Here is a 57,671-nt window from a genome sequence, read left to right as displayed (position 1 = left end):
TTAAATTTTCGCAGATGATGAGTCAGTTCATTCAGGGAAAGATAGCTGCGGATAAAAATACCCCAGCCATTACCCCGGCTGCTTCTTATCAGCCATTCCGTAAATGGCTTATCTTTTTCCAGCCGGACGATATAAGGCGCATAAAGAGAAAACTGTTCTCCCAGTTCACCTTTCCATAAGCATGACCATTCCGTCTCATACGCATCAAGTAAAACGGCAATATCCGGTTTTTTTAATGCATCAATGATGGCATAAGTGTGGCAGTCAGTTATTTTACTGGCAGATATCACTGATATATCATCAGATGCTGTTTTTTCCGGCATACTGAAAAGAAAGCCTGTCAGCGCATCCTGGTATAATTGTGTATCTTCCGGCACATCAATAATTTTCAGTCGGCTCATTTTTTCCCGTCCTCTTCTTCGGCCTGTTTTGCTTTCGCACAGATTTCGCAGAACGGTTTGCCCTCATTCACCATCGCCGTCAGTGCTTCCACCTGATCCACGCCGCCGCCCCGGATATCCATTGCTGGCGTCAGGATCTGAAGTTTTTTTGCCTTTATCGTAACGCCACCACCATCAATGGTCAGACTGCCGCCAGGCCCGGCGATCACCAGTCGCTCTCCGGCGTGCATAATGTATTTATTGGTCTGCGAAAAAATCTTCGTATTTACCGTTTCATCCTTCACGCCCTGGATCACCACCGTTTTATTGCCGCCAATATCGTCCAGGGAATCAGCAAATATTTTCTTTCTTTCCGAACTGTTCACCACCAGCGTCCGGTTTCTGTCCACTTCGATTTCCTGATCCTGAACCACCCGGACAACGGAGTTCCTGCCGATGGTTTCATAGTGATCCCGGCCCACATCTGTTTTCTTGTCCTGACCAATGGTTTCCTGCTGGTCAACGCCCACGCTTTTGGCGCGGTTATTACCGATGGTATGGCTTTCATCGTGCAGAATTTCCGTCACATGGTCTTTCTGCGCGTGCATATAGACCTGTTCCCGGTTTGTGGCGTCTTCAAAACGCAGTTCATTAAAACCCTCGCCCCGGTAGGTCTGCGTGCGGATAGTGGTCTGCGTTTTCGTTTCCGGTAAATCCCCCGGCGAGCGATTTTTCTCATGGTAGGTGCGCCCCATGATGATCGGCTGGTCAGGATCACCGTTTAAAAAATCGACAATCACCTCCTGACCCACACGCGGAATGGCAAGATGACCAAATCCCGTCCCGGCCCATGGCTGTGATACTCTGATCCAGCAGGAACTGTTCTCATCCTGTTTGTGATAACGATCCCACAAAAATTTCACCCGCACCCGGCCATGCTCGTCGCAGAAGATTTCCTCACCTTCCGGCCCGGTGACGACCGCTGGTTGTGGGCCATCCACTTTCGGCTTAGGCTGCGGCGTGGGACGCCAGGTTTTATCCGCTGGTATGGCCTGAAACGTATTCACCAGCGTGGTTCCCTGGCCCCGGCTTCCGGGAACGGCCTGCGGCTGCTCGCCGTGCAGTTCGCTGGCGATCACCTGCCATTCCCGGTTCAGATCGTCAGCCGGATGATCGGTCAGCGTAAAGCGCGTACCGGGCCACAGTTTTGGCGAGTTGCTGCATCCCCTGGCGATCTCCGCATCATTGCGCCAGCCTTCCATCTGGTAACGGGTAAAATCTCTGCCATGCTGTTCGTCCTTAAAACGCCCCGGATAGTCCATCACCTCATACTGGTTGCGCTGGCCGTTAAGACTGGCGGCATTATGGCGAAAACGCCCCGGCCAGTCAGGGTATTTGAAGGTGTAGTCTTTGCTGATGACATACGCCGGGCGTATCTGCGCACTGTGGCGGAACTGGCTGATATACTCCGTTTCCGTGGCGCGGGGTTCCGGGTTAAACGGAAGGGGGAAGGCTTCCGGCAGGTAGTAAACTTTATCGCAGAACACCAGCGGCTGATCCTTCCCTTCACGGGCGTGCTCTTCGTAAAAAAATATCCCTTCTTCCGCCAGCAGGCGGCAGAGAAAACCAAAATCAGTTTCACCGTACTGCACGCAGAACTCCCGCGCCGGATGAGGCTCGCCCAGCAGATAAGCCGTCTGCATCACCCGGTTGTCATCCAGCAGGTGCTTAATAATGGACTGAATATCCTGCTGCTGAAAATGGCGAAAATTTTCCCGCAGGCTGCTGCGCCAGAAAGGAGGATGCACCCGCAGGTAGTAGTTCATTTTATGACCGTCATATTCCCCGCGCTCAATCCTGGCTACCAGCCCGGTGATATGGCGCTGTGCGGTATTGTTTTGCCACAGGGTAAGCGTGGCATTCAGTTCCAGCAGTTCCGTAGATTTAAGGTGGATAGTGTCGCTGATGAGATGAAGATCGAGGGTGAATAATGCGGAGTAATGCTGGGTAAGATGAAAGTTTACGACGGCAAAGGTTTCTGTATCAAAATCGCCGATATCAACGGTAAAACGGGTTCCTGTCCGGGGCATAACGTTTCCTTAGCAATAATACGGCTCAGAGATAACGAAATCATTCATGAGCAATATGAATTATGATTAATAATTCGTAAAAGGAATGTATTTTATAATGACTCTTCCTGTTTTTAGTCAAAGTTGTCATTATAATTAATATTATACTAATTAATTTCCAGAAAACTTCTGTAACCAGTAAAAACACTGCTCCGACAACCTAACATAATGTAAATTAACACTATTAACTGGAAATTATCATCTTTAAGTTTACATAAATTCCGTGATGCATATCGCAAAGCGGTGATAAATATATATCCTGTGAAAATGAACTTTGCACCTCCACAGAATATGTTAACGTAATATCATATGGTAGCAGAAGGCTATTAATTAATTATCCGTATTATAAATCTTGTCTGACGCCTTTCTGTTTCTGCTGTATTACGGGAAGGATTACCTATGGCAATGAACGAACGTTTTTACCGGGAAGAACTGGATTATCTTCGTCAGTATGGCGCGCTGCTGGCGCAGGAATATCCCGCCCTGAAATCTTTCCTGGGCAGTAAAAACGCTGATCCGAACGTGGAACGCCTGCTGGAAGGGTTCGCGTTTCTCTCCGGCAGACTGCGGGAAAAAATCGAGGATGAGTTTCCCGAAATCACCGTTCCGCTGATTAACCGTCAGTGGCCCAATTATTTGCGCCCCGTTCCGCCGATGACCGTTATCGAATACACGCCGGACAGCTGCAGGCTTACCGCTCCCCTGACCGTTTCACGCGGTGAGCAGGTGATGAATCCGGGGCAGGACAGCCAGCCGGAAAACAGCCGCCCCGGTGATGAATCAGGGGCTACCGGGGGGCCACCTTCCTGTATCTTCACTTTGTGCCGTGATATCCGCCTCCTGCCGTTGTGCATTGAAACAATACAGAGTCGCAGCAGCCCGCAATCCAGTACCCTTGATCTCATTTTCACCGTGACGGGAAAAGGCCGGATCGCCACCGCCGATCTGAATCAGATCAGTTTCTGGCTGGGCGATGCGGACGAACGCAGCCGCAGCCAGCTTTATCTGTGGCTGTGCCGCCATCGGATCGGAGCCGAACTTATCGCAGCCGGGCAACATTACCCACAGCCGGATCTGGCGTTGTCTCCCGCCGGTTTCAGCGCCAGGGAATCCCTGTTGCCATCTCCCGCCGGAATGCGGGATGGCTACCGGATCTTACAGGACTGGCTCTGTTTCCCTGATGTGCTGTACTTTTTTAATCTCCGCGACGTAGTGGTGCCGGATGGCGTGCTGACCGGCAGTTTTACTCTGCGACTGAATTTTAACCGCCCGTTGCCGGAGGAACTGCACATCAGCCGCGACTCCCTGCGCCTGTACTGCGCCCCGGCGGTGAATCTGTTTGTCCATGACGCCATTCCCTTCGTACCTGACAGCACCCGTCGCGAATATCCGTTGCAGGTCAGCGAAGACTACCCGGATCATTATGATATTTTCAGCGTCAGGGGTATCCGCAACCGGGACAATGGTCCTGAACGCACCGATGGTCTGCGCAATATGATGTTATCCCGTGAGCAGAATGTACTCTCCCTGGATAACGATCAGCCGCGCCCGGAATATCATCGCGAGAAGAAAACCATTTACTGGCGGCACCGGACAAAAACCGCACTGTTACGTGAAACACCGGATCATTTCATTTCGCTGGTTCATTTTGATGGCAGCACGCCAGATGCCTCCCTGATGAGCAGTGAGCCTGTTCTGGTTTCGCTGGTCTGCACCAGTGGTGACAGGCCCTGTTCGCTGGCACCCGGTGATATCTGTGAGGCAGCGGGGCAAAATACCTCCGTGGCGTCATTTTGTAACGTCACCACACCAACAAGACCTGTGCCGCCCGTACCGGATGGCTCCCTGCACTGGTCGCTGCTCAATATTATGACGCTGAACTGGCTGACCATGAATGACGTGGAAGCCCTGAGGGATATTCTGCGTACGCTGGATCGGCATGGCATTCACAGGCCGCTGACGGCGCGCCTGTCGCCGGAAAAGCTGAACGGACTGGAGAAACTGGAAACCCTGCCCACCGATCGCCTTTTACGGGGTGTCGTGATACGCGGCCTGTCGTCCACACTGTACGTCAATCCGCAGCCGTTTTCCTGCGAAGGTGAAATGCACCTGCTGGGAACGGTGCTGTCGCACTTTTTTGCCCTGTACGCCAGCACAAACTCCTGGCATATGCTGACCATGATTAACACAGAAACAAAGGAAGCCTGGCGATGGAAGGAAAGAACCGGTCAGTTCCCCCTGATGTAGAAAACGACACGCCCGATAGCGGAAAACGGAATGAGACACAGGCTCTGCGTGATGCCTGCTACGGCAATTTTTTTGCTGTCACCGATCTGCTGTACCGCAGTCGTGGCGATGCCATTTCACTGAGAACGGAACCGGAGCAGGAAACGGTTCATTTTCGTGCCAGTCCTGACATCGCGTTTCCCCTGCGGGATATTGAATCGCTGGAAAAAAATACCGCCGATCAGTACGTAATGACCACCCGATTTATGGGGTTATCCGGCAGTTCATCACCATTGCCGGGTTACTATCTGGATGAGATGGCCTGGGTGCAGGCACAGGAAGGCGGCAGCACAACGGCGGATTTCCTGAACCTCTTCACCCACAGGTATACGCAATTTTTGTACCACATCTGGCGAAAATACCGCTGGTATATCAGTTTTCGTAATGGTGGAACGGATAAGATCTCACAGCGGATCTATGCGCTTATCGGGCTGGGCAACCCGCGTGTACGGGAACGGCTGGATATCTGCCACAGCAGGCTGCTGGCTTACGCCGGAATATTATCCGGCCCCGGACGTTCACCGGCAATGATCTGCGATCTGATCGCACACTGTTTTGATCTGCATGATGTCAGACTGGAAAACTGGCAGTTTCGTCGGGTGGCTATTCCACCTGATCAGCAAACCCGGCTGGGAAGGTGTGAGCCGGATGCCGAAGGGAAGATGCAGGGTAAATCGGTGCTGGGCGTTAATTTTGTTCTCGGCTCGCGCGTACCGGATTACAGTGGGAAATTTATGTTGTGTATCAGTAACCTGTCACTGCCGCGATATATGGCCTTTTTGCCCGACGGTGAGGAATACCTGGCGCTGACCACCTTCGTGGCTTTCCTGTTGCGCGATCAGTTTGCCTGGGAGCTGCGGTTAAGTCTTGTGCCAGAGCAAATTGGTGGAATGCGGCTGGGGGATAAGAGAAGCTCTCAACTGGGGAGAACCAGTTTTATTGGTAAGCCGCCACGCGAACCCTTTGTGACCATACGGGTCAGGGGATAAAGCCTGTACTGGCAATTGTTCCGGCCTGCGCTTTGCGATCCGTCCTTCCAGAAAATCACTTGCCACCTTTTATGGGTCATTGTATCGTTGCGCCGCGTCTGCAAAATCAGGCGTCGGGATTGGTCTCCCGGTTATAACTCGTTGACGGCATATGACATTTCTGTGTCATTTCTGTGCCGTGCGTTCGGCTGCACTTCTATGGTGGGGCCGGGTGGGGGCGTTGAAAGACGCGCCGGTTCCCAACGAGACCGGTAAGACCAACTCCGTCCGGTTCCACCACCCGTAAGATTGGTCTCTTCAGTGGTGGAAAATATATTCTCGTTGGAGGCCACATTATGGCTGTTATTTCTGTTCATAAAGACGATTTACTTACCATCCCCTTCAGTGCCGCTACTGATTTCACCGATCTGGCTGCTCACTGCGATCGCTTCGCCCAGACCCTGATCGAATGCCACAATCCTGCGCTAAAAATGGCGCTCTGTGGCAGGCTTAATACCTGCCTTGCACTGTTGCGGCCCACGCTGAACGAGCCGATCCCGCCGCATCTGATTGACGGTTTTATTACGAATGATTTTCCCGATGTTTCACCCGGTTTTGAACCTGATGCAGAATCACTCTGCGATTACTGCCTGGCGCTGACACAGATACTGAATGGTCACTCACTGTTACCTGAAACCGAAACCACGCTGACCGGGCTGCTGTGCGAGCTGGTCTGGTATTTTGCTGACAGTCTGAAAGCCCCGCACTGGATACGTACCGCTGACGGCGTACAGGTTATCGACGGGAGGCCAGCATGATGCAGCCGGACTGGCATCCCGCTGATATTATCGCGGGACTGAGAAAACGGGGGACATCGCTGGCTAAGGTGTCCCGCAGCGCGGGACTGGCGTCCGCCACGCTGGCAAACGCGTTGACCCGTTCGTGGCCGCGCGGCGAAAAACTCATTGCGGATGCGCTGGAAACATCACCGGAAATTATCTGGCCCTCCAGATATTTCGATAATCAGGGCAACCGCATTGTAAGACTTATGCGAGAGCGGCGCTCCTGATGGCAGAAGCGTCAGATACAAGGTTACGGTAAAATATCTCCCGGCTCTCTGCCTGCTTCTGCTGGCAGAGAGCCGGGAGAAGACAAGCGAAGCGCGGCAGTTTTTCAGTCACGAAGTAAGCAAACAATCTTTTAAACGCAAAAAACGTTTTTTCTTTCTGCGCCAGAAATAACGGTGTAATCTCCCTCCTGCACTATGCCTTCGGGCACCCTTTGGCTTCATGGTCTGCAAGAAGCCCCTGATTTATCAGGACGACCAGCCCTTGCTACCGGTACGACCTCCGCAATACCGGAACGCGAAAGCGTTTGAGGCGAAGTAATTACACACCGGACAGCCCCATCGTCATCGTTTTACCGCAACGGCCTTCACTGGCTGCAAGGTTTCTCTTTGCCGGAATTTCTCCGGCCTGCTTATCCCCTGCTGATGACCAGCGCCTTTTACATGACGGGCTGCGGCCTGCATTGCCGTCAGGCTTTGCTGCCGCGTGACCGTTAATCTACCAGACTGTTAATTTTCGAATACTGCACCAGAAACGCAATGTTTACCCCTTGCACCAGACGAGGCGTCACTTTGATCGCGTCAGCGAAAAAGCAAAGTGACGCCGCACAACTCACCGCCGCAAGCCGCGCCAGTTCTGGCCTGCGCCCTGTTTCCGCCGTCTGACATGCCCTTTGGGGCCGTTGTCAGCTCAGAGTAAAGGAGAAAAAGATCGATACCGAGGGGGGCACGACGCCCCGGAGACACCCCTGCTTCGTCAGGCAGTCTGTACTGCGTACAGCCTGAAACTCCCTAAACCTCAACAAACTGCCACTCCGGCGTGAAGGTATCGTTCTGGCGCAGCCAAAAAGCACACGCCGGAGACTGTTTGTTTTTGTTGTCAGGGGAGAGTCATGAGCAAATTAAGCAGTGAAATGAAGGCGCTGGCGAAGAAAGCGGGCGGCAGCTTCAAAACGGTGAATGATCGTATTCATGCCACGAAGCGGTTCAGCCAGCATTTACGCGAACTGAATATCCAGATCCAGCGGGTGGAGCAGATCAAAGTTCGCCATATCGAATGCTACATTCAGGAGCGGCTGGAGCAGGATATTGGTTTACGCACGCTGCAAAACGAAATGGCGGCGCTGCGCTCCGTACTGAGACTGGCGGGACGCCGACAGGTGGTGGAGCATCCGCGCCTGACCAATAAGGCGCTGGGGCTGTCAGGCGCTTCGCGCAACGGCACGCGCCGCGCCATTACGCCGGAACATTATGAAAAAGTGATGGAGAGCGCCCGTGCACAGGATGCGGGGCTGGCGGCAGCGGTGGAGATTGCGCGGCTGATGGGATTACGCTCGCAGGAGGCGGTACAGAGTTCACAGTCGCTGAAAACGTGGCTGAAAGCCATTTCCCGCGGCGAAACCCGGCTGAAAGTGGTGTTTGGTACCAAAGGCGGGCGTCCACGTTACACAACGATCCTGGACGCTGGTGCAGTCAGAAAGGCGGTGGAAAACGCGTTACCGATCGCCAGACAGCGCAATGGCAGGCTGATCGACAGGCCTGACCTCAAAACAGCGCTGGAGAGCTGGCACAAACAGGCCATTAAGGCGGGACTGAAGGGGGAATTTTCCCCGCACTCACTGCGTTATGCATGGGCACAGGACGCGATCCGTTATTATCTGGCGCAGGGATTCAGCGAAAAAGAATCCCTGGCGCTGACGGCAACGGATCTGGGCCACGGCGACGGTCGCGGCCGCTGGGTGAAACAGGTGTACGGCTACCGCTGGAAGGAGGAATAACTGAATTCATGAATGGCGCAAAATAGTACGTTATTGTGTAATGACAGCAATCAGTCTGGCGCAGGGACCGGATGAAATAAAACAACCGGATACCTGCCGTTATCACTTAACAATATAGTGATAATATTGTTACTGTATGGCGAGTAAATATCAATAACCCAGACCTTCCTGCTTCATCAGTGTGTTTTTCTGGAATATTATAGTGATTACCCCTGTAATCACTCGAAACGTTCCCTATTGATAACAGGTGTTTTAATCGTTTTTACCGATACCACAGGACTGGGAAAATGTTAAAATGCCAATTCACCAGAATTTCACATTAATTCTGGCGCAGGATTATATCTGAATAATTCTCTCCATGTTTTCCTGCATCCTGTGACATATATTGTATGCTCACAGAATGTCTCATGATTTTATAAAAAATGCTGCGACAGTTTTTGACATCATTACCTGCTACATATAGATTAACAATCTTCGGTGCTTCATGTTGTTTTTTGCACTTTGTGATCATTATCAGGTGGTTAAAATACAATCTGGTGCAGACTGTCATGGCGCATTTCCAAATAAACTGGTTGCGCCAGAAAGGGAAAGGGTCATAAAGGTTAAGGGGCAATAAGGGTAACAGCGCCTGACCGGAAAGGGCGGAAAACTAAAGGGCCAGAAACTGGCGCAGTCCTGAGTATTTTAAATCGCAGGATGCTGGTGTAGATATCGGCTAATCCGAAATGGTGCAGGATTTTATCTCTGCGTATCTGGTGCGGTTCTTAAAGGTTGCAGGATATATTTTCATGATCAGGTTGTGGTGCAGATATTTTTGCGTATTAATTGTTTTTTCCGTGAAATTATCGCTTATTGATAGATTTCCACCTGTTTTGATTTGCATGCAAATCAAAACGGTCAGTTTCCTATTAATAAGGCGTTAATTAATAGGTTTTTACCCAAAATTATTCACTGGTGAATAATTTCGTACTATTTCCAATTAATAATAACAAACACAATGGCAATACCTCTCAATACAAAAAAGCAGATCCCCGTCAATCAGGATCTGCTTTTCCATTTTTACAGAATTACATTATTTCTGACTCAGGCAGGCCTGTGTCACCAGGTATGGCTGATAACGGCTATTTCTGTTGCCATATGGAGCACTATATTGCCCTTACAGTCACAGATGCCTCACTGATCTTCTGCCCCCACCAATTCATCAGTTCCACACGCTGAACCAGGTAAACTGCGCGGTTGTAGGCAACACGTGTTGGATTTTCATCAATATGTGACAAAACTGCTTCCACCGCATCCGGCATAAATCCGGCTTCATGCAGCGCCGTACTGCCCAGCGCGCGGAAACCATGTGAAACCAACTCGCCGCCGTAACCCATCCGCCATAATGCCTTGTTGACCGTCTCACTGTGCATTGGCTGGCTGCGTTTAACCCTGCCGGGAAAGACATACAGCGAATGCTCACTTAATGGCTTAAGCTGCGCCAATACCGACATTGCCTGTGGTGACAGTGGCACCTGGTGCTCACGCTTCATCTTCATGCGTTCAGCCGGGATAGTCCAGAGCCGTTTATCCATATCAATCTCACACCACATCGTTCCTGCGGCCTCAGCAGGGCGTACCAGGGTCAGGAGTTGCCATTGCAGCAATAACCGCGTCATGGGGCTTAAACAGGTTGTGTGGACCCGCTGCATGAGTTCCGGCAGACGCTCCGGGCGAATGGTCGGCATATGCTGCTTTTTCGGCTTCACGAATGCTTCATCAATGGTTGACGCCGGGTTTGCATCCAGCAGGCCTGTATTAATGGCGAATTTCATGACCTCATTAATTCGCTGCGTCAGCCGGTGCAACGTCTCCAGCGTGCCACGCGCCCGTACAGGCTCCAGGGCGGAAATAAGCGTGTGCGCTTTCAGTTCTGTCACTGGCATCTGCCCAATGGCCGGGAACACATCGCGCTCCAGCGATCTCCAGATATCGTCTGCATAATCTTCGGAGATTCTGGTTTTCTTCACCGCGAACCATCTCGTCGCCACATTAATAAACAGGCTCTCCACCGCCAGCCGCTCCCGTTCGGCTTCCTCCTGCTCCAGTTTCTTTGGGTCAATACCTTTCACAAGCAGGGAAAGCTGTTCGGCGTGTAATGCGCGTGCGCTGGCAAGCGACATGGCAGGATAATGCCCGAGAGTGATGGTGGTTCGCGCAGTCGAATTTGGCCGTTTGTAACGAAAACGCCAGATCTTTTTACCGCTGGTTCTGACAAACAGGGTCAGCCCCTGCCCGTCAAACAGTTCGTAATCTTTATCAGAGGGTTTTGCTTTCTGGACTTCGCAAGCTGATAACGGACGGGTAAGAACAGCCATACAATCACTCCTTAAATGTCAGTTGAAAATGACAGTGATTGAGTGGTGCAATATTTTGTTTTCTTGAAGTTTTTTCAGCAGGAAACTGAATATGGGCCTACAAGATTTCCACCGCCAGAAGCATAGGCCCATTCGTAGGCCCATTTGCTCTGGATTCCCCGAACCCCGGAGAGAAGCATACAGACGAAAAAAAACCGTATCCTGTTGACAGTGATACGGTTTTCTTACTTCCCCGGACTCTATGAGACATCCCAAGAATGTATGTTGGTGGGTCGTGCAGGATTCGAACCTGCGACCAATTGATTAAAAGTCAACTGCTCTACCAACTGAGCTAACGACCCGAAGTGGTGGGTGATGACGGGATCGAACCGCCGACCCCCTCCTTGTAAGGGAGGTGCTCTCCCAGCTGAGCTAATCACCCACTTCGGTACTTCACATTGTTACAAGAAATCTAGCTGGCGAGAAAGTGGTGGGTGATGACGGGATCGAACCGCCGACCCCCTCCTTGTAAGGGAGGTGCTCTCCCAGCTGAGCTAATCACCCACTTCTCAATTTCTTGCTACACGGCGGAGACTACATAAGTAGTTGGTGGGTGATGACGGGATCGAACCGCCGACCCCCTCCTTGTAAGGGAGGTGCTCTCCCAGCTGAGCTAATCACCCCCGCTGTGTGGAGTCGCATTATAGGGAGAGTTCAAAATGAGTCAACGCATTTTCTAAAGAAATTGTTCGTTCGTCGTAAATTTAAGCAAGATGATCGCAAAACAGACCGTGTTGCGCAATTTGTCAACGAAAACAATAATGCGTAAGGTTGCAACCCGAACTACATTGAGGAATCAGGCGGGAGTGATAGAATATCGCCCACTCAATTTTTCCAGGATTTGCCGGTTGTCGGCATCTTTCTAAACGTAAGGCCATTTCATGAAAATCAAAACTCGCTTCGCGCCAAGCCCAACAGGCTATCTACACGTTGGCGGCGCGCGTACTGCTCTTTACTCCTGGCTTTTTGCACGTAACCACGGCGGTGAGTTCGTGCTGCGTATTGAAGACACCGATCTTGAGCGTTCCACGCCGGAAGCTATCGAAGCCATTATGGATGGTATGAACTGGCTGAGCCTGGAGTGGGATGAAGGTCCGTACTTCCAGACCAAACGTTTTGATCGCTACAACGCGGTGATCGATCAGATGCTGGAAGAGGGCACTGCCTATAAATGCTACTGCTCCAAAGAGCGTCTGGAAGCGCTGCGTGAAGAGCAAATGGCAAAAGGTGAGAAACCACGTTATGACGGTCGCTGCCGCCACAGTCATGAGCATCACGCTGATGATGAGCCGTGTGTCGTACGTTTTGCTAACCCGCAGGAAGGTTCTGTTGTTTTTGACGATCAGATCCGTGGTCCGATCGAGTTCAGCAACCAGGAGCTGGATGATCTGATTATCCGCCGTACCGATGGTTCCCCAACCTATAACTTCTGTGTGGTTGTCGATGACTGGGATATGGAAATCACCCACGTTATCCGTGGCGAAGACCATATCAACAACACACCGCGCCAGATTAACATTCTTAAGGCTCTGAAAGCGCCGGTACCGGTTTACGCGCACGTTTCTATGATCAACGGCGATGACGGTAAAAAACTGTCCAAACGTCACGGGGCGGTCAGCGTAATGCAGTATCGTGATGATGGTTATCTGCCTGAAGCACTGCTGAACTATCTGGTGCGTCTGGGCTGGTCCCACGGCGATCAGGAAATCTTCACTCGTGAAGAGATGATTAAATACTTCACTCTGAATGCCGTCAGCAAATCTGCCAGTGCGTTCAACACCGACAAGCTGCTGTGGCTGAACCATCACTACATTAACGCGCTGCCGCCGGAGTATGTTGCTACTCACTTACAATGGCACATTGAGCAGGAAAATATCGATACCCGTAACGGCCCGCAGCTGGCTGATCTGGTGAAACTGCTGGGCGAACGCTGCAAGACGCTGAAAGAGATGGCACAGAGCTGCCGTTATTTCTACGAAGATTTTGCTGAGTTCGATGCCGACGCCGCGAAAAAACATCTGCGTCCGGTAGCGCGTCAGCCGCTGGAAGTGGTTCGTGACAAACTGACTGCGATTACTGACTGGACCGCTGAAAACGTTCATCACGCTATTCAGGCGACGGCGGATGAGCTGGAAGTGGGTATGGGTAAAGTTGGTATGCCGCTGCGTGTCGCCGTAACCGGTGCGGGGCAGTCTCCGGCGCTGGATGTTACCGTTCACGCAATCGGTAAGACCCGCAGTATCGAGCGTATCAACAAAGCGCTGGCTTTTATTGCTGAACGCGAAAATCAGCAGTAATTAGCGCATAAAAGATAAACGGCAGGAGAGATACCCCTGCCGTTTTTTATTTATTCTGATTCATCTATGTCGAGACGAGCAAGGAAATGACGAATTCCTTCACGTGACAAAAATTGCGCAACTTTTTCCTGCTCACTGTGAGTCATGTTGTCTATTGCGCTGATGATTTGCCGATAAGCGGGAGTGCGAATCCCCGGTGCATATTCGGCAAGCGGTTCTTCGGCTTCCAGAAGCATCGGCGTGTTATGGAAGGCTGGCGTGTTCTGAATAAACTCGCAAACTTGCGTATCGACCAGAATAAGTCTGGCACGACCGCCTTTCACGCCGGGAAATTTTTCCGTTTTCCAGCCTTTCTCTCTGATCCAACGGTTAACAGTTTGTTTAGCCACACCGAGGCATTCCGCCAGTTCTTCGGTGGTCATTTTATTGCGTAATCTTTTCATATTATTTGCTATCGCGAATCCCTAAGCGTTGTAATAACCCGATAATCCCTTCCCGCAGAAGCAAGGATGTAAACTGTTTTTGTTCAACTGGCGTCATCTCTTTCGCCAGTGTCACCAGTAACACTTCAAGCGGCGTATCACCAGACAGGGCAGGTGCTTCTCCCTGACCTTCCGGACGCTCTGCATTCCGAATATATTCACGAACCTGTTCATTGACGTGAACCAGTCTGGCTTTGCCACCCTGGACGCCTGGTTTTGGTGACGTCGTCCAGCCTTCCTTGCGTACCCATTTATTAATGGTCTGACGGCTATAACCGGTCAGTCTGGCAAGTTCATCTGGCGTCATCCTCTCCTTGAACATAACAATTCCCTGAATGTATGTAGGTCTATTAGCGGTTCATTTTATAACACCACTTTACAGGAAACCGTGACATGAATAACTACTGAATGCGAGCGGTTTTCCAAAATTGTTCATTTGCCTGATTTTTCAGCGATTGAAACTACACGCTGCAATTTGCCGTTGACACATTCGGGCGGAATTCATATGATGCCGCCCGTCAACTCGACAAGCTTTACGTGATGGGGCTATAGCTCAGCTGGGAGAGCGCTTGCATGGCATGCAAGAGGTCAGCGGTTCGATCCCGCTTAGCTCCACCAAATTTTGCACCCAGCAAATTTGGTACGTAAACGACTCGTGGGGCTATAGCTCAGCTGGGAGAGCGCTTGCATGGCATGCAAGAGGTCAGCGGTTCGATCCCGCTTAGCTCCACCAAATTTCAAACCCTCGCTGCAAAGCGGGGGTTTTTTGTCTCTGCCTTTTGCCGCTTTTGTAATACAGTCTACATCCTGGCAGTGCCGTGTGGTGAATGCATCACTGACTGAAAAAACAGCAACAGGCTGGCCCCTGTTTGCTTCGCGATGCGAATAAACTTATTATTTGTGTGCCTGAAAACCCCGATCAGTGAGAGTAGTGTACTCATGTTTGTGGAGCATAACCTGATAAAAAATATCAAGATATTCACACTAGCGTTTACGCTCACCGTGGTACTTATTCAGCTATCCCGTTTTATTTCGCCACTTGCCATTATCCATTCCAGTTATATCTTTCTGGCGTGGATGCCACTGTGCGTAATGCTGTCAATCTTGTTTATCTTTGGCTGGCGCGGTGTCGTTCCCGTTTTATGCGGGATGTTTTGCACCAATCTGTGGAACTTTCATCTCTCTTTTTTACAGACCGCGGTCATGCTCGGCAGCCAGACGTTTGCAGTCCTGTGTGCCTGTGCAATATTACGCTGGCAATTGGGAACGCGTTGGCGTTATGGTTTGACCAGCCGATACGTCTGGCAACGTCTCTTCTGGCTTGGTTTGGTGGCACCGATTGGCATCAAATGCAGCATGTATCTTGTGGGGAATTTCTTTGATTTTCCGCTAAAGATATCTACCTTTTTCGGCGATGCGGATGCCATTTTCACGGTCGTTGATTTGCTAAGCCTTTTCACCGCAGTGCTGATTTACAACATGCTGTTTTACTATCTCACCCGCATGATTGTAAGTCCCCACTTTGCGCAGATACTGTGGCGCAGGGATATCGCTCCGTCGTTGAGCAAAGAGAAACGCGCATTTACCTTAAGCTGGCTGGCAGCTCTTAGCGTGCTGCTACTTCTGATGTGTACACCGTATGAAAATGACTTCATTGCCGGTTACCTGGTACCTGTTTTCTTTATCATCTTTACCCTCGGGGTCGGTAAGCTTCGCTATCCGTTTTTAAATCTCACCTGGGCTGTTTCAACGCTTTGCCTGCTGAATTACAACCAGAACTTTTTGCAAGGGGTACTAACCGAATATTCGCTGGCATTTATTCTCGCAGTGCTGATTTCCTTTAGTGTTTGCCTGCTCTATATGGTGCGCATTTATCATCGTAGTGAATGGCTTAACCGACGCTGGCATTTGCAGGCGCTGACCGATCCGTTAACGCTCTTACCCAACTTTCGCGCGTTGGAACAAGCACCAGAGCAAGAGGCTGGCAAGAGTTTTTGCTGCCTGCGTATTGATAACCTTGAGTTTATGAGTCGTCATTACGGGTTAATGATGCGCGTTCACTGTATCCGCTCAATTTACCGTACGTTAATGCCGCTGATGCAGGAAAACGAAAAGTTGTATCAATTGCCGGGGAGTGAACTGCTATTAGTACTGAGCGGGCCGGAAACGGAAGGGCGACTCCAGCATATGGTTAACATCCTGAATAGTCGGCAAATTCACTGGAACAATACCGGGCTGGATATGGGCTATGGTGCTGCCTGGGGGCGTTTTGATGGAAATCAGGAAACCCTGCAACCCTTGTTGGGGCAGTTAAGCTGGCTGGCGGAGCAATCCTGCGCACATCATCATGTGCTGGCGCTGGATAGCAGAGAGGAGATGGTTTCCGGGCAGACCACTAAACAGGTGCTATTGCTGAATACCATTCGCACGGCGTTAGATCAGGGGGATTTGCTGCTCTACGCCCAGCCAATTCGCAACAAAGAGGGTGAAGGTTATGATGAGATCCTCGCGCGACTGAAATATGACGGCGGCATTATGACCCCGGATAAGTTTCTGCCCCTTATTGCTCAGTTTAACCTTAGCGCGCGTTTTGATTTGCAAGTGCTGGAATCCTTGTTGAAGTGGCTGGCCACACACCCTTGCGACAAAAAAGGCCCGCGCTTTTCAGTTAATTTAATGCCGCTCACGCTGCTACAAAAGAATATTGCCGGGCGGATTATTCGTCTGTTTAAGCGTTATCACATCTCCCCGCAGGCGGTCATTCTTGAGATCACCGAGGAGCAGGCGTTTTCTAACGCAGAAAGCAGCATGTACAACATCGAGCAGCTGCATAAGTTTGGTTTCCGGATTGCGATTGATGATTTTGGCACCGGCTATGCCAACTACGAACGGTTAAAGCGTTTGCAGGCTGATATCATCAAAATCGATGGCGTCTTTGTGAAAGATATCGTCACGAACACGCTGGATGCGATGATTGTGAGATCAATTACCGATCTGGCGAAAGCGAAGTCATTGAGTGTGGTCGCGGAGTTTGTCGAGACGCCACAGCAGCAGGCGCTATTGCATAAGCTCGGGGTGCAATATCTGCAAGGGTATTTGATTGGTCGCCCTCAGCCATTAACTGATTAACAGGCGTAAAAAAAGCAGGGAATTATCCCCGGCTTTTGTGGCTGATGACAAACAGAAAAATGCCTGATGCGCTACGCTTATCAGGCCTACATGGAATTGAAGCCGGGGAATTATCCCCGGCTTTTTAATTAATGAATTGGACTTACAGCACCAGTGCTGCGATTGACGCAGACAGCACACTCACCAGAGTAGAGCCGTAAACCAGTTTCAGACCGAAGCGAGAAACCACGTTACCTTGCTCTTCATTCAGGCCTTTAACTGCACCTGCGATAATCCCGATAGAAGAGAAGTTAGCGAAGGAAACCAGGAACACAGAGATGATGCCTTCAGCACGCGGAGAGAGCGTGGAAGCAATTTTCTGCAGATCCATCATCGCAACGAACTCGTTGGAAACCAGTTTGGTCGCCATAATACTGCCCACTTGCAGTGCTTCACTGGAAGGAACACCCATCACCCAAGCAACCGGATAGAAGATGTAGCCCAGGATGCCCTGGAAGGAGATGCTGTAGCCAAACCAGCCAGTCACAGTGGCAAACAGTGCGTTCAGCGCAGCGATCAGGGCGATAAAGCCGATCAGCATCGCGGCAACGATAATGGCAACTTTGAAACCTGCCAGAATGTATTCACCCAGCATTTCGAAGAAGCTCTGACCTTCGTGCAGGTTGGACATCTGAATGTTTTCTTCACTGGCATCAACACGGTAAGGGTTGATCAGCGACAGCACGATAAAGGTGCTGAACATGTTCAGTACCAGCGCCGCAACGACGTATTTCGGCTCCAGCATCGTCATGTATGCACCAACGATGGACATCGACACGGTGGACATCGCCGTAGCTGCCATGGTGTACATACGATTGCGGGAGATTTTGCCGAGGATATCTTTATAGGCAATAAAGTTTTCAGACTGACCCAGAATCAGAGAGCTGACGGCGTTGAAGGATTCCAGTTTGCCCATACCGTTGACTTTGGAGAGCAGGAAACCAATTGCGCGGATAATCACCGGCAACACGCGAATGTGCTGGAGAATACCGATCAGCGCAGAGATAAAGACGATTGGGCACAGCACTTTCAGGAAGAAGAATGCCAGGCCTTGATCATTCATGCTACCAAAGACGAAGTTAGTCCCTTCGTTGGCAAATCCGAGCAGTTTCTCAAACATTTCGGAGAAGCCTTTCACGAAGCCCAAACCAACGTCGGAGTTCAGGAAGAACCACGCCAGTAACACTTCGATAACAAGCAGTTGAATAACATAACGGATACGAATTTTTTTGCGGTCGCTGCTTACCAGCAGTGCGAGAATCGCAACAACGGCAAGTGCCAGTACAAAATGAAGGACGCGGTCCATATTTGCTCCAAATATGAGGCAGGTTAAATTTCCGTGCACATTCTATGTAACATGGTTAAGGAAAACGAGATCTGACACACACTATAATGACGTCCTGTGACAAGCTTCAAAAATAGTGAGCTGTCATACATTTCTGCTATGTTGTGTATGGAAGCTGAAAGTTATGTAAATGTGCTAACATTAAACATAATCACAACATTCAAGTCATCAATCTTTTCGTCGTCATAATTCTGGTCTATCAAAGAAATCATCACAATCCACTTAAATGAATTTGATAATCATTCTCGTTTGACATAGCATGAAACATAGCAAAGGCTATGTTTTAGAGGCACAAGATGACTAACTATCGCGTTGAGAGTAGCAGCGGACGGGCGGCGCGCAAGATGAGGCTCGCATTAATGGGACCTGCGTTCATTGCGGCGATTGGTTATATCGATCCTGGTAACTTTGCGACCAATATTCAGGCCGGGGCCAGCTTCGGCTATCAGCTACTGTGGGTTGTCGTTTGGGCCAACCTGATGGCGATGCTGATTCAGATACTGTCTGCCAAACTGGGGATTGCCACCGGTAAAAACCTGGCGGAGCAGATTCGCGATCACTATCCGCGTCCCGTAGTGTGGTTCTATTGGGTTCAGGCAGAAATCATTGCGATGGCAACCGACCTGGCGGAATTTATTGGTGCGGCGATCGGTTTTAAACTCATTCTGGGTGTTTCGCTGTTGCAGGGCGCGGTGCTGACGGGGATCGCGACTTTCCTGATTTTAATGCTGCAACGTCGAGGGCAAAAACCGCTGGAGAAAGTGATTGGCGGGTTACTGCTGTTTGTTGCTGCGGCTTACATTGTAGAGTTGATTTTCTCCCAGCCTAACCTAGCGCAACTGGGTAAAGGAATGGTAATCCCGAGTTTACCCACCTCGGAGGCAGTCTTCCTGGCGGCAGGTGTGTTGGGGGCGACGATTATGCCGCACGTGATTTATTTACACTCTTCGCTGACTCAGCATTTACATGGTGGTTCGCGTCAACAACGTTATTCTGCCACCAAATGGGATGTGGCTATCGCTATGACTATTGCCGGTTTTGTCAATCTGGCGATGATGGCGACGGCTGCGGCGGCGTTCCACTTTTCCGGTCATACTGGCGTTGCCGATCTTGATGAGGCTTATCTGACGCTGCAACCGTTGTTAAGCCATGCTGCGGCAACGGTCTTTGGTTTAAGCCTGGTTGCTGCGGGACTGTCCTCAACGGTTGTGGGGACACTGGCGGGGCAGGTAGTGATGCAGGGCTTCATTCGTTTTCATATCCCGCTGTGGGTGCGTCGCACCGTTACCATGTTGCCGTCATTTATTGTCATTCTGATGGGATTAGATCCGACACGGATTCTGGTTATGAGCCAGGTGCTGTTAAGTTTTGGTATCGCTCTGGCGCTGGTTCCACTACTAATTTTTACCAGTGACAGTAGGTTGATGGGCGATCTGGTGAACAGCAAACGCGTAAAACAGATAGGCTGGGTGATTGTGGTGCTGGTAGTGGCGCTGAATATCTGGTTGTTAGTGGGAACGGCTCTGGGGCTATAGTTCAACTGGCGTCGTACCAGGCATCACTGGCGGATGCGGCGTAAAACGCCTTATCCGCCCTACACATTAAAGAGCCGGTTTGTAGGCCTGATAAGACGCGCTAGCGTCGCATCAGGCATTGTGCTCCAGTGGCGAATGTGTTTAATGGCGATGCCCATGTCCGCGGCCCTTTCCGCGATGATCATCACGATCGCGCCAGCCTTCACGATAGCCACGCTCATAGGCTTTACGCTTATCCCAGCCACGGTGGTAGCCATTATCATGACGCCACCAGCGGTTTTTACGCCATTCATAATTGCGATGCCAGTAGTCACGGTCGCGCCAGTGACCACCGTCCCAGTAATTACCGTAATGATCGCGATCGCCAATTTGTAATTTGATTGATGGCAGTAGGGTGATTTCACCTGCGTTTGCCACAAGCGGGGTAAATGCCATCAGGGCGGCCGCCAGAAACAGTGACCTGAACATTGTTATTCTCCTTCACGATCGAAGCCGTCAGCGGCCTGTTAACGCAATATTACGGGGAGGTAAAGCCCCGTATCATCGCCATAACTCTTAAATCATAAAGGAGAGCATTTTTTGCTAAATGTTATCGTGGGGTGGCTGTTGCTTCGGACGATTGACTATCATCATCGGCTTACCTGCTAATAACAGCCATGCCGGAAGCATGACGATACAGAGCAGCGGTAGCAATGTGGTATTGGGTACAACGACTGCCGCCATAAAAAGACTTAACCAGCCATCGCGTGTTACCACCAGCACGATGCCGAGAATAGCGCAGGAAACGGTTATTGCCGCTGGAACGGCGGGAACGTGCTCATGCAGCATCAATCCTAATGCCACGCCGACAAACACTGCCGGGAAGATTCGCCCACCGCGAAAGCCGCTGGCGGCAGCAACCACGAGAGCGGCAAGTTTAATCACTGCCAGCAAAAAGTAATCGCTGGTGCTGAAAGCCTGATTTGCCACCATCTGCTGCATCTCATCCAGCCCTTTAAATAGCGAAACCGGTCCAGCAATAACCCCCAGAATACCGAGAATAAATCCGCCAACTCCTAGCATTAGCACCGGATTTTTAATCTGATGCATCATCGCGTGCAACCGTGGCAGACACCATACGGCAACCATCCCTGCTGCGATGGCAATAGCCGCCACAATTGCACCGCTGAGAATATCGGTCATCTCCATCTGCCCATAATGCGCAATGGGCAGTGAAAAATGAGGATGGAAAAATAATCCGGTAGTAAGTGCACCAGCTGCTGCGGCCATTAACGGCGCAAAGAGACGGTCCCATAGCGGAACCTCATTACTGCCATTTAAGGTTTGCGAAAATATCAACGCCGCTGCAACAGGTGTGCCAAACAGCGCGCCGATGGTTCCGGCAGAGGCTAAAATAGTCCACTCCATTCGGTTGACGCGCGGTAACAGACGAGCGCCAATGGCGACGGCAAGGGCGATATTGACGGTCATGATCGGATGTTCCGGCCCGAGACTGACGCCGCCAGCAAGACCGAGAATTAATGCTACGATAAGTCCTGGTAGCGCAGAGGGCGGAACCGGTGCGCCGATCAGCGGTTCACAGGCGGGGTCTGGCCCGGCATGCCCCTGGCTGAAACGGATAACCAACCCCACCGCAATACCTGTTAGCGTTAATATGGCGATGATCCAGAAAGGTGAATCCTGGGCTATCCCCAGAGTTCCCGGCAGTCGTTGCCAGAGCAAATTCTGTAATACCGAGGCGATTTTCATCACCACAATCAGAATAAGACTGGACGCAATCCCAATTGCCACGGCGGGGAGCGATAATAACAACATGGTTCTGGCTCGCGGATGGAGCATGTTCTATTCCTTATGCAGGGTCAGATACTTAGTTTGCCCAGCTTGCAAAAAGGCATCGCTGCAATTGGTGCTGAAACGATAAAGTAATTGTGTGACCCAGATCGATATTTACAGGGAGCCTGCCTTTCCGGCGTTGTTGTTATGCCCCCAGGTATTTACAGTGTGAGAAAGAATTATTTTGACTTTAGCGGAGCAGTTGAAGAATGACAAAGTATGCATTAGTCGGTGATGTGGGCGGCACCAACGCACGTCTTGCTCTGTGTGATATTGCCAGTGGTGAAATCTCGCAGGCTAAGACCTATTCAGGGCTTGATTACCCCAGCCTCGAAGCGGTCATTCGCGTTTATCTTGAAGAACATAAGGTCGAGGTGAAAGACGGCTGTATTGCCATCGCTTGCCCAATTACCGGTGACTGGGTGGCAATGACCAACCATACCTGGGCGTTCTCAATTGCCGAAATGAAAAAGAATCTCGGTTTTAGTCATCTGGAAATTATTAACGACTTTACCGCTGTATCGATGGCGATCCCGATGCTGAAAAAAGAGCATCTGATTCAGTTTGGTGGCGCAGAACCGGTAGAAGGTAAACCTATTGCGGTTTACGGTGCCGGAACAGGGCTTGGGGTTGCGCATCTGGTTCATGTTGATAAACGCTGGGTAAGCTTGCCAGGCGAAGGCGGTCACGTTGATTTTGCGCCGAATAGTGAAGAAGAGGCCATTATCCTCGAAATACTGCGTGCAGAAATTGGTCATGTTTCGGCAGAGCGCGTGCTTTCTGGTCCTGGGCTGGTGAATTTGTATCGCGCGATTGTGAAAGCCGACAACCGCCTGCCAGAAAATCTCAAGCCAAAAGATATTACCGAACGTGCGCTGGCTGACAGCTGCACCGATTGCCGCCGCGCGTTGTCGCTGTTTTGCGTCATTATGGGCCGTTTTGGCGGCAATCTGGCGCTCAATCTCGGGACATTTGGCGGCGTGTTTATTGCCGGTGGTATCGTGCCGCGCTTCCTTGAGTTCTTCAAAGCCTCTGGTTTCCGTGCCGCATTTGAAGATAAAGGGCGCTTTAAAGAATATGTCCATGATATTCCGGTGTATCTCATCGTCCATGACAATCCGGGCCTTCTTGGTTCCGGTGCACATTTACGCCAGACCTTAGGCCACATTCTGTAAATCCTTCCTGTTATATCGGGAGGTAACTCTCCCGATAATCTTTTAAATCATACAGTTAATTCAATTTTTCTTTGTGTCTCCTCACAAGGCCGACCTGCGTCACACTTCCGTACAGCGGGATTAATTCTCCAGTAAATGCATTATTTGTCTGGTAACGGCGATTTGTTTTGCACGTTCATAATTTCACTCGTCAACTATCACTGAACGAGGAATTAACGATGAGTAAGAAACTGATTGCCTTATGTGCCTGCCCAATGGGCCTGGCTCACACCTTTATGGCCGCTCAGGCGCTGGAAGAAGCGGCGGTAGACGCCGGTTATGAAGTGAAAATTGAAACCCAGGGTGCGGACGGCATCCAGAATCGTCTGACCGCGCAGGATATCGCCGAAGCGACCATCATCATCCACTCCGTGGCGGTTACCCCGGAAGATAACGAACGTTTCGAATCACGCGACGTTTATGAAATCACTTTGCAGGACGCAATTAAAAACGCTGCGGGCATCATCAAAGAAATCGAAGAGATGATTGCCTCTGAACAACAGTAATATTCGACAGGGATAATTGTTATGGCCATTAAAAAACGCAGTGCAACCGTTGTGCCTGGCGCATCCGGTGCGGCAGCGGCAGTTAAGAATCCGCAGGCCTCTAAAACCAGCTTCTGGGGTGAACTCCCGCAGCATGTGATGTCAGGGATTTCACGCATGGTGCCGACCTTAATTATGGGCGGTGTGATCCTCGCTTTCAGCCAGCTGATTGCTTATAGCTGGCTTAAAATTCCTGCGGATATCGGCATCATGGATGCGCTTAATAGCGGGAAATTCTCCGGTTTCGACCTCTCCTTACTGAAGTTTGCCTGGCTGTCACAGTCCTTTGGTGGCGTGCTGTTTGGCTTTGCCATACCGATGTTTGCCGCTTTTGTGGCGAACTCTATCGGTGGCAAACTGGCATTCCCGGCTGGTTTTATCGGCGGCTTGATGTCTACCCAGCCGACGCAACTGCTGAACTTCGATCCCAGCACGATGCAATGGGCGACCTCTTCGCCGGTGCCGTCCACCTTCATTGGTGCCCTGATTATTTCCATCGTTGCCGGTTACCTTGTGAAGTGGATGAACCAGAAAATCCAGTTACCGGATTTCCTGTTAGCGTTCAAAACCACATTTTTGCTACCGATTCTTTCCGCCATTTTTGTCATGCTGGCGATGTACTACGTCATCACCCCCTTTGGTGGCTGGATTAACGGTGGTATCCGTACCGTGCTGACTGCCGCAGGTGAGAAGGGCGCGCTAATGTATGCGATGGGTATCGCAGCAGCGACAGCAATCGACCTTGGTGGCCCGATCAACAAAGCCGCAGGTTTCGTTGCCTTCAGCTTTACCACTGACCACGTATTACCGGTCACCGCACGTTCTATCGCTATCGTTATTCCACCGATTGGTCTGGGTCTGGCGACCATTATTGACCGTCGTTTAACCGGCAAACGCCTGTTCAACGCTCAGCTTTATCCGCAGGGTAAAACCGCCATGTTCCTTGCCTTTATGGGGATCAGTGAGGGTGCGATTCCGTTTGCGCTGGAAAGCCCCATCACCGCCATTCCGTCGTATATGGTTGGCGCGATTGTCGGCTCAACCGCCGCAGTCTGGCTGGGTGCAGTTCAATGGTTCCCGGAATCTGCTATCTGGGCATGGCCGCTGGTCACTAACCTCGGTGTCTATATGGCGGGGATCGCGCTGGGAGCAATCATTACTGCGCTGATGGTGGTGTTCCTGCGTCTGATGATGTTCCGTAAAGGCAAATTGTTAATCGATAGCCTGTAAGAAGGACAATCCTGATGACATTACTCGCTTCGCTGCGCGACTGGCTTAAGGCGCAACAACTGGATGCGGTGCTTCTCTCCTCACGGCAGAACAAACAACCGCATCTGGGGATCTCCACCGGATCAGGCTATGTGGTGCTTAGCCGTGAAAATGCGCACATTCTGGTGGATTCGCGCTATTACGCGGATGTGGAAGCCCGTACGCAAGGCTACCAGATGCATTTGCTTGATGCGACGCACACGCTTGCAACCATCGTCAGGCAAATCATTGCCGATGAACAGCTGCAAACGCTCGGTTTTGAAGGCCAGCAGGTGAGTTGGGAAACCGCGCACCGCTGGCAGGCTGAACTCAATGCGAAATTGGTAAGCGCCACGCCGGACGTACTGCGGCAAATCAAAACGCCAGAGGAGGTGGAGAAAATCCGTCTCGCCTGTGGGATTGCCGATCGCAGTGTGCAACATATTCGCCGTTTTATTCAGGCGGGGATGAGCGAATGCGAGATAGCCGCTGAACTGGAGTGGTTTATGCGCCAGCAGGGGGCAGAAAAAGCCTCTTTTGACACCATTGTCGCCAGCGGCTGGCGTGGGGCGCTGCCGCACGGCAAAGCCAGCGACAAGATTGTTGCAGCGGGCGAGTTTGTCACTCTCGATTTCGGTGCGCTGTATCAGGGCTACTGCTCTGATATGACGCGCACCTTGCTGGTGAATGGCGAAGGGGTGAGCGCCGAATCTCACCCACTGTTTGATGTGTATAACATTGTCCTGCAGGCACAGCTCGCGGCAATCTCCGCGATTCGCCCCGGCGTGCGCTGCCAACAGGTTGACGACGCCGCGCGCCGGATCATTACAGAAGCCGGTTATGGTGACTATTTTGGTCACAACACTGGTCATGCTATCGGCATTGAAGTCCATGAAGAGCCGCGTTTTTCACCGCGGGACACCACGACGCTACAGCCAGGGATGTTACTGACCGTGGAGCCGGGGATTTATTTGCCAGGGCGAGGGGGCGTGCGCATCGAAGATGTCGTGCTGGTTACCCCGCAAGGCGCGGAAGTGCTCTACGCCATGCCAAAAACAGTGTTGCTCACGGGAGAGGCATAATGGATTTATCGCTATTAAAAGCGTTGAGCGAGGCAGATGCGATCGCCTCCTCGGAACAGGAAGTGCGGCAGATCCTGCTGGATGAAGCGGATCGACTGCAAAAAGAAGTGCGATTTGATGGCCTGGGATCGGTGCTGATCCGCCTCAATGAATCGACAGGTCCGAAGGTGATGATCTGTGCGCATATGGACGAAGTGGGATTTATGGTGCGTAGCATCTCCCGCGAAGGGGCGATTGATGTCCTGCCAGTTGGCAATGTGCGCATGGCTGCCCGCCAGCTTCAGCCAGTACGGATCACTACTCGTGAAGAGTGCAAAATTCCCGGTTTGCTCGATGGCGAGCGGCAGGGGAATGACGTCAGCGCCATGCGCGTGGACATTGGTGCGCGCTCGTATGACGAAGTGATGCAGGCAGGTATTCGTCCGGGCGATCGTGTCACGTTTGATACCACTTTTCAGGTTCTCCCTCACCAGCGAGTGATGGGTAAAGCCTTTGATGACCGCCTCGGTTGCTACCTGCTGGTGACGTTACTACGTGAGCTGCACAACACCGAGCTGCCTGCGGAAGTGTGGCTGGTGGCAAGTTCCAGCGAAGAGGTGGGATTACGCGGCGGGCAAACCGCCACCCGCGCGGTGTCGCCGGACATCGCCATTGTGCTTGATACCGCCTGCTGGGCGAAAAACTTTGATTATGGCGCGGCTAACCATCGCCAGATTGGTAACGGCCCGATGCTGGTGTTAAGCGACAAGTCGCTGATTGCGCCGCCAAAACTTACCGCGTGGATCGAAACCGTGGCGGCAGAAATTGGCGTGCCGTTACAGGCGGATATGTTCAGCAACGGCGGCACGGATGGCGGGGCGGTACATTTAACCGGCACTGGCGTACCCACAGTGGTGATGGGGCCAGCAACCCGCCACGGACATTGCGCCGCATCGATTGCCGACTGCCGCGACATTTTGCAGATGCAGCAGCTTTTATCTGCCCTTATTCAACGTCTTACCCGTGAGACGGTTGTTCAACTGACGGATTTCAGATGATCTCCTGATTAACCCGGAGCGGTTATGTTAACGATTCAATTTCTCTGTCCTTTGCCAAACGGCCTGCATGCTCGTCCGGCGTGGGAACTTAAAGAGCAGTGCAGCCAGTGGCAAAGCGAAATCATCTTCATTAACCATCGCCAGAACGTAAAGGCCGATGCCAAAAGTTCGCTGGCGCTGATTGGCACCGGCACCTTATTTAATGACAGTTGCAGCCTGAACATTAGCGGCAGCGATGAAGAGCAGGCGCGGCGCGTGCTGGAAGAGTACATCCAGGTGCGCTTTATCGACAGCGACAGCGTCCAGCCGACGCAGGCAGAACTGACGGCACATCCACTGCCGCGTTCATTAAGCCGCCTGAACCCTGATTTACTGTACGGCAATGTGCTGGCAAGCGGCGTCGGCGTGGGTACGTTGACCCTGCTACAGAGCAACAGCCTCGACAGTTATCGGGCAATCCCGGCCAGTGCGCAAGACTCCACCTGGCTGGAACACAGCCTGGCAACGCTTGCCGAGCAACTGAACCAGCAGTTGCGCGAGCGTGACGGCGAAAGCAAAACTATCCTCAGCGCCCATTTATCGCTGATTCAGGATGATGAATTTGCAGGGAATATCCGTCGCCTGATGGCAGAACAGCATCAGGGGCTGGGGGCGGCGATCATCAGCAATATGGAGCAGGTTTGCGCCAAGCTTTCTGCCTCTGCCAGCGATTATCTGCGCGAGCGGGTCAGCGACATTCGTGATATCAGCGAACAATTGCTGCATATCACCTGGCCGGAACTGAAGCCGCGTAATAATCTGGTGCTCGAAAAACCGACCATTCTGGTGGCAGAAGATTTAACCCCTAGCCAGTTTTTGAGCCTCAATTTAAAAAATCTTGCGGGCATGATTCTGGAGAAAACCGGGCGCACCTCGCATACTCTGATTCTGGCCCGCGCCTCGGCGATCCCCGTACTGAGCGGCCTGCCGCTGGATGCCATTGCTCGCTATGCCGGGCAACCGGCGGTGCTTGACGCCCAGTGCGGCGTGCTGGCGATTAATCCTGATGACGCGGTGAGCGGTTATTATCAGGTTGCGCAGACGCTGGCGGATAAACGCCAGAAACAACAGGCGCAGGCCGCCGCGCAGCTGGCCTATTCCCGTGATAACAAGCGCATTGATATCGCGGCGAATATTGGCACCGCTCTGGAAGCGCCTGGCGCGTTTGCCAACGGCGCGGAAGGTGTCGGGCTGTTTCGTACCGAAATGCTCTATATGGAGCGCGACAGTGCGCCGGACGAACAGGAACAGTTTGAAGCATACCAACAGGTGCTACTGGCGGCGGGCGACAAGCCGATTATTTTCCGCACGATGGACATCGGCGGCGATAAAAGCATTCCTTACCTCAACATTCCCCAGGAAGAGAACCCGTTCCTCGGCTATCGCGCGGTACGTATTTACCCGGAATTTGCTGGTCTGTTCCGCACTCAATTGCGGGCTATTTTGCGCGCTGCCAGTTTCGGTAATGCCCAGTTAATGATCCCAATGGTCCACAGCCTCGATCAGATCTTATGGGTGAAGGGCGAGATCCAAAAAGCGATCGTTGAGCTTAAGCGCGATGGCCTGCGTCATGCAGAGTCGATTACGCTGGGTATCATGGTGGAAGTACCGTCGGTGTGCTACATCATCGACCACTTCTGCGATGAGGTCGATTTCTTCAGTATCGGTTCTAACGATATGACCCAGTATCTGTATGCGGTCGATCGTAATAACCCGCGCGTATCGCCGCTGTATAACCCGATTACGCCATCGTTCCTGCGCATGTTGCAGCAGATTGTTACCACTGCGCATCAGCGCGGCAAATGGGTAGGTATTTGCGGTGAACTGGGCGGTGAAAGTCGTTATCTGCCGCTACTGCTTGGACTGGGCCTGGATGAGCTGAGTATGAGTAGCCCGCGTATTCCGGCGGTGAAAAGCCAGCTTCGTCAACTGGATAGCGAGGCGTGTCGGGAATTGGCTCGTCAGGCATGTGAATGCCGCAGTGAGCAGGAAATTGAAGCGTTACTCACCGCCTTTACGCCGGAAGAAGACGTTCGCCCACTGCTGGCGCTGGAGAATATCTTTGTTGATCAGGCCTTTAGCAATAAAGAGCAGGCGATCCAGTTCCTGTGCGGCAACCTTGGCGTTAACGGGCGTACTGAACATCCGTTTGAGCTGGAAGAAGATGTCTGGCAGCGGGAAGAGATTGTTACTACTGGCGTTGGTTTTGGCGTGGCGATCCCGCACACCAAATCACAGTGGATCCGTCATTCCAGTATCAGCATTGCCCGGTTGGTGAAACCGGTTGACTGGCAGTCAGAAATGGGCGAAGTCGAACTGGTGATCATGCTGACGCTGGGCGCTAACGAAGGGATGAATCATGTGAAAGTCTTCTCGCAGCTGGCGCGTAAACTGGTGAATAAAAACTTCCGCCAGTCGCTGTTTGCCGCACAAGATGCACAAAGTATTCTGACGCTGCTGGAAACGGAATTAACCTTCTGACGTTAGCCCTGAAAACGTGCGCTATACTCTCCCGGCGTCAGACCAAACTGACGCCGGAAAACGCGACAAAAATAGTCGCTATCCGGAAACCCGCAACGCTGCGCCACTTCATGAATCGACAGATGATATTTCTGCAAAATCATCCTCGCCTTCGCCATTCGCACCCAACGCACATATTCGATAAAACGCATTGTTCCATGCTGCGCAAACAGTTTTGACAGATGATTGGGCGTGATATTAAAAAACTGCGCCACGTTCTCACGGGTGAGCGGCTGGGCATAATTATCCTGAACCCAGTTACAAATGCTGTGATAGAGAAAATCGCCGCGCGGCTGCGAATTACCCGGCGGCATATTCACCACGTTGCGGCAGAGATGCAGCAAACTTAACACCAGCGGCTGAATGATATTCTGCTCCAGCGGCGAACGGCTAAGATGGGTGAGGGCAGTAAGCATTGCTTCACCTTCGCCGCGTTGCAGGCTGGGAAGTTGGATCTGGCGAACTGGATGCAACAACGACGTGGTGCGGCTATCGTAATACGATAAACCAAGCCAGGTCGGCGCGAACACCAGACTTAACAGCATTACCGGTTTGTTGTTGACCGGTAAATTAGCCGCGCGCGCCGGAATAAACAGCATTTCTCCTTCCACTATATGTTGCTGCTTTGCTTCCAGCAGATTGCCGTATTCGCCGCGCAGCACGATATCCAGACGGGGAAAATCAATACATAAACTGCCCACCGGCAACGAGGCCGGCTGGCTGGCAAACCAGACGCGCCCCAGTAGTTGCGGGTTAAGCACCAGGCCGCTGAACAGATCGGCGAAAAATTGTTGATCGGCGGGCAAGCCTGTTGCTTTCATGAAAATCCCGATTACAGATGCATTAACTGCCTGAATTCTTTTACTTTGCTACGGCTGACCGGTACTTCAAAATCCAGATCTTTCAGTCGCAGAATGTAGGTGTTATTAAACCACGGTTCGATTTCGCGGATTTTGTTCAGATTGACACAAAATGAGCGATGGCAGCGGAAAAAATGTGACGGCGGCAGCTTGCTGCAAAATTCAGTAATGTTCATTGGCATTACGTAGGATTCACGCCGCGTATAGACAAAGGTCATTTTCTCGTGCGCTTCGGCGTAATAGATATCGTTAATTGGCGTGACGATGATTCGCTCATCTTTCACCAGATTAATGGTGTCATTCTCACGCGTTACCATTGCGGCAGGCGTACTGCTGGTTTGCTGTTGCTGCCAGGCTGCTTCCAGCTTTTGCAGCATTCCTGTAATGCGTGATTCCTGATACGGTTTGAGAATGTAGTCAAACGCCTCCAGCTCAAACGCTTCTACCGCATGTTCTTTCCACGCAGTGATGAACACAATAAACGGTTTATGGGCAAACTGGCTGATGTTTTGCGCCAGCAACACGCCATCCAGCGACGGAATATTGATATCCAGAAAAATGGCGTCGACGCGGTTATGCTGCAAAAACTTCAACACGTCCAGACCATCGTCAAAGGTGCCGACAATCTCCATCTGGCTGTGCTCTTTAATCAGCCAGCTCAGTTCCTGTTGTGCCAGGAATTCGTCTTCAACAATGATGACTTTCACAATATCACTCCGGCTCAAAGCAATAACGTAGCCTGTGAGGCGACAGGGGGGCGTTGGTTAGGAATGTAAAATGCGATTTCCGTCCCAGGCTCCAGACGACGAATATGCAGCCCTTCGCCATATAACAACTTCACGCGGTGATGGACATTAAGCAGGCCAATTTTATTGCCTGGCATTTCATTCGCTTCGACCCGTTCAATCACCTTTGGATCGATGCCGTGCCCGGTGTCTCGCACCGCAATGCGTACCCGATTGCCGCACTCTGCAACGCTGATGGTGACAACGCCTTTTCCCTTACAAGGCTGAATACCGTGGACAATGGCGTTCTCCACTAAAGGCTGGATCAGCAGGCTGGGAATGTAGCAATTCACCTCTTCATCAATATCATAGATAACCGTCAGCTTGTCGCCAAAGCGGGCCTGCTCAATGGCAATATAGTCTTTAATTTGGTACAGCTCTTTTTTGATATCGATTTGCTCATCGTCTTTTAATTCAATGTTATAGCGCAGATAACGCGACAGATTAAAGATTAACTGGCGAGCGGTATCCGGATTCAGACGGATCGACGATGAGATAGCATTCAGAGCATTAAACAGGAAATGGGGATTAATTTTGCTTTGCAGAGCGCGAAGCTCTGCCTTATTTGCCATTTCACGTAGCTGCTCGGCGCGTGAAACCTCCAGTTGGGTGGAGATGATTTGAGACAGACCGACAGCCATTTCCTGTAATGACGAGGTGATCTGATGCGCGTGGCAGTAGTAAATTTTCAGTGTTCCTGTCACCACGCCTTTCTCCCACAATGGGATCACCAGCATCGAATGAATCTCTGGCGTGCGGTGGGCTTCATCATTGTTTTTAATAATGATTTTTCCGTAATTCATTGCCTGACGCGTTGTTGGGCTAATGAAATCATCGCCATTCTGATAGTTGTGCTCACCTACGCCAACATAGGCCAGCACATGATCGGTGTTGGTAATCGCTACCGCATCGGCGTGAATATCATCGCGGATAATTTCACAAACTTTGCGTAATGACTCGCTATTGACATGGCGAAACAGCGGCAGCGTTTTGTTGGCGATATCCAGCGCCAGCTTGGCCTGCCGCGCGGCGCTGGCCTCTTTTTCGCCCTCAACGCTTTGTACCAGCAACACAATAAAGCCGATACAAACGCTGCCGAGGATCATCGGAATCCCGATTTTGGAGACGATATCAATCCCCAGTGCAGTGGTGGGCGCCCAGACAATCACCAGAATCATCGTCAACGTTTCACATAACATGCCACCGAGAATACCGACGCGCCAGCGCTGTGCTTTGGGGATTTTCAGGTTGATCCAGCCTGATATGCAACCCGCGAGAATACTGGTGATAAAGCACGGAATTGCCGTCACGCCGCCGATGTCAATTAAATAACGGTGAATACCCGCAATCACACCGGTAATGATGCCTACCCACGGGCCAAATAGAATTCCGCCTGACATCACCGCGATAATGCGCACATTAACCAGCGAGCCTTCTACGGGCACGCCGGACCAGGTGCTGAACAGGGCGAACAGCGAGAAAATGGCGGTAACGGCGAGCAGCTCTTTTGGGGAGTGTGCCGACTTGTGCAACAGTTCGCGAAACAGGCGGATACGGATAAGAAAGAACAGGCAGATAAGCATTAACGCTGCCCGATCGAAGACCGCCAGCAGCATGTTGAATATTTCGTGCACGGGTGACTCTGAATAAGGATTAAACCTCTATGATAGGTAACCTGAAGGCTGATGACCAGCAGGCCGTTTTTGAGGAAAAACCACAATTTTAAAAGGGGATTGAAAGATAAATGGTGTATTAGCAATGCATCTCTTGATAATGCATATCTGTTTGGTAAATTTATTGAAATTATAATGTTAATAGATTGAGTGGTAATTTTCTTGTTAGCGTAGATAAATTTCCTGTTTTTAAAGCGGAGTTCCTCATTTAAGGCTATTAACAAAAATGTTCTAAAACGCTGGACAGACAGAAATTAATCAGGCTATTTTCAAAACAGCCACCATCGTGGCAGCGTCGCTCGGACGGTCCGGGCGCTCACGTTAATCTGAGGAAATTATGGCTGACACTCGCCCTGAACGTCGCTTTACGCGTATTGATCGTCTCCCACCCTACGTTTTTAACATTACCGCTGAACTGAAAATGGCTGCGCGTCGGCGCGGCGAAGATATTATCGATTTCAGTATGGGTAACCCGGACGGTGCGACCCCGCCGCATATCGTCGAAAAATTATGTACGGTGGCCCAGCGACCGGACACGCATGGTTACTCCACCTCGCGTGGTATTCCGCGGTTACGTCGCGCCATTTCCCGCTGGTATCAGGATCGTTACGACGTCGAGATCGACCCGGAATCAGAGGCTATCGTCACCATTGGCTCGAAAGAGGGGCTGGCGCATCTGATGCTGGCGACGCTGGATCACGGTGACACTGTACTGGTGCCTAATCCAAGCTACCCGATTCATATTTACGGCGCGGTGATTGCCGGAGCGCAGGTACGCTCAGTGCCGCTGGTGGAAGGTGTCGATTTCTTCAACGAACTGGAACGCGCTATCCGTGAAAGTTATCCGAAACCGAAGATGATGATCCTCGGCTTCCCGTCGAACCCAACCGCGCAATGCGTGGAACTGGAATTCTTTGAGAAGGTTGTGGCGCTGGCGAAACGCTACGATGTGCTGGTGGTCCATGACCTGGCCTATGCCGATATCGTCTACGATGGCTGGAAAGCGCCGTCAATCATGCAGGTGCCAGGTGCACGCGATGTGGCGGTAGAGTTCTTTACGCTGTCGAAAAGCTACAACATGGCGGGCTGGCGTATCGGCTTTATGGTCGGTAACAAAACGCTGGTCAGCGCGTTGGCACGTATTAAAAGCTATCACGATTACGGTACTTTTACGCCGTTGCAGGTGGCGGCGATTGCGGCGCTGGAGGGAGATCAACAGTGCGTTCGCGACATTGCCGAACAGTACAAACGCCGCCGCGATGTACTGGTTAAAGGGCTGCATGAAGCGGGCTGGATGGTCGAAATGCCGAAGGCTTCGATGTATGTCTGGGCGAAAATCCCGGAACCATATGCGGCCATGGGCTCACTGGAATTTGCCAAGAAACTGCTTAACGAAGCGAAGGTCTGTGTCTCTCCAGGGATTGGCTTTGGCGACTACGGCGACACCCATGTTCGCTTTGCGCTGATTGAAAACCGCGATCGTATTCGCCAGGCGATTCGTGGAATTAAAGCGATGTTCCGTGCCGACGGTTTACTACCCGCCAGCAGCAAACATATTCACGAAAACGCGGAATAAACACCATCGCCAGAAATGCAAACAGGAGCCAGATGGCTCCTGTTTTTCATTGCACAGTTTGCTTTTAGATCATCAGGGCAAAAGTACCGGCCCAAACGATGACCATAAAAGAAATGCCCATAAAGAAATATTTCACTTTACATCTCTCCGCGTAATTACTGTTACGCCTGAATGACTTCATTACACCTGATACAGTGAGTTGACACCGGGCAAAACGACATTGAAAGTCCGTATTTTACCGTGGGCATCACCCCAGAATTCTGAGCTAAACTGCTCGAGACGGCGCTAATGTACGCCTAAAACTGAAACGAGACAAGAGGCATTTTCTTATTTACTTTTAGTAACTTACAGGTGTCTCATATCGGCGACAGTTTAATTTCTGACGGTAATAATTAGAGATTCAGCGAAGGAAAAAACCTTAAGAAAAAAGCCATAAAAACCATGAGGTTAATATGGCTGATTTGAGGAGGGAAAGAGTAGAAGCAATTTGTTAAATGTATAACGACGATTCTCCCACCGGGCGCGTTTTAAAGCGACGGTGGATCCAGAGGTACTGCTCAGGTGCGCGCATAATCTCTTTCTCGATAATCTTGTTCATATAGGCAGCGGCTTGATTTTCATCTGCCGGGTAGCCTTCCATTTCAGGGGTGATGAACAACCGATATCCGCTGTAATCCGTTTTTCTGACCATCGTTACGGTCAACATGGCTGCGCCAGAGAGACGAGAGAGGACATAGGTGCCATTTGTTGTGGCAACATTTTCTACCGCAAAGAACGGTGCGAAGGAGCTACCTTTACGACCATAATCCTGATCGGGAGCAAACCATACGGCTTCACCTTTCTTCAGCGCACCGACAATACCGCGCAGATTATTTCTGCCGATCATCGCTTTGTTAGAGCGCATGCGACCACGGGTCTGCACCCATTCCATCAGCTGATTATTATGTGGACGATAGGTGGCCATCATTGGCTGACATAGTCCCATCACGCGGCCGCCCAATTCCAGCGACATAAAATGGACGCCGACAACCATCACGCCACGATTTTGCAGTTGTGCGCGTTTGAGGTTATCCAGCCCTTCAACATCAAACCATTTACGTACGCGACTGTCGGGCCAGAACCATGCCATGCCGGTTTCTACCAGCGCCATGCCGAGTGAACGAAAGTTTTCGGCAATCATCTTCTCGCGCTCTTCAGCAGAATGCTGTGGGAAACAAAGTTCCAGGTTCTTACGGGCGATAGATTCACGACGTTTCAGGAATGGTCGCGCCATCGTGCCGATACGCGTGCCGAGAAAACAGAGAACAGGGTAAGGAAGCTGTACCCAAAGCCAGAGTACACCAAGCCCAAACCACGTGAGCCAGTAGCGAGGATGTAGAAACTCGCGGGAAAATTTGCATTTTGGAAACATAGTTACCTTCTGTAGATACAAATTGTTGTATCGCAGAAGATTCCATGTCGACAGCGGTACACTCAATTGATTGGGCCATCATGTACGACAATGGTTCCTGTAAAGAGTGTAAAGACTAGTCAGGACATAACCACGAGGAGCATGAATGCGGTGCTTTTACTTTATCACTGGCTGACTGCTTTCAGCTACTGATTATTTATCGTGCAAAGTAAATATTTTTTCGCACATTACAGTCTTGCATTTAACGTGCTGTTTTCATTAATACTTAGCAAAAATTGCCAGAGGTTAAGGATTGTCTTACTATTAAAGTGACTGAAGTTACAGGTTTTTTAGCGCGGCAGGAGGTTGAGCTATGATTTATTTATGGATGTTTCTCGCCCTGTGTATTGTCTGCGTAAGCGGATACATCGGTCAGGTACTGAACGTGGTCTCGGCGGTCTCTTCTTTCTTCGGCATGGTGATCCTCGCTGCACTCATTTACTACTTCACCATGTGGTTAACTGGCGGTAATGAACTAGTGACGGGGATATTTATGTTTCTTGCCCCGGCTTGTGGCTTGATGATTCGCTTTATGGTGGGGTATGGCAGGCGGTAGTAGTTCAGGATGGATCATTTGGGCAGGTGCTCACATCATCAACAGATATGATTGTTCACCTGCCATGTGACAGACGCTATCGCACAGGATGAATAAGATAATTCGCCTTTGTCGGAAAAGGGGGCGTGATGTCTTCTGTGAGATTTAATGGTGGCGCATCTTCTCTCATCTTAAACAAAATCGCCTGTGATGGTTGAAGTTTTGTAGAATGAGTTGTCGTCATCACTGACGTTTTTTCTGTCTCTTTATAGCTCGTCTCACTTCCGCCACCAGAAATGGAAAATGCAAAAACATTGCATGCCATAATAGAGACCAATAAAAATAAGCTAAAAAGCATTAAGTTTACTTTCATAGAAAGTTATCCTGAGAATGGCTCACTGAGAACCTACGATGTTATGACTGTATTTACATTTAATTAATCAGTATTTACATCGATATAATAAATGACATCTCTTTGTGGTATATAAGAATAGTTCTCTGCGACAGGAAGCATATTCCTACAATTGTAAGACTAAAATACTTCTTGCGATAATAACTACAACTGTAAGATAACCCTTTCAAAATGACCGTTGCTCTCTGATTTCTCATTTCATGCTCACCCAATATGATGGCGGCGTTTTCTAAAACTGTTAAAGAATGAGGTAAGTATGAAACGTTTAATTATGGCTACGATGGTCACAGCAGTTCTGGCATCTTCAACTGTATGGGCTGCTGATAATGCACCGGTAGCAGCACAACAGCAAACTCAGCAAGTTCAGCAAACCCAGAAAACGGTAGCAGCAGAGCGTATCTCTGAACAGGGTTTATATGCGATGCGTGACGTGCAGGTAGCGCGCCTGGCTCTGTTTCATGGCGATCCGGAAAAGGCAAAAGAACTGACCAATGAAGCTTCCGCTTTGCTGTCAGATGACAGTACTGAATGGGCAAAGTTCGCTAAGCCAGGTAAAAAGACCAATATCAATGATGACCAATATATTGTCATTAATGCATCTGTCGGAATTTCTGAGAGTTATGTAGCGACACCCGAAAAAGAAGCAGCGATAAAAATTGCGAATGAAAAAATGGCGAAAGGGGATAAAAAGGGAGCAATGGAAGAGCTTCGCCTGGCCGGTGTTGGCGTAATGGAAAACCAATATCTGATGCCGCTTAAACAGACTCGTAATGCACTTGCTGATGCGCAGAAACTGCTTGATAAAAAGCAATACTACGAGGCAAACCTGGCGCTTAAAGGTGCGGAAGATGGAATCATCGTCGATAGCGAAGCACTGTTTGTGAACTAATGCTGACAGGCAGCATATTGAAGTAAAAGATTTTACTCCCTCCAGGCGACAATTTTTTATGACCACAATACGACCGATTGTGGTCATAAAATTATTTGGCGCTCGCGGTTCTATAAACACGCATTATCTATTCCTCAAAGTAAACATCAATAATCCCGTGTCATCACGAAATCATTGTTTATGTTATGTTTTATGGTACGATTTAAAAATCGTAATCATTTCCCTCACTGTAAATCACAATCGCTTCTTACAGTTGTAAGAATAACATCACAAATGTCGCGGCTCTCTCTGATTACCGCAAACCAATATTTATCATATTCTTCTTTTCGTCCTCACTACTTACCATGCAAAAAGGAATTGGTAGTGGCGATGAAATGATTTCCAGCACTTGATACAGGAATTTAAAAATATCGAGTGCAGCTACGACGATATTTTGCGGATTATTTATAGAGGGCGTTATGCCTTAAATAAACGCTAAATTAACATATATTTAATTAACTAATAGGTATTGCTATGTCAACTCCACTTCAAGGAATTAAAGTTCTCGATTTCACCGGTGTGCAATCTGGCCCATCTTGTACTCAGATGCTGGCGTGGTTTGGCGCTGACGTCATTAAAATTGAACGTCCCGGCGTTGGTGACGTAACGCGTCGCCAGCTGCGAGATATTCCTGATATCGATGCACTTTACTTCACCATGCTTAACAGCAACAAACGTTCTATTGAATTAAATACCAAAACAGCGGAAGGCAAAGAGGTAATGGAAAAGCTGATCCGCGAAGCTGATATCTTGGTCGAGAACTTTCATCCAGGGGCTATTGATCACATGGGCTTCACCTGGGAGCATATTCAGGAAATCAACCCACGTCTGATTTTTGGTTCGATCAAAGGGTTTGATGAGTGTTCGCCTTATGTGAATGTAAAAGCCTATGAAAACGTTGCTCAGGCAGCGGGTGGCGCGGCATCCACTACGGGTTTTTGGGACGGCCCGCCGCTGGTAAGCGCTGCAGCGTTGGGTGACAGCAACACCGGAATGCATTTGCTGATCGGTTTACTTGCTGCTTTGCTGCATCGCGAAAAAACGGGGCGTGGGCAACGAGTTACCATGTCAATGCAGGATGCCGTGTTGAACCTTTGCCGCGTGAAATTACGCGACCAGCAGCGCCTCGATAAGCTGGGTTATCTGGAAGAATACCCGCAGTATCCGAATGGCACATTTGGTGATGCAGTTCCCCGCGGTGGTAATGCGGGTGGTGGCGGTCAGCCTGGCTGGATCCTGAAATGTAAAGGCTGGGAAACCGATCCTAATGCCTATATTTATTTCACTATTCAGGAGCAAAACTGGGAAAACACCTGTAAAGCTATCGGCAAACCAGAATGGATTACCGATCCGGCATATAGTACAGCTCATGCCCGACAGCCACATATTTTCGATATTTTTGCTGAAATCGAAAAATACACTGTCACTATTGATAAACATGAAGCGGTGGCCTATTTGACTCAGTTTGATATTCCTTGTGCACCGGTTTTAAGTATGAAAGAAATTTCACTCGATCCCTCTTTGCGCCAAAGTGGCAGTGTTGTCGAAGTAGAGCAACCGTTGCGTGGAAAATATCTGACCGTTGGTTGTCCAATGAAATTCTCTGCCTTTACGCCGGATATTAAAGCTGCGCCGCTATTAGGTGAACATACCGCTGCTGTATTGCAGGAGCTGGGTTATAGCGACGATGAAATTGCTGCAATGAAGCAAAACCACGCCATCTGATATTAACGGGGGCTTCTGGCTCCCAATTTATAAAAATTTCGAGGTTATTAATCATGTCAGATCAACTTCAAATGACAGATGGTATGCATATCATCGTTGAAGCATTAAAACAGAATAATATTGACACTATTTATGGTGTTGTAGGTATTCCTGTGACGGATATGGCGCGCCATGCCCAGGCGGAAGGCATTCGTTATATTGGTTTTCGTCATGAGCAATCTGCAGGCTATGCGGCTGCGGCAAGCGGTTTTCTTACCCAAAAGCCAGGGATCTGCCTGACCGTTTCTGCGCCAGGATTCCTCAATGGTTTGACCGCATTGGCCAACGCAACAGTAAATGGTTTTCCGATGATCATGATCAGCGGCTCCAGCGATCGCGCGATCGTTGATCTCCAGCAAGGTGATTATGAAGAGCTGGACCAAATGAATGCGGCAAAACCCTATGCCAAAGCGGCATTCCGCGTTAACCAGCCGCAGGATCTTGGCATTGCGTTGGCACGCGCTATCCGGGTCTCCGTTTCGGGTCGCCCTGGTGGTGTTTATCTTGATTTGCCAGCAAATGTCCTGGCTGCGACGATGGAAAAAGACGAAGCATTAGCCACTATTGTTAAAGTTGAAAACCCATCGCCAGCGTTATTGCCATGCCCGAAGTCAGTCACTAGTGCAATTTCGCTGTTAGCAAAAGCAGAACGGCCATTAATTATCCTTGGTAAAGGCGCGGCGTATTCACAAGCTGATGAGCAGCTTCGTGAGTTTATTGAAAGTACCCAGATTCCATTCCTGCCAATGTCTATGGCGAAAGGGATCCTGGAAGATACGCATCCACTTTCTGCGGCGGCTGCGCGTTCGTTTGCGCTGGCAAATGCTGATGTTGTCATGCTTGTTGGGGCGCGACTGAATTGGTTACTGGCGCACGGTAAAAAAGGATGGGCGGCAGATACACAGTTTATTCAACTGGATATAGAACCGCAGGAAATTGACAGCAACCGCCCCATTGCTGTGCCAGTCGTTGGTGATATTGCATCCAGTATGCAAGGTATGCTGGCAGAACTGAAACAAAACACATTTACGACTCCACTGGTGTGGCGCGATATTTTAAATATCCACAAGCAGCAAAATGCGCAAAAAATGCATGAAAAGTTAAGTACAGATACCCAACCATTAAATTACTTTAATGCATTGAGTGCGGTGCGCGATGTATTGCGCGAGAACCAGGATATTTATGTAGTTAATGAAGGGGCAAATACCCTGGATAATGCACGAAATATTATTGATATGTATAAACCACGTCGTCGTCTGGATTGTGGCACCTGGGGTGTCATGGGCATCGGTATGGGCTATGCCATCGGTGCTAGCGTGACCTCTGGTTCTCCGGTTGTCGCCATTGAAGGTGATAGTGCTTTTGGTTTCAGTGGGATGGAGATTGAAACGATTTGTCGATATAACCTGCCGGTGACGATCGTTATTTTTAATAATGGCGGCATCTACAGAGGAGACGGTGTTGATCTCAGTGGCGCTGGTGCACCATCACCAACAGATCTATTGCACCATGCAAGGTATGACAAATTAATGGATGCATTTCGTGGCGTTGGATATAACGTCACCACGACAGATGAGCTTCGTCATGCGTTAACCACCGGTATTCAGTCGCGCAAACCGACCATTATTAATGTGGTCATCGACCCAGCAGCAGGAACTGAAAGTGGCCATATTACCAAACTTAACCCAAAACAAGTCGCTGGTAATTAAATACTGACATCGTCTCCTCTTGCCAACTCATTATCGATGGTGAGGGGACCCTTATCGGAAATACTATTATGCTAACATTTTTTATTGGCGATTTATTGCCTATTATCGTAATCATGCTGTTGGGTTATTTTAGCGGCAGACGAGAAACTTTTTCAGAAGATCAAGCCCGGGCATTTAATAAACTGGTATTAAACTACGCTCTTCCTGCGGCCCTATTTGTTTCTATTACCCGGGCAAACAGGGAAATGATTTTTGCGGACACTCGCCTGACCCTTGTATCACTTGTGGTTATTGTCGGATGTTTCTTTTTCTCCTGGTTTGGTTGCTACAAATTTTTTAAACGTACCCATGCAGAAGCAGCAGTATGTGCATTAATTGCAGGTTCACCTACCATTGGATTCCTGGGGTTTGCAGTTCTCGACCCTATTTATGGTGATTCCGTATCAACAGGTTTAGTGGTAGCAATTATTTCTATTATTGTTAACGCAATTACTATTCCTATTGGTCTGTATTTGCTGAATCCCTCCTCAGGAGCGGATGGTAAGAAGAATAGCAATCTGAGCGCGTTAATCTCTGCGGCAAAGGAGCCAGTCGTATGGGCACCTGTTCTGGCAACGATCCTGGTGTTGGTTGGGGTAAAAATTCCGGCAGCATGGGATCCAACCTTTAATCTGATTGCGAAGGCCAACTCAGGGGTAGCGGTATTCGCTGCGGGGTTGACTCTGGCTGCACATAAATTCGAGTTCAGTGCTGAAATTGCTTATAACACCTTCCTGAAGCTGATTCTGATGCCACTGGCACTGCTTCTCGTTGGTATGGCATGTCATTTGAACAGCGAACATCTGCAGATGATGGTACTGGCAGGCGCATTACCGCCGGCATTCTCCGGAATCATTATTGCCAGCCGGTTTAATGTCTACACCCGCACTGGTACAGCGTCATTGGCTGTTAGCGTGCTGGGTTTTGTCGTCACGGCTCCCTTGTGGATTTATGTCAGTCGACTGGTTTCATAATTAATCATGTTATTAATTTTCATAAATGCCGAAGAGTCTTTTCACCTTCGGCTTTTTTTCAAGGCATAAGCAAATGACAAATACTAAAAGCAAAGGCCCATTTGAAGGGTTATTAGTTATTGATATGACTCATGTCCTTAATGGGCCTTTCGGAACTCAACTCCTTTGTAATATGGGCGCAAGGGTCATTAAAGTTGAGCCGCCGGGTCATGGTGATGATACCCGCACATTTGGTCCCTATGTGGATGGGCAGTCACTCTATTACAGTTTTATTAATCATGGCAAAGAGAGCGTGGTTCTTGATTTAAAGAATGACCACGATAAAAGTATATTTATAAATATGCTTAAACAAGCGGATGTATTAGCTGAGAATTTTCGCCCAGGTACAATGGAAAAACTGGGATTTTCGTGGGAAACGCTACAAGAAATCAACCCACGCCTCATATATGCTTCATCGTCAGGTTTCGGACATACCGGTCCGCTAAAAGATGCTCCGGCCTACGATACCATTATTCAGGCAATGAGTGGAATAATGATGGAAACGGGATATCCTGATGCTCCGCCAGTGCGTGTTGGCACCTCTCTTGCAGATCTCTGTGGCGGTGTCTATTTATTCAGTGGAATCGTGAGTGCGCTTTATGGCCGCGAAAAGAGCCAGCGAGGGGCGCATGTCGATATCGCGATGTTTGATGCCACTCTGAGTTTTCTGGAGCATGGACTGATGGCATATATCGCGACAGGGAAGTCACCACAACGCCTGGGAAATCGCCATCCCTACATGGCTCCTTTTGATGTTTTCGATACTCAGGATAAACCAATTACTATTTGTTGTGGTAATGACAAGCTTTTTTCTGCGTTATGCCAGGCACTGGATCTGACGGAACTTGTTGATGATCCCCGATTTAACAGCAATATTTTACGTGTACAAAATCAAGCTATTCTTAAACAATATATTGAGCGGACGTTAAAAACGCAGGCAGCTGAAGTTTGGTTAGCCAGAATAAATGAAGTTGGTGTGCCTGTAGCGCCGCTATTAAGTGTGGCTGAGGCCATTAATTTGCCACAAACTCAGGCGAGAAATATGTTGATTGAAGCTGGCGGAATAATGATGCCGGGTAATCCGATAAAAATCAGCGGCTGCGCGGACCCGCATGTTATGCCGGGAGCGGCAACGCTCGACCAGCATGGGGAACAAATTCGCCATGAGTTCTCATCATAAATGTAAGATGTGCTGGTAAATAGCTCCCACATTTGAACCTTGTGGGAGCCGCTATTTAGTCATTTTGTTGACAGAAAACCGCAATCTCCTGGTCTAACTCTGCAATGTGTTCTTTAACAGAGTTCAGCAACTTAAGAATTTCAGGCTTGCTGTCATCTGAAACGGGCGTTATTTCTAACTGGTGGCTAAGATTAATCAACTTTTGCAAATTCAGGATGTTAGCCGCACCGTGGATGCGATGAATACACTGATGGAAAGTTCTGTTATCGCCAGCTTCTAACGCATGAAACGCAGCGGGTAGATCTTTATGCGTTTCATGCTGGAAAGTCATGAGAATCTCCTGCATCAGTTGTAGATCGTTCGCCGTATTATTTTTCAGGGCCTCGATATCAAGGTGGCGATACTGAGGTGCAATATGTGCAACCTGGTGTAACTGACTTAAATGTGTTTTCAGTACATCCAGGGTTAACGGTTTGAACAAACATAAGTTCATGCCGCAATTTAACCCTTTTTCACGTTCGTTAGCCTGTGCGTTGGCTGTAAGCCCCCAGATGGGTAAGGAAGAATTTTGCTCACGGAGTTTGCGAGTCAACTCAAAACCATCCATATTCGGCATATTAACGTCAGTAATAAGCAGATCATAATGTTGCATACTGACTTTGTGTAGCGCTTGCACACCATCAGTTGCTTCATCAACATCATATCCTAATAGGTTTAGCTGGCGTTTGAGTAATAGCCTGTTGGTCGGATGATCATCCGCGATTAATATGCTCAACTTTTCAGGGAGTGTCATAGGTTGTTCTGCTTTTGCCTCGACAGTCGCCACTTGTTGGGTAATTTCTACCGGGATTGTGATCGTAAATGTCGTTCCTATGCCTGGATGACTTTCTAATGACAAATCGCCCTGCATGTTTTTAATTAATTCTTTGCAGATCATTAAGCCTAAACCAGAACCTGTTTGCTGACGACCTGCTGTTGTTTGGCTATAGCGTTTAAACAGTTGTTGTTGTTCTTCCTGAGATAATCCGCTTCCGGTGTCCATAATGGTCATTTTGATAACAGCGTGGTTGTCATCAATATGAACCAGGGAAGTCGTAATTTTTACTGCCCCCTCGGTGGTAAATTTAAGGGCATTACTCAGTAAATTAGACAGCACCTGCTTAAATGCTTGAGGGTCGATTTTAACCAGGTAGCGTTCAGGAAGCGTACTGCTGCAATTTAATGCGATGGATTTGCTTGCAGCAATCGCACCGAAAGAATGACAAGTGTTCTGGACTAAAGTAGGGATATCGACCCATTGTGGTTGAAGTTGATAGTTACCCGACTCAATTTTGTCGACATCAAGGATTTCACCAATTAAGCCGAGGAGCGACTGTCCGGTGGCGTAAGCAAGTGAAATCGCCTCCACACGTTGCTCCTTGCTAAGACCTGAACCCGACAGAAGTTCCAGGAAGCCCATAATGGAGCTTATTGGTGTTCTTATTTCGTGACTCATTGTTGCCAGGAACTGGCTTTTTGCGACAGTTGCATTGATCGCTTTATTTCTTTCTACTTCGAGTGCATGAATTAAATCACGCGTCTCGGTAATATCTTGCCAACCACAAATATATACTGCATTGTCACTTGCAGGTAAATTGCATAATGTATGCCAATGATTAATGCATCTTTTTTCAGTACCATTATTAATTTCAAAAACTTGGCTATATATTGTTCTGTTTTCTTTTGTTTCTGCTGTGACTTCATGCACATTAGAAAAAACATCTTTAAAGGGGGAGTCACTGTTTTCTAATGGTAACATTGCATTTTTGTAGTAATCAGCAGTGAAATAATGTTCAAATGCACTATTGTGACTAATGACATTACCTTGCCAGTTTACAACATAAGTTGGATTCGGTAAGGAATCCGAGAGTGCTTTCCGGAATGATATTTGGTTTTCTAAATCACCCTGAATTACCTTACGACGACGAACTGAGCGTAACAGGTAGAATCCCCATAAAAGGCTACTGCCAACTAATAAAACGGATAAAGTCGTAACAATGTAAAATTGCTCACTATAGAGGTCCCATGTGTCAATGGTCACATTGGGCATTTTGATCCATTTTTCCGTCAGGCGCAGAACTTCGCTTGGGGGAATTGCATTCAATGCTTTATTAATAATATCCTTAAGTTCTGGTTCTCCGCGAGGAAAAGCGAACGAAAGCGATGCATTCTCAACGCCGGGAATAAGAAAATGATAAAGCTCATTAGGATAGTAATGGTCGATCATGTAACGCGAATTTAGCTGTGTCGCGACCAGGGCATCAAGTTCACCTTCCTTAACCTTGTGAAATGCAGCGCTAGCATTATCGACTTGTATCCACTCAACCTCCGGATACATCTCTTTCAATTGCGAATGAAGCTCATAATAATATGGAATGGCAACTTTCATTCCTTTTTTTAAAGTTTGTTCACTATCAGGCGCTTTTTGCATGACGAAAACGTAAGGCGTTGTTATGAATGCTTCAGCAAATAAAACATTATTTTCTCGATCTTCACTATAAATAGCGCCAGGTAAGATATCCCATCCATCGGGATTAAGCTGTGTTCCGGCATGGATATTGTGTGAAACGGTGATCGGAGAAAATCTTAAACCTGTTTGCAATGTAATAATATTAAGAATATCCCCCATAACGCCCCGAACCGAGCCATTTTCATCAGTCATAGAATAGGGAGGGGAGTAAGGATTTTCCAGCACCTTTAAATCGGGATGTTGCTTAATCCACTGTTTTTCATGTTCAGTGAGTTCTAATGGTTTGTTCAGAAAGGCCAGGTTTCCTGTATCAAGCCAATTTTGTGATACTTCATAGCGAACTTCATTTGTTAAAGCATCAACAAACCGATTGAGTACTTCATTAAGAATGACGGATTCTTTTCTGGTCAAGAAAAAATTATATTGACGCGGCGAGTTATAATATTTCACTACATTTAAGGAGTGAGTGAAATAGCGGGAAATCATACTGCTGGTAATGATGTTACTACCAATAAAGTAATCATTATGTCCGGTAGAAACGGATGCTAATGCCTGATATAAATTTGTAAAAGAGATAATTGTTGCTTTTGGAAATGATTGATGAATTACCTCGTCTGGGGGGTAATTTGCTACCCGAGCAATATTTACTGGTTTTGGTGAGGTAAGCGGTCGCATTGAGTCGTGAAGGGTGGTTACCAGCGCCGGAAAGGTAATTATCAATGGTTTGGTTGCAGCAATGTCATTATTAAGAGGCGGCGAAGTAACTAAATGTGATAACACTATATCGACTTCACCTTCTGCAAGCGCGTCCATTGCTTTTTGATGATCTGCGTATTCCCGGAGTGTTAATTTGATATTTAACGCTCTTTTTAAAAGATTTAAATAATCAGCATTAATACCACGAACCCGTTGCTGCGAATCGGTATGCAACAACGTAGCCGTTTGGGACTTGTGTACTGCAATCACAAGATTTTTTTTGCTCGCTAACCAACGTAATTCCTTGTTGCTCAGACGTAGTGGATCAAGCGTGACACGGTTGTTACTACTGATGCCACGATATTCGATGTAATCTTCGTCTGCGAAACTTATGGTCGACCAAAGACCACAACAGAGAAGAAAAAAATAGGGTAAAAACTTCATGTGATTAGCCGATTTTGTTACGTTGCGCGAATGTGTAAAGATCCATCAGTGATTTACATTCTAATTTTTCCATCAGGCGACTTTTATACGTGCTGACAGTTTTGTTGCTGATGAACATTTTTTCCGCAATGTCATTATTGTCCTTGCCATCAAGAATATACCTCATGACACTAATTTCTTGTTTCGATAAGGAGTCGAGTTTTTGCTGGTCGGACGTTAAACTTCCAACAAACCGGTTGAGAGAGAAAGGGAAATAGCAGTAGCCATTTTTTGCAGCTTCAATAGCCGCAATGATATTGTTCATGCCTTCTTTTTTACTCACGAATCCATTAGCGCCAGCATCAGCACAATGTTTCCCGTAAAAATGGTCATTTTTAGCGGAGACGATAATAATAATTCCGCTATATTGGCGCTTCCTCAGCGTTTCTAACACCTGGATACCGTTAACTCCGGGGATATCGACATCAATGATGACGATATCAGGTTTAAGTGTTTCCACCCGCTGAACGGCACTTCCCCCTTCAGTCAACTCCGCTAAGATTTCAATATCGTTTTTGATCAATAAATTACGAATTGCTGCGATAGCAAGAGGATGGTCATCAATAATTATTGCGTTTTCAGGAGCCTATGCCTATTGGTCACTGGAATTAGAAGACATGATTAGTACAGATGACGCCTATGTTACGGGGAATGCTGATCCAATTTCTGCACAAGTCTCAGGCAGTGTCACTGTCGTTAATCATAAAGATACGAACTTTGTTCGACAGGGTGACATTTTAGTTTCACTGGATAAAACTGATGCTACGATTGCACTCAATAAAGCTAAAAATAATCTGGCAAATATTGTGCGACAAACGAATAAACTATACTTACAGGATAAACAATACAGTGCCGAAGTCGCTTCAGCACGTATCCAGTATCAACAATCTTTAGAAGATTATAATCGTCGTGTGCCGCTAGCAAAGCAGGGGGTTATTTCAAAAGAAACGCTGGAGCACACCAAAGATACGTTAATAAGTAGCAAAGCGGCATTGAATGCAGCTATTCAGGCTTATAAAGCGAACAAAGCCTTAGTAATGAACACACCATTAAATCGCCAGCCACAAGTTGTTGAAGCTGCGGATGCAACCAAAGAAGCCTGGTTAGCGCTTAAGCGTACGGATATTAAGAGTCCGGTTACTGGTTATATTGCCCAGCGAAGTGTGCAGGTTGGCGAAACAGTGAGTCCTGGACAATCGTTAATGGCTGTCGTACCGGCACGTCAAATGTGGGTTAATGCCAACTTTAAAGAAACACAACTCACGGATGTACGGATTGGTCAATCGGTTAATATAATCAGCGATCTTTATGGTGAAAATGTTGTGTTTCATGGTCGGGTGACAGGGATCAATATGGGAACCGGCAATGCGTTCTCCTTATTACCTGCACAAAATGCGACAGGGAACTGGATCAAAATCGTTCAGCGTGTACCGGTTGAGGTGTCTCTGGATCCAAAAGAACTCATGGAACATCCCTTGCGCATTGGTTTATCGATGACTGCAACCATTGATACCAGGAACGAAGACATTGCCGATATGCCTGATCTGGCTTCATCCGTGACGTCAATGCCTGCTTACACCAGTAAGGCCTTAGTTATCGATACCAGTCCGATAGAAAAAGAGATTAACAACATTATTTCTCATAATGGACAACTTTAATGGCAATCACTAAATCAACTCCGGCACCATTAACCGGTGGGACGTTATGGTGCGTCACTATTGCATTGTCATTAGCGACGTTTATGCAAATGTTGGACTCCACTATTTCTAACGTCGCAATACCCACAATATCTGGCTTTCTCGGAGCATCAACGGACGAAGGCACATGGGTTATCACATCGTTTGGCGTAGCAAATGCCATTGCGATCCCTGTTACCGGCAGGCTGGCACAAAGAATAGGCGAATTAAGGTTATTTTTACTATCAGTAACCTTCTTTTCGCTGTCTTCATTAATGTGTAGTCTTTCGACTAATCTTGATGTTCTTATATTTTTTAGAGTCGTCCAGGGATTAATGGCGGGGCCGTTAATTCCATTGTCACAGAGTTTATTATTAAGGAATTATCCGCCAGAAAAAAGAACATTTGCTTTGGCGTTATGGTCAATGACCGTAATTATCGCTCCGATTTGTGGGCCGATATTGGGTGGCTATATTTGTGATAACTTTAGTTGGGGATGGATATTTTTAATCAATGTCCCTATGGGGATTATCGTCCTGACATTATGTTTAACTTTACTTAAAGGAAGAGAAACTGAAACTTCACCGGTCAAAATGAATTTACCAGGGTTGACCCTGTTAGTGCTCGGTGTTGGTGGCTTGCAAATTATGCTTGATAAAGGGCGCGATCTGGATTGGTTTAACTCGAGTACAATCATAATATTAACAATAGTGTCAATTATTTCTCTGATCTCTTTAGTCATTTGGGAGTCGACCTCAGAGAACCCAATTCTTGACCTCAGTTTATTCAAGTCGCGTAATTTCACCATTGGTATTGTGTGTATCACATGCGCATATTTATTTTACTCTGGGGCGATTGTACTTATGCCGCAGTTGCTGCAGGAAACTATGGGGTATAATGCGATATGGGCCGGGCTTGCCTATGCGCCAATCGGCATAATGCCACTATTAATATCGCCTTTAATAGGACGTTATGGCAACAAAATTGATATGCGTGCATTGGTTACATTTAGTTTTTTGATGTATGCGGTTTGCTATTACTGGCGTTCTGTGACATTTATGCCAACGATTGATTTCACAGGCATCATTTTGCCACAGTTTTTCCAGGGATTCGCCGTTGCCTGTTTCTTTTTACCCTTAACAACGATTTCGTTTTCAGGGTTGCCAGATAATAAATTTGCCAATGCCTCGAGTATGAGTAATTTTTTTCGTACCCTGTCAGGATCAGTTGGTACGTCGTTGACAATGACGTTGTGGGGACGACGCGAATCGTTACACCATAGTCAGTTGACAGCAACCATCGATCAATTTAACCCCGTGTTTAATTCATCATCACAAATTATGGATAAATACTATGGTTCGCTTTCAGGGGTTCTTAATGAAATTAATAATGAAATAACTCAGCAGTCACTTTCAATTTCTGCAAATGAGATTTTCCGTATGGCGGCTATTGCTTTTATCTTACTTACGGTATTGGTTTGGTTTGCGAAACCGCCGTTTACAGCGAAAGGTGTTGGGTGATGGTAAAAAGAGAGAGCTATAGCAGGTAAGACGGTAGAATCTTAAGCCTGCGCCATCGGCAGCATCGTTCACCCAGGGAAAGGATGGTGATGCTGCGTTGAAACGTTATTAACGGCCTTTAGCCAGATATTGCTTCATCTCTTCTTCCGGCACCATTCCACCTCCTGTCGCCCACACCAGATGAGTGGCATTACGCAGTTGTTCTGTGCTGAAACCTTGCATCTGTTGGTAACTTACTGATGCGCACACGCGCTGAGGCCCAGCCATACCCGCCAGTGCTGAAGGTTCAAGACGAATGTCTTCTTCCTGCGCCAGCCAGCCAAGCATGTCATACATGGTTTGATCGCTAAGGGTATAGAAGCCATCCAGCAGACGCTCCATTGCTCGCCCGACAAAGCCTGATGCGCGACCAACAGCAAGGCCATCCGCTGCGGTAAGGTTGTCGATACCAATATCCTGAACAGAAATCTGATTGTGTAGTCCGGTATGGACGCCTAACAGCATACAAGGAGAGTGCGTGGGTTCGGCAAAAAAGCAGTGAACATGATCGCCAAATGCCAGTTTAAGACCGAATGCGACGCCACCAGGACCACCGCCAACGCCACACGGCAGATAGACAAACAGAGGGTTACCAGCATCGACGATACGACCTTGCTGGGCAAATTGCGCTTTAAGACGCTGGCCTGCGACGGAATACCCAAGGAACAACGTGCGGGAATTCTCGTCATCAATAAAGAAACAGTTCGGGTCAGACTGCGCTGCTTTACGTCCTTCCTCGACGGCAACCCCATAATCTTGCTCATATTCCACGACCGTAACGCCATGGCTGCGCAGTTTCGCTTTTTTCCATGCCCGGGCATCAGCAGACATATGTACTGTCACCTTAAAGCCAATGCGGGCGCTCATAATACCGATTGATAACCCCAGATTTCCGGTTGAGCCCACAGCAATGCTGTATTGGCTAAAGAACTGCTTAAACTCCGGAGAAAGCAGTTTGCTGTAGTCATCTTCAAGCGTCAGCAACCCTGCTTCCAGAGCCAGTTTTTCTGCATGTGCCAGGGCTTCATAAATCCCGCCGCGTGCTTTTATGGAGCCGGAAATAGGCAAATGGCTATCTTTTTTCAGTAACAGTTGCCCGCTGATCGGTTGCTGATATTCCTTTTCCAGCCGTTTTTGCATAGCCGGAATGGCAACCAGTTCTGATTCAATAATCCCTCCAGAGGCAGCCGTTTCAGGAAATGCTTTTGCCAGATAGGGGGCAAAACGAGATAAGCGCGCATGGGCGTCTTGAACATCCTGTTCGGTCAGGCCAACATAAGGTAAACCTTCAGCCAATGAGGTCGTGCCAGGATTGAACCAGGTGGTTTCTTTAAGAGCAACCAGATCCTTTACCAACGGATACTGGGCGATGAGCGAGTTCATTTTAGCGTTTTCCATAGTACGTCTCTTTGCGCTTAGATGATAAATGACAGCAGGAATGTGCCCGCCAGAGCGACGACTGAAGCGATAAATGTCGCTGTCGTATAGTATTTATATGTTTCACTGAGCGTAGCGCCGCAAAATTGTTTCATCAGCCAGAAAAACGAGTCCGTAACGATCGTGCAGCCAATCGCAATAATTTCCGGGCTGATGTCTGGTTACAGCCACAGCACAATGATCCATATTTATATTTTTTCTCCGGGTGGGTGATGCCAGTCGGCATGTTTTACCTACTTGTCTGCATGGTGACTCGTTGGCGAGAACAGAGGCGGAATTGGTTACAATTGTCCGGGAATTCTTGTTATTTTTTACTGTATTGTCGTGTCGGGTGATAGGACGTTAAGAATATCGCTGGATCTCGCCAGTGACGTCTGTTTCTGCTACAGTGCCCGTTTTACGGCAAACGGCTTGGGTATGGCTTCATTAAAGGATGTCGCACGCCTGGCGGGAGTGTCGATGATGACTGTCTCCCGGGTGATGCATAATGCAGAATCTGTGCGTCCTGCAACGCGTGACCGCGTATTGCAGGCAATCCAAACCCTGAATTATGTTCCTGATCTTTCCGCTCGTAAGATGCGCGCTCAGGGACGTAAGCCGTCGACTCTCGCCGTGCTGGCGCAGGATACTGCTACCACTCCTTTCTCTGTTGATATTCTGCTTGCCATTGAACAAACCGCCAGCGAGTTTGGCTGGAATAGTTTTTTAATCAATATTTTTTCTGAAGATGACGCTGCCCGCGCGGCACGTCAGCTGCTTGCCCTCCGTCCGGATGGCATTATCTATACTACAATGGGACTGAGGCATATCACGCTGCCTGAGTCTCTGCATGGTGAAAATATTGTATTGGCGAACTGTGTGGCGGATGACCCAGCGTTACCCAGTTATATCCCTGATGATTACACTGCCCAATATGAAGCAACACAGCATTTGCTCGCGGCGGGCTATCGTCAACCGTTATGCTTCTGGCTACCGGAAGGTGCGTTGGCAACAGGGTATCGTCGGCAGGGATTTGAGCAGGCCTGGCGTGATGCTGGACGAGATCTGGCTGAGGTGAAACAATTTCACATGGCCATAGGTGATGATCACTACACCGATCTCGCAAGTATACTCAATGCCCACTTCCAGTCTGGAAAACCAGATTTTGATGTTCTGATTTGTGGTAACGATCGCGCAGCCTTTGTGGCTTATCAGGTTCTTCTGGCGAAGGGGGTACGTATCCCGCAGGATGTCGCCGTAATGGGCTTTGATAATCTGGTTGGCGTCGGGCATCTGTTTTTACCGCCGCTGACCACAATTCAGCTTCCACATGACATTATCGGGCGGGAAGCTGCATTGCATATTATTGAAGGTCGTGAAGGGGGAAGGGTAACGCAGATCCCTTGCCCGCTGTTGCTCCGTTGTTCCACCTGATATTATGTTACCCCAGTTGCCAGAGTGCTCCATGTTGCAGCACGGCCACTCCGTGGGCGGCATAGAGCGACAGTTCCCGTTCTTCTGGCTGCGGATAGATTCGGCTACTCATCACAGCTTCCCCGTCGTTAATAAATACTTCCACGGATGATGTATCGATAAATATCCTTAGGGCGAGCGTGTCACGCTGCGGGAGGGGAATACTACGGTAACCATCTAAATTCTCGTGTGGGTAATACCGCCACAAAACAAGTCGCTCAGATTGGTTATCAATATACAGCCGCATTCCCGTGCCGAGCTGTAATCCGTAATGTTCGGCATCGCTGTTCTTCAGAGCCCAGTGCAACTGAATCTCAACCGCTTGCGCGTTTTCCTGCAAAACATATTTGTTGCTGATTGTGTGGGGAGAGATTGATTGATGCTGCTGGCGTAACGACTCAGCTTCGTGTACCGGGCGTTGTAGGAGTTTGCCATTGCTCTCTGAAAGCTCGCGCGCCAGCGTCATGCAGCCTGCCCAGCCTTCACGTTTTGAGGGCATTGGCGATTCCCACATATCCATCCAGCCGATAACAATACGCCGACCATCCTTCGCTAAAAAGCTTTGTGGTGCATAAAAGTCATGCCCATTATCAAGTTCAGTAAAATGCCCGGATTGTGCAAAAAGTCGTCCTGGCGACCATATTCCGGGTATTACACCACTTTGAAAGCGATTTCGATAATTGTATCCCTCGGCATTCATTCCCTGCGGGGAAAACATCAGATAATGTTGATCGCCAAGGCTGAAAAAGTCCGGACATTCCCACATATAGCTTTCACCCGCATCAGCGTGGGCCAGTACGCGATCGAAAGTCCATTCACGCAATGAACTGCCGCGATAAAGCAGGATCTGTCCCGTGTTGCCTGGGTCTTTCGCCCCGACTACCATCCACCAGGTGTCGGCTTCACGCCACACTTTAGGATCGCGGAAGTGCATGATTCCTTCTGGTGGAGTGAGGATCACACCTTGTTTCTCGAAATGAATACCATCCCGGCTGGTAGCCAGACATTGTACTTCACGAATTGCATCGTCATTACCTGCACCATCGAGCCAGACGTGGCCGGTGTAGATAAGTGAGAGGACACCATTGTCATCAACAGCACTACCTGAAAAACACCCGTCTTTGTCATTCTCGTCTCCTGGCGCTAGCGCAATAGGCTCGTGCTGCCAGTGGATCATATCGTCGCTGGTGGCATGTCCCCAGTGCATTGGCCCCCAGTGTTCGCTCATCGGGTGATGCTGATAAAACGCGTGATAACGATTGTTAAACCAGATCAGGCCGTTTGGATCGTTCATCCACCCGGCTGGAGGCGCGAGGTGAAAATGGGGATAAAAAGTATTCCCCCGGCGCTCGTGAAGTTTTGCTAGTGCGTTTTGCGCCGCATGCAATCGAGATTGCGTCATTTTAATCATCCTGGTTAAGCAAATTTGGTGAATTGTTAACGTTAACTTTTATAAAAATAAAGCCCCTTATCTTTATAAATGTGATTAATATCACAAATGTTAACGTTAACTATGACGTTTTGTGATCGAATGTGCATGTTTTAGTAAATCCATGACGATTTTGCGAAAAAGAGGTTTATCACTATGCGTAAGTCAGATGAATTTGAGGGAAAAAAATGTCAGCCAAAGTATGGGTTTTAGGGGATGCGGTTGTCGATCTCTTGCCTGAATCAGACGGGCGCCTACTGCCTTGTCCTGGCGGCGCGCCAGCTAACGTTGCGGTGGGAATCGCCAGATTAGGCGGAATAAGTGGGTTTATAGGCCGGGTGGGTGATGATCCTTTTGGCGCGTTAATGCAAAGAACGCTGCTAACGGAGGGAGTCGATATCACGTATCTGAAGCAGGATGAATGGCACCGAACATCCACGGTGCTTGTCGATCTGAACGATCAGGGGGAACGTTCATTTACGTTTATGGTCCGCCCTGGTGCCGATCTTTTTTTAGAGACGACTGACTTGCCCTTCTGGCGACATGGCGAATGGTTACATCTCTGTTCTATTGCGTTGTCTGCTGAACCTTCGCGTACCAGCGCATTTACTGCGATGACGGCGATCCGGCATGCCGGAGGTTTTGTCAGCTTCGATCCCAATATTCGTGAAGATCTGTGGCAAGACGAGCATTTGCTCCGCTTGTGTTTGCGACAGGCGCTACAACTGGCGGATGTCGTCAAGCTCTCGGAAGAAGAATGGCGACTTATCAGCGGAAAAACACAGAACGATCGGGATATATGTGCTCTGGCAAAAGAGTATGAGATCGCCATGCTGTTGGTGACTAAAGGTGCAGAAGGGGTGGTGGTCTGTTATCGAGGACAAGTTCACCATTTTGCTGGAATGTCTGTGAATTGTGTCGATAGCACGGGGGCGGGAGATGCGTTCGTTGCCGGGTTACTCACAGGTCTTTCCTCTACGGGATTAGAGACCGATGAGAGAGAAATGCGACGAATTATCGATCTCGCTCAACGTTGTGGAGCGCTTGCAGTAACGGCGAAAGGGGCAATGACAGCGCTGCCATGTCGACAAGATCTGGAATAGTGAGAAATAAACGGCGAGGCCGTTCTTGTCTCTGAATAGGACGTGAATATTTTAACGACAGGCAGGTAATTATGGCACTGAATATACCATTCAGAAATGTGTACTATCGTTTTGCATCCAGTTACTCATTTCTCTTTTTTATTTCCTGGTCGCTGTGGTGGTCGTTATACGCTATTTGGCTGAAAGGACATCTAGGGTTGACTGGGACGGAATTAGGTACACTTTATTCGGTCAACCAGTTTACCAGTATTCTATTTATGATGGTCTACGGCATCGTCCAGGATAAACTCGGTCTGAAGAAACCGCTTATCTGGTGTATGAGTTTCATCCTGGTCTTGACCGGACCGTTTATGATTTACGTTTATGAACCGTTACTGCAAAGCAATTTTTCTGTAGGTCTAATTTTGGGGGCGCTCTTTTTTGGCTTGGGGTATCTGGCGGGCTGCGGTCTGCTTGATAGCTTCACCGAAAAAATGGCACGAAATTTTCATTTCGAATATGGAACAGCGCGCGCCTGGGGATCTTTTGGCTATGCGATTGGCGCGTTCTTTGCTGGCATATTTTTCAGTATCAGTCCCCATATCAACTTCTGGTTGGTTTCGCTATTTGGCGCTGTATTTATGATGATCAACATGCGTTTTAAATATCAGGATCAGCAGTGCGTAGCGGCAGATGCGGGAGGGGTAAAAAAAGAGGATTTTATTGCAGTTTTCAAGGACCGAAACTTCTGGATTTTCGTCATATTTATTGTGGGGACGTGGTCTTTCTATAACATTTTTGATCAACAGCTCTTTCCTGTTTTTTATGCAGGTTTATTCGAATCACACGATGTAGGAACGCGCCTGTATGGTTATCTCAACTCATTCCAGGTTGTACTCGAAGCGCTGTGCATGGCCATTATTCCTTTCTTTGTTAATCGGGTAGGGCCAAAAAATGCATTACTTATCGGTGTTGTGATTATGGCGTTGCGTATTCTTTCCTGCGCACTGTTCGTTAATCCCTGGATTATTTCATTAGTGAAGCTTTTACATGCCATTGAGGTTCCACTGTGTGTCATTTCCGTCTTCAAATACAGCGTGGCAAACTTTGATAAACGCCTGTCGTCGACGATCTTTCTGATTGGTTTTCAAATTGCCAGTTCGTTGGGGATTGTGTTGCTTTCAACGCCGACTGGAATACTTTTTGACCATGCAGGTTACCAGACGGTTTTCTTCGTAATTTCGGGTATTGTCTGCCTGATGTTGTTATTTGGCATTTTCTTCCTGAGTAAAAAACGTGAGCAAATGGTGATGGAAACGCCTGTACCTTCTGCAATATAGACGTAAACTCTTTCCGGTTGTTGTCGATAGCTCTATATCCCTCAACCGGAAAATAATAATACCAAAATGCTTAGCGCGGCTAATAATCGCCTAATCCAAACGCCTCATTCATGTTCTGGAACAGCCGCTCAAATGTACTCAGGATACGCGGTTCGCTGATTTCCAGGAAATTGTCGTAATTCAGCGACCTGTCCCGTGTATCACGGGCCTGCTAATCCATCAAGGAATGCATTGCGGAGTGAAGTATCGAGTCAAGCCAGATTTCGCGATCAGGATTCTGTGTGATGATTACATTGCCAGGCCCGGGGCTGTTTAGTCATCGCCGCACAGTGCTGAGATTTCAACCTGTTGCAGGGAAAATGAGTAGATTTAGGGCAAGTGTGCTGCCAAACCCAACTTTTACGCGGGGAAGGTAGATTTCGTTGGAAGGATAAATGGTGTCCCCTGCAGACATCTAATTGAGGATGCAGGGGATTGATTGGAATGGTATTTTTTAGATGTGAGAAATATTTTACCCGCTATTTTACCCATTAGCGCGGCTTAAGAGCTTATTTTTGAATTCACAATGGTCACGATATAACCATCTTGCTCGCCCGTGGATAACTTTGGCTTTAGGCAGGTCGCCGGACTTAATCCGGTCATAGATGAAGGTTTTACCGAAGCCAGTATCGGCCATGATGAATTTCAAATCAACCAGTGAATCAGGCTGTAGTTCGTGTTGCATGAGTGCTATCTC

General features: G+C 48.8%; 46 protein-coding genes, 6 tRNA genes and 2 pseudogenes (1 of these 54 only partly in view). 29 read left to right on the top strand and 25 right to left on the bottom strand.

Annotated elements, in window-relative coordinates; genetic code table 11:
* Positions 1-377, bottom strand: the 5' portion of a protein-coding gene (locus tag QUE74_RS15700) for a DUF4123 domain-containing protein (protein WP_286331550.1). Its footprint begins 175 nt before the window's first position; only the first 377 of its 552 coding nucleotides appear in the window; its start codon is at positions 375-377; the stop codon falls past the left edge of the window.
* Between the two features lie 20 nt (positions 378-397).
* Entirely contained in the window at positions 398-2,470 is a 2,073-nt protein-coding gene (locus QUE74_RS15695) for a type VI secretion system Vgr family protein (RefSeq protein ID WP_001138291.1), read from the bottom strand.
* Between the two features lie 438 nt (positions 2,471-2,908).
* Between QUE74_RS15695 and tssF the strand changes: the two genes are divergently transcribed.
* The 5 genes from tssF to QUE74_RS15670 all read left to right on the top strand — a co-directional run bounded on the left by tssF (position 2,909) and on the right by QUE74_RS15670 (position 8,607).
* Positions 2,909-4,756, top strand: a complete 1,848-nt coding sequence (gene tssF / locus QUE74_RS15690; protein ID WP_001251214.1) for a type VI secretion system baseplate subunit TssF — start codon at positions 2,909-2,911, stop codon at positions 4,754-4,756.
* Complete coding sequence (gene tssG, locus QUE74_RS15685; protein ID WP_000398622.1) at positions 4,720-5,784, top strand: type VI secretion system baseplate subunit TssG; 1,065 nt, start codon at positions 4,720-4,722, stop codon at positions 5,782-5,784. The genes tssF and tssG overlap by 37 nt, the downstream gene beginning before the upstream one ends.
* Positions 5,785-6,119: 335 nt before the next feature.
* Complete coding sequence (locus tag QUE74_RS15680; protein ID WP_000268495.1) at positions 6,120-6,581, top strand: hypothetical protein; 462 nt, start codon at positions 6,120-6,122, stop codon at positions 6,579-6,581.
* On the top strand, positions 6,578-6,832 hold the full coding sequence (locus QUE74_RS15675; protein WP_000983502.1) for a helix-turn-helix domain-containing protein: 255 nt from the start codon (positions 6,578-6,580) through the stop codon (positions 6,830-6,832). The genes QUE74_RS15680 and QUE74_RS15675 overlap by 4 nt, the downstream gene beginning before the upstream one ends.
* 890 nt (positions 6,833-7,722) lie before the next feature.
* Positions 7,723-8,607: an integrase domain-containing protein gene (locus QUE74_RS15670; protein ID WP_000041050.1), complete on the top strand. Its 885-nt coding sequence runs from the start codon at positions 7,723-7,725 to the stop codon at positions 8,605-8,607.
* A 1,145-nt stretch (positions 8,608-9,752) separates the two neighbouring features.
* On the opposite strand, the gene QUE74_RS15665 is transcribed toward QUE74_RS15670, so the two are convergent.
* The 5 genes from QUE74_RS15665 to QUE74_RS15645 all read right to left on the bottom strand — a co-directional run bounded on the left by QUE74_RS15665 (position 9,753) and on the right by QUE74_RS15645 (position 11,626).
* Positions 9,753-10,964, bottom strand: a complete 1,212-nt coding sequence (locus QUE74_RS15665) for an integrase domain-containing protein (RefSeq protein ID WP_000279887.1) — start codon at positions 10,962-10,964, stop codon at positions 9,753-9,755.
* A gap of 265 nt (positions 10,965-11,229) precedes the next feature.
* Positions 11,230-11,305 (bottom strand) — tRNA-Lys (locus QUE74_RS15660).
* Between the two features lie 4 nt (positions 11,306-11,309).
* Positions 11,310-11,385, bottom strand: a tRNA-Val gene (locus tag QUE74_RS15655).
* A 46-nt stretch (positions 11,386-11,431) separates the two neighbouring features.
* A tRNA-Val gene (locus tag QUE74_RS15650) sits at positions 11,432-11,507 on the bottom strand.
* A gap of 43 nt (positions 11,508-11,550) precedes the next feature.
* Positions 11,551-11,626 (bottom strand) — tRNA-Val (locus tag QUE74_RS15645).
* Positions 11,627-11,884: 258 nt separating this feature from the next.
* Between QUE74_RS15645 and gltX the strand changes: the two genes are divergently transcribed.
* The gene (gltX, locus tag QUE74_RS15640; RefSeq protein WP_000695643.1) at positions 11,885-13,300 is read left to right on the top strand and encodes a glutamate--tRNA ligase; all 1,416 of its coding nucleotides are present in this window, start codon (positions 11,885-11,887) and stop codon (positions 13,298-13,300) included.
* A 50-nt stretch (positions 13,301-13,350) separates the two neighbouring features.
* Here gltX and QUE74_RS15635 read toward each other — a convergent pair whose 3' ends face one another.
* Both QUE74_RS15635 and QUE74_RS15630 read right to left on the bottom strand, forming a co-directional pair.
* Entirely contained in the window at positions 13,351-13,743 is a 393-nt protein-coding gene (locus tag QUE74_RS15635; RefSeq protein WP_000826498.1) for a MerR family transcriptional regulator, read from the bottom strand.
* Between the two features lies 1 nt (position 13,744).
* The gene (locus QUE74_RS15630; protein ID WP_000472023.1) at positions 13,745-14,104 is read right to left on the bottom strand and encodes a YfeC-like transcriptional regulator; all 360 of its coding nucleotides are present in this window, start codon (positions 14,102-14,104) and stop codon (positions 13,745-13,747) included.
* A 220-nt stretch (positions 14,105-14,324) separates the two neighbouring features.
* Here QUE74_RS15630 and QUE74_RS15625 point away from each other — a divergent pair.
* The 3 genes from QUE74_RS15625 (at position 14,325) to QUE74_RS15615 (ending at position 16,911) form a co-directional block, all read left to right on the top strand.
* Positions 14,325-14,400: transfer RNA gene (locus QUE74_RS15625), tRNA-Ala, on the top strand.
* A gap of 39 nt (positions 14,401-14,439) precedes the next feature.
* Positions 14,440-14,515: transfer RNA gene (locus QUE74_RS15620), tRNA-Ala, on the top strand.
* Positions 14,516-14,721: 206 nt separating this feature from the next.
* On the top strand, positions 14,722-16,911 hold the full coding sequence (locus tag QUE74_RS15615; RefSeq protein ID WP_001354804.1) for a bifunctional diguanylate cyclase/phosphodiesterase: 2,190 nt from the start codon (positions 14,722-14,724) through the stop codon (positions 16,909-16,911).
* 142 nt (positions 16,912-17,053) lie between these two features.
* Here QUE74_RS15615 and nupC read toward each other — a convergent pair whose 3' ends face one another.
* On the bottom strand, positions 17,054-18,256 hold the full coding sequence (gene nupC, locus QUE74_RS15610; RefSeq protein ID WP_001317971.1) for a nucleoside permease NupC: 1,203 nt from the start codon (positions 18,254-18,256) through the stop codon (positions 17,054-17,056).
* Between the two features lie 298 nt (positions 18,257-18,554).
* Here nupC and QUE74_RS29625 point away from each other — a divergent pair, with 298 nt between their 5' ends.
* The gene (locus QUE74_RS29625; RefSeq protein WP_418517219.1) at positions 18,555-18,599 is read left to right on the top strand and encodes a hypothetical protein; all 45 of its coding nucleotides are present in this window, start codon (positions 18,555-18,557) and stop codon (positions 18,597-18,599) included.
* Positions 18,592-19,830 carry an Nramp family divalent metal transporter gene (locus QUE74_RS15605; RefSeq protein ID WP_000186373.1) on the top strand — a complete coding sequence of 413 codons (1,239 nt, stop codon included), beginning with the start codon at positions 18,592-18,594 and terminating at the stop codon, positions 19,828-19,830. The genes QUE74_RS29625 and QUE74_RS15605 overlap by 8 nt, the downstream gene beginning before the upstream one ends.
* Positions 19,831-19,971: 141 nt before the next feature.
* On the opposite strand, the gene ypeC is transcribed toward QUE74_RS15605, so the two are convergent.
* Entirely contained in the window at positions 19,972-20,298 is a 327-nt protein-coding gene (ypeC, locus tag QUE74_RS15600) for a DUF2502 domain-containing protein YpeC (RefSeq protein WP_000490084.1), read from the bottom strand.
* A 114-nt stretch (positions 20,299-20,412) separates the two neighbouring features.
* Complete coding sequence (locus QUE74_RS15595) at positions 20,413-21,669, bottom strand: ion channel protein (protein ID WP_000903120.1); 1,257 nt, start codon at positions 21,667-21,669, stop codon at positions 20,413-20,415.
* Between the two features lie 203 nt (positions 21,670-21,872).
* Here QUE74_RS15595 and glk point away from each other — a divergent pair, with 203 nt between their 5' ends.
* The 6 genes from glk to ptsP all read left to right on the top strand — a co-directional run bounded on the left by glk (position 21,873) and on the right by ptsP (position 29,309).
* Positions 21,873-22,838, top strand: coding sequence for a glucokinase (gene glk, locus QUE74_RS15590; RefSeq protein ID WP_000170346.1), 966 nt, complete (start codon positions 21,873-21,875; stop codon positions 22,836-22,838).
* Between the two features lie 218 nt (positions 22,839-23,056).
* On the top strand, positions 23,057-23,383 hold the full coding sequence (locus tag QUE74_RS15585; protein ID WP_001354802.1) for a PTS fructose transporter subunit IIB: 327 nt from the start codon (positions 23,057-23,059) through the stop codon (positions 23,381-23,383).
* A 21-nt stretch (positions 23,384-23,404) separates the two neighbouring features.
* Positions 23,405-24,652 (top strand): PTS fructose transporter subunit IIC, encoded by a 1,248-nt coding sequence (locus QUE74_RS15580; protein ID WP_000985352.1) that lies wholly within the window; start codon positions 23,405-23,407, stop codon positions 24,650-24,652.
* A 14-nt stretch (positions 24,653-24,666) separates the two neighbouring features.
* Positions 24,667-25,752: an aminopeptidase gene (gene ypdF / locus QUE74_RS15575; protein WP_000173297.1), complete on the top strand. Its 1,086-nt coding sequence runs from the start codon at positions 24,667-24,669 to the stop codon at positions 25,750-25,752.
* Entirely contained in the window at positions 25,752-26,789 is a 1,038-nt protein-coding gene (gene ypdE / locus QUE74_RS15570) for an aminopeptidase (protein WP_000365996.1), read from the top strand. Before ypdF ends, ypdE begins: the two co-directional genes overlap by 1 nt.
* Positions 26,790-26,813: 24 nt before the next feature.
* Positions 26,814-29,309, top strand: coding sequence for a phosphoenolpyruvate--protein phosphotransferase (ptsP, locus tag QUE74_RS15565; protein ID WP_000955836.1), 2,496 nt, complete (start codon positions 26,814-26,816; stop codon positions 29,307-29,309).
* A 2-nt stretch (positions 29,310-29,311) separates the two neighbouring features.
* Here the strand turns inward: ptsP and QUE74_RS15560 are convergent, their stop codons facing one another.
* From QUE74_RS15560 to ypdA, 3 genes are read right to left on the bottom strand one after another with little or no spacing between them, the layout of a single operon-like run.
* Positions 29,312-30,169, bottom strand: coding sequence for an AraC family transcriptional regulator (locus QUE74_RS15560; protein ID WP_000648314.1), 858 nt, complete (start codon positions 30,167-30,169; stop codon positions 29,312-29,314).
* A gap of 11 nt (positions 30,170-30,180) precedes the next feature.
* The gene (ypdB, locus tag QUE74_RS15555) at positions 30,181-30,915 is read right to left on the bottom strand and encodes a two-component system response regulator YpdB (protein ID WP_001354801.1); all 735 of its coding nucleotides are present in this window, start codon (positions 30,913-30,915) and stop codon (positions 30,181-30,183) included.
* Positions 30,916-30,929: 14 nt separating this feature from the next.
* Positions 30,930-32,627, bottom strand: coding sequence for a two-component system sensor histidine kinase YpdA (gene ypdA / locus QUE74_RS15550; protein WP_000544366.1), 1,698 nt, complete (start codon positions 32,625-32,627; stop codon positions 30,930-30,932).
* Positions 32,628-33,003: 376 nt separating this feature from the next.
* Here ypdA and alaC point away from each other — a divergent pair, with 376 nt between their 5' ends.
* On the top strand, positions 33,004-34,242 hold the full coding sequence (gene alaC, locus QUE74_RS15545; protein ID WP_000785931.1) for an alanine transaminase: 1,239 nt from the start codon (positions 33,004-33,006) through the stop codon (positions 34,240-34,242).
* A 64-nt stretch (positions 34,243-34,306) separates the two neighbouring features.
* Here the strand turns inward: alaC and ypdK are convergent, their stop codons facing one another.
* Together ypdK and lpxP are read right to left on the bottom strand one after the other, a co-directional pair.
* Positions 34,307-34,378, bottom strand: a complete 72-nt coding sequence (ypdK, locus tag QUE74_RS15540) for a membrane protein YpdK (RefSeq protein WP_010723117.1) — start codon at positions 34,376-34,378, stop codon at positions 34,307-34,309.
* A gap of 354 nt (positions 34,379-34,732) precedes the next feature.
* On the bottom strand, positions 34,733-35,653 hold the full coding sequence (gene lpxP, locus QUE74_RS15535) for a kdo(2)-lipid IV(A) palmitoleoyltransferase (protein ID WP_000484014.1): 921 nt from the start codon (positions 35,651-35,653) through the stop codon (positions 34,733-34,735).
* A gap of 352 nt (positions 35,654-36,005) precedes the next feature.
* Here lpxP and QUE74_RS15530 point away from each other — a divergent pair, with 352 nt between their 5' ends.
* On the top strand, positions 36,006-36,248 hold the full coding sequence (locus QUE74_RS15530) for a YfdY family protein (RefSeq protein ID WP_000639883.1): 243 nt from the start codon (positions 36,006-36,008) through the stop codon (positions 36,246-36,248).
* 76 nt (positions 36,249-36,324) lie between these two features.
* Here QUE74_RS15530 and ypdI read toward each other — a convergent pair whose 3' ends face one another.
* Positions 36,325-36,600 carry a colanic acid biosynthesis lipoprotein YpdI gene (gene ypdI, locus QUE74_RS15525; RefSeq protein ID WP_000867670.1) on the bottom strand — a complete coding sequence of 92 codons (276 nt, stop codon included), beginning with the start codon at positions 36,598-36,600 and terminating at the stop codon, positions 36,325-36,327.
* A gap of 295 nt (positions 36,601-36,895) precedes the next feature.
* On the opposite strand from ypdI, the gene QUE74_RS15520 reads away from it, so the two are divergent.
* From QUE74_RS15520 to yfdE, 5 genes are all read left to right on the top strand, one after another.
* The gene (locus QUE74_RS15520; RefSeq protein WP_000825617.1) at positions 36,896-37,528 is read left to right on the top strand and encodes a YfdX family protein; all 633 of its coding nucleotides are present in this window, start codon (positions 36,896-36,898) and stop codon (positions 37,526-37,528) included.
* 513 nt (positions 37,529-38,041) lie between these two features.
* Positions 38,042-39,292: a formyl-CoA transferase gene (gene frc, locus QUE74_RS15515; RefSeq protein WP_000106772.1), complete on the top strand. Its 1,251-nt coding sequence runs from the start codon at positions 38,042-38,044 to the stop codon at positions 39,290-39,292.
* Positions 39,293-39,345: 53 nt separating this feature from the next.
* Positions 39,346-41,040 (top strand): oxalyl-CoA decarboxylase, encoded by a 1,695-nt coding sequence (gene oxc, locus QUE74_RS15510; RefSeq protein WP_001283476.1) that lies wholly within the window; start codon positions 39,346-39,348, stop codon positions 41,038-41,040.
* 68 nt (positions 41,041-41,108) lie between these two features.
* Complete coding sequence (gene yfdV, locus QUE74_RS15505) at positions 41,109-42,053, top strand: transporter YfdV (RefSeq protein ID WP_000955028.1); 945 nt, start codon at positions 41,109-41,111, stop codon at positions 42,051-42,053.
* A gap of 73 nt (positions 42,054-42,126) precedes the next feature.
* On the top strand, positions 42,127-43,272 hold the full coding sequence (gene yfdE / locus QUE74_RS15500) for a CoA:oxalate CoA-transferase (protein WP_000185622.1): 1,146 nt from the start codon (positions 42,127-42,129) through the stop codon (positions 43,270-43,272).
* A gap of 55 nt (positions 43,273-43,327) precedes the next feature.
* On the opposite strand, the gene evgS is transcribed toward yfdE, so the two are convergent.
* Together evgS and evgA are read right to left on the bottom strand one after the other, a co-directional pair.
* On the bottom strand, positions 43,328-46,921 hold the full coding sequence (evgS, locus tag QUE74_RS15495; protein ID WP_001354800.1) for an acid-sensing system histidine kinase EvgS: 3,594 nt from the start codon (positions 46,919-46,921) through the stop codon (positions 43,328-43,330).
* 4 nt (positions 46,922-46,925) lie between these two features.
* Complete coding sequence (gene evgA / locus QUE74_RS15490) at positions 46,926-47,531, bottom strand: acid-sensing system DNA-binding response regulator EvgA (RefSeq protein ID WP_219071672.1); 606 nt, start codon at positions 47,529-47,531, stop codon at positions 46,926-46,928.
* Here evgA and emrK point away from each other — a divergent pair.
* Both emrK and emrY read left to right on the top strand, forming a co-directional pair.
* A pseudogene (gene emrK / locus QUE74_RS15485) lies at positions 47,524-48,618 on the top strand (multidrug efflux MFS transporter periplasmic adaptor subunit EmrK); the annotation flags it as partial. The gene evgA and the pseudogene emrK sit on opposite strands and share 8 nt — an antisense overlap.
* The gene (gene emrY, locus QUE74_RS15480; protein ID WP_001018699.1) at positions 48,618-50,156 is read left to right on the top strand and encodes a multidrug efflux MFS transporter permease subunit EmrY; all 1,539 of its coding nucleotides are present in this window, start codon (positions 48,618-48,620) and stop codon (positions 50,154-50,156) included. The pseudogene emrK and the gene emrY, both read left to right, overlap by 1 nt.
* A 108-nt stretch (positions 50,157-50,264) precedes the next feature.
* On the opposite strand, the gene dsdA is transcribed toward emrY, so the two are convergent.
* Positions 50,265-51,593 carry a D-serine ammonia-lyase gene (dsdA, locus tag QUE74_RS15475; RefSeq protein WP_000426410.1) on the bottom strand — a complete coding sequence of 443 codons (1,329 nt, stop codon included), beginning with the start codon at positions 51,591-51,593 and terminating at the stop codon, positions 50,265-50,267.
* A 17-nt stretch (positions 51,594-51,610) separates the two neighbouring features.
* Positions 51,611-51,793 (bottom strand): annotated as a pseudogene (locus tag QUE74_RS15470) (GntT/GntP/DsdX family permease); the annotation flags it as partial.
* 256 nt (positions 51,794-52,049) lie between these two features.
* On the opposite strand from QUE74_RS15470, the gene cscR reads away from it, so the two are divergent.
* Positions 52,050-53,045: a sucrose operon repressor CscR gene (gene cscR / locus QUE74_RS15465; RefSeq protein WP_001354799.1), complete on the top strand. Its 996-nt coding sequence runs from the start codon at positions 52,050-52,052 to the stop codon at positions 53,043-53,045.
* Between the two features lie 7 nt (positions 53,046-53,052).
* On the opposite strand, the gene cscA is transcribed toward cscR, so the two are convergent.
* Complete coding sequence (gene cscA / locus QUE74_RS15460; protein WP_000194536.1) at positions 53,053-54,486, bottom strand: sucrose hydrolase; 1,434 nt, start codon at positions 54,484-54,486, stop codon at positions 53,053-53,055.
* Between the two features lie 215 nt (positions 54,487-54,701).
* On the opposite strand from cscA, the gene cscK reads away from it, so the two are divergent.
* The gene (gene cscK, locus QUE74_RS15455) at positions 54,702-55,616 is read left to right on the top strand and encodes a fructokinase (protein ID WP_001274873.1); all 915 of its coding nucleotides are present in this window, start codon (positions 54,702-54,704) and stop codon (positions 55,614-55,616) included.
* A 71-nt stretch (positions 55,617-55,687) separates the two neighbouring features.
* On the top strand, positions 55,688-56,935 hold the full coding sequence (gene cscB, locus QUE74_RS15450) for a sucrose MFS transporter (protein ID WP_001197033.1): 1,248 nt from the start codon (positions 55,688-55,690) through the stop codon (positions 56,933-56,935).
* A 79-nt stretch (positions 56,936-57,014) separates the two neighbouring features.
* Here cscB and QUE74_RS29620 read toward each other — a convergent pair whose 3' ends face one another.
* Positions 57,015-57,119: a DUF4942 domain-containing protein gene (locus QUE74_RS29620; protein ID WP_462606792.1), complete on the bottom strand. Its 105-nt coding sequence runs from the start codon at positions 57,117-57,119 to the stop codon at positions 57,015-57,017.
* A 339-nt stretch (positions 57,120-57,458) separates the two neighbouring features.
* Positions 57,459-57,659, bottom strand: coding sequence for a response regulator inhibitor TorI (gene torI, locus QUE74_RS15440; RefSeq protein WP_001163428.1), 201 nt, complete (start codon positions 57,657-57,659; stop codon positions 57,459-57,461).
* Positions 57,660-57,671 lie beyond the last annotated feature (12 nt).

Source organism: Escherichia sp. 10290 (assembly GCF_030295155.1).
In the GTDB taxonomy this organism is placed as follows: Bacteria; Pseudomonadota; Gammaproteobacteria; order Enterobacterales; family Enterobacteriaceae; genus Escherichia; species Escherichia coli_F.
Note: the sequence above shows the minus strand (reverse complement) of the source record. Positions and strands in the feature narration are given on the sequence as shown.

Bases quoted from the DNA above. Each gene is read 5' to 3' on its own strand.
- ypdF (WP_000173297.1), top strand. From the start codon at position 24,667: ATGACATTACTCGCTTCGCTGCGCGACTGGCTTAAGGCGCAACAACTG.
- alaC (WP_000785931.1), top strand. From the start codon at position 33,004: ATGGCTGACACTCGCCCTGAACGTCGCTTTACGCGTATTGATCGTCTC.
- ypdI (WP_000867670.1), bottom strand. From the start codon at position 36,600: ATGAAAGTAAACTTAATGCTTTTTAGCTTATTTTTATTGGTCTCTATT.
- cscB (WP_001197033.1), top strand. From the start codon at position 55,688: ATGGCACTGAATATACCATTCAGAAATGTGTACTATCGTTTTGCATCC.
- QUE74_RS15580 (WP_000985352.1), top strand. From the start codon at position 23,405: ATGGCCATTAAAAAACGCAGTGCAACCGTTGTGCCTGGCGCATCCGGT.
- QUE74_RS15630 (WP_000472023.1), bottom strand. From the start codon at position 14,104: ATGTTCAAGGAGAGGATGACGCCAGATGAACTTGCCAGACTGACCGGT.
- QUE74_RS15585 (WP_001354802.1), top strand. From the start codon at position 23,057: ATGAGTAAGAAACTGATTGCCTTATGTGCCTGCCCAATGGGCCTGGCT.
- QUE74_RS15680 (WP_000268495.1), top strand. From the start codon at position 6,120: ATGGCTGTTATTTCTGTTCATAAAGACGATTTACTTACCATCCCCTTC.
- lpxP (WP_000484014.1), bottom strand. From the start codon at position 35,653: ATGTTTCCAAAATGCAAATTTTCCCGCGAGTTTCTACATCCTCGCTAC.
- gltX (WP_000695643.1), top strand. From the start codon at position 11,885: ATGAAAATCAAAACTCGCTTCGCGCCAAGCCCAACAGGCTATCTACAC.
- QUE74_RS15695 (WP_001138291.1), bottom strand. From the start codon at position 2,470: ATGCCCCGGACAGGAACCCGTTTTACCGTTGATATCGGCGATTTTGAT.
- QUE74_RS15530 (WP_000639883.1), top strand. From the start codon at position 36,006: ATGATTTATTTATGGATGTTTCTCGCCCTGTGTATTGTCTGCGTAAGC.
- ypdE (WP_000365996.1), top strand. From the start codon at position 25,752: ATGGATTTATCGCTATTAAAAGCGTTGAGCGAGGCAGATGCGATCGCC.
- tssG (WP_000398622.1), top strand. From the start codon at position 4,720: ATGGAAGGAAAGAACCGGTCAGTTCCCCCTGATGTAGAAAACGACACG.
- emrY (WP_001018699.1), top strand. From the start codon at position 48,618: ATGGCAATCACTAAATCAACTCCGGCACCATTAACCGGTGGGACGTTA.
- QUE74_RS15635 (WP_000826498.1), bottom strand. From the start codon at position 13,743: ATGAAAAGATTACGCAATAAAATGACCACCGAAGAACTGGCGGAATGC.
- ptsP (WP_000955836.1), top strand. From the start codon at position 26,814: ATGTTAACGATTCAATTTCTCTGTCCTTTGCCAAACGGCCTGCATGCT.
- QUE74_RS15670 (WP_000041050.1), top strand. From the start codon at position 7,723: ATGAGCAAATTAAGCAGTGAAATGAAGGCGCTGGCGAAGAAAGCGGGC.
- evgS (WP_001354800.1), bottom strand. From the start codon at position 46,921: ATGAAGTTTTTACCCTATTTTTTTCTTCTCTGTTGTGGTCTTTGGTCG.
- QUE74_RS15560 (WP_000648314.1), bottom strand. From the start codon at position 30,169: ATGAAAGCAACAGGCTTGCCCGCCGATCAACAATTTTTCGCCGATCTG.
- tssF (WP_001251214.1), top strand. From the start codon at position 2,909: ATGGCAATGAACGAACGTTTTTACCGGGAAGAACTGGATTATCTTCGT.
- frc (WP_000106772.1), top strand. From the start codon at position 38,042: ATGTCAACTCCACTTCAAGGAATTAAAGTTCTCGATTTCACCGGTGTG.
- oxc (WP_001283476.1), top strand. From the start codon at position 39,346: ATGTCAGATCAACTTCAAATGACAGATGGTATGCATATCATCGTTGAA.
- QUE74_RS15520 (WP_000825617.1), top strand. From the start codon at position 36,896: ATGAAACGTTTAATTATGGCTACGATGGTCACAGCAGTTCTGGCATCT.
- cscK (WP_001274873.1), top strand. From the start codon at position 54,702: ATGTCAGCCAAAGTATGGGTTTTAGGGGATGCGGTTGTCGATCTCTTG.
- QUE74_RS15665 (WP_000279887.1), bottom strand. From the start codon at position 10,964: ATGGCTGTTCTTACCCGTCCGTTATCAGCTTGCGAAGTCCAGAAAGCA.
- QUE74_RS15605 (WP_000186373.1), top strand. From the start codon at position 18,592: ATGACTAACTATCGCGTTGAGAGTAGCAGCGGACGGGCGGCGCGCAAG.
- QUE74_RS15595 (WP_000903120.1), bottom strand. From the start codon at position 21,669: ATGCTCCATCCGCGAGCCAGAACCATGTTGTTATTATCGCTCCCCGCC.
- dsdA (WP_000426410.1), bottom strand. From the start codon at position 51,593: ATGGAAAACGCTAAAATGAACTCGCTCATCGCCCAGTATCCGTTGGTA.
- torI (WP_001163428.1), bottom strand. From the start codon at position 57,659: ATGCAACACGAACTACAGCCTGATTCACTGGTTGATTTGAAATTCATC.
- ypeC (WP_000490084.1), bottom strand. From the start codon at position 20,298: ATGTTCAGGTCACTGTTTCTGGCGGCCGCCCTGATGGCATTTACCCCG.
- QUE74_RS15675 (WP_000983502.1), top strand. From the start codon at position 6,578: ATGATGCAGCCGGACTGGCATCCCGCTGATATTATCGCGGGACTGAGA.
- QUE74_RS15615 (WP_001354804.1), top strand. From the start codon at position 14,722: ATGTTTGTGGAGCATAACCTGATAAAAAATATCAAGATATTCACACTA.
- cscR (WP_001354799.1), top strand. From the start codon at position 52,050: ATGGCTTCATTAAAGGATGTCGCACGCCTGGCGGGAGTGTCGATGATG.
- glk (WP_000170346.1), top strand. From the start codon at position 21,873: ATGACAAAGTATGCATTAGTCGGTGATGTGGGCGGCACCAACGCACGT.
- yfdV (WP_000955028.1), top strand. From the start codon at position 41,109: ATGCTAACATTTTTTATTGGCGATTTATTGCCTATTATCGTAATCATG.
- nupC (WP_001317971.1), bottom strand. From the start codon at position 18,256: ATGGACCGCGTCCTTCATTTTGTACTGGCACTTGCCGTTGTTGCGATT.
- cscA (WP_000194536.1), bottom strand. From the start codon at position 54,486: ATGACGCAATCTCGATTGCATGCGGCGCAAAACGCACTAGCAAAACTT.
- yfdE (WP_000185622.1), top strand. From the start codon at position 42,127: ATGACAAATACTAAAAGCAAAGGCCCATTTGAAGGGTTATTAGTTATT.